Here is a 55,986-nt window from a genome sequence, read left to right as displayed (position 1 = left end):
GATCCATGACCGTGTCCGAAACCGGGGCGACAACCGTGACGACGACCGGGGCGACGACTGGGACGACGACCGGCCAAGGCGCCGGCGCCGAGGCCCTGCGGCCGCATGCCGAGGACGCTTTCGCCGCGGAGCTCAAGGCGCTCGCCGCCGCCGACGACCGGCCGCGCCCGGTCAATTGGCGGCTGTCGCCGTGGGCCGTGTCCACGTATCTGCTCGGTGGCGCGCTCCCCGACGGGACGGTGATCACACCCAAGTACGTGGGGCCGCGCCGGATCGTCGAGGTCGCCGTCACCACACTCGCCACCGACCGGGCGCTGCTGCTCCTCGGCGTGCCCGGCACCGCCAAGACCTGGGTCTCCGAGCATCTGGCCGCGGCCGTCAGCGGCGACTCGACGCTGCTCGTGCAGGGCACGGCGGGCACCCCCGAAGAGGCGATCCGCTACGGCTGGAACTACGCCCAGTTGCTGGCCCACGGCCCCAGCCGTGACGCGCTCGTCCCCAGTCCCGTCATGCGTGCCATGGCGGAGGGCATGACGGCGCGGATCGAGGAGCTGACCCGTATCCCCGCCGACGTACAGGACACGCTGATCACGATCCTGTCCGAGAAGACCCTGCCGATCCCGGAGTTGGGGCAGGAAGTACAGGCCGTGCGCGGGTTCAACCTCATCGCCACCGCCAACGACCGCGACCGCGGGGTCAACGACCTCTCCAGCGCGCTGCGCCGCCGCTTCAACACCGTGGTGCTTCCGCTGCCCGCGACGTCCGAGGCCGAGGTCGACATCGTGTCGCGGCGCGTCGACCAGATCGGGCGCTCGCTCGATCTGCCGGCCGTGCCCGAAGGCCTTGAGGAGATCCGCCGGGTGGTCACCGTCTTCCGGGAGCTGCGGGACGGGGTCTCGGCGGACGGCCGCACCAAGCTCAAGTCGCCCTCGGGCACGCTCTCCACGGCCGAGGCGATCTCCGTCGTCACGGGCGGGCTCGCGCTCGCGGCGCACTTCGGCGACGGGATACTGCAGCCCGGCGATGTGGCGGCCGGGATCCTCGGCGCGGTCGTCCGTGACCCGGCGGCGGACCGTGTCATCTGGCAGGAGTATCTGGAGACGGTGGTCCGCGAGCGGGACGGCTGGAAGGACTTCTACCGCGCCTGCCGTGAGGTGAGCGCATGACCGGCCCTCTGCTGCTCGGCGTCCGGCACCACGGTCCGGGCTCGGCTCGTGCGGTGCGGGCCGCGCTGGATGCGGCCGTGCCCCCGGCGGTGCTGATCGAGGGACCGCCCGAGGGCGACGCGCTGCTAGCGCTGGCGGCGGACGAGCAGATGCGCCCGCCGGTGGCGTTGCTTGCCCATGCCGTGGACGACCCGGGACGTGCGGCGTTCTGGCCGCTGGCCGAGTTCTCGCCGGAATGGGTGGCGATCCGCTGGGCGCTGGAGCGGGAGGTGCCGGTGCGGTTCATCGACCTCCCTGCGGCGCATTCGCTGGCGATGGCGGCGGCCGGCGACCCCGAATGGGATGCCGTGCCCGACGGGCATCCGCGCGTGGCCGCGCCCGACGGGGAGGCCGTCGATCCCGAATGGGATGCCGCGCCCGATGCGGGCGTACGGATCGATCCCATCGCCGTCCTCGCCGAGACCGCCGGGTACGACGACCCGGAGCGGTGGTGGGAGGACGTCATCGAGCACCGCGGGGCCGGGTCCAGAGCCGGGCCGGGGGTGAAGGAAGGCGACCCCCGCGCACCGTTCGCGGCGCTCGGCGAGGCCATGACCGCGCTGCGCGAGATGTACGGCCACGGCGGGCACGACCGTGACCTCGCCCGCGAGGCCCATATGCGGATCCAACTGCGCGCCGCGCGCAAGGAGTTCGGAGACGGCGTCGCCGTCGTCTGCGGAGCCTGGCACGTGCCCGCGCTCGGCGAGAAGACCACCCTCGCTGCCGACAAGGCACTCCTCAAGGGGCTGCCCAGGGTCAGGACCGAAATGACCTGGGTGCCGTGGACGCACCGCAGGCTCGCCCGGCACAGCGGCTACGGCGCGGGGATCGACTCACCCGGCTGGTACGGACATCTCTTCGGCGCGCCCGACCGGCCCGTCGAGCGCTGGATGACCAAGGTCGCCAGGCTGCTGCGGGACGAGGACCGGATGGTGTCCTCGGCCCATGTCATCGAGGCCGTACGCCTCGCCGACACCCTTGCCGCGATGCGCGGCCGGCCGCTGGCCGGACTGGCCGAGACGACCGATGCCGTGCGGGCGGTGATGTGCGACGGCTCCGACGTGCCGCTCGACCTCATCAGGGACCGGCTGATCGTCGGGGACGTCCTCGGCGAGGTGCCGGACGCAGCCCCGGCCGTGCCGCTGCAGCGTGACCTGAGCCGCCTCCAGCGCAGCCTCCGGCTCAAACCGGAGGCGCTGGAGCGCGAGTTGGATCTCGATCTGCGCAAGGAGACCGACGCGGCGAAGAGCCGGCTGCTGCACCGGCTGAAGCTGCTCGGCGTCGGCTGGGGCGAGCCCGTCACGGGCCGGGGGAGTACGGGCACCTTCCGGGAGAGCTGGCGGCTGCGCTGGGAGCCGGAGCTCTTCGTCAAGGTCGCCGAGGCCGGAGTGTGGGGGACCACCGTGCTCTCGGCGGCCACCGCGAAGGCGGCGAACCAGGCGGTCTCGGCGACCGCCCTCGCCGAGGTCACCGAGCTCGCCGAGCGCTGCCTGCTGGCCGAACTGCCCGGCGCACTCCCCGTGGTGATGAGGGCGCTGGCCGACCGCGCCGCGCTCGACGCGGACGTCGGTCATCTCGCCCAGGCCCTCCCCGCCCTGGCCCGCTCCCTGCGGTACGGAGACGTCCGGTCCACCGACACGGCCGCACTCGGCGAGGTCGCGGCCGGACTCGCCGAGCGCATCTGTGTCGGACTGCCGCCCGCGTGCACGGGGCTCGACGTGGACGGCGCCGCCGAGATGCGCGGACACCTGGACGGGGTGCACACCGCGCTCGGGCTGCTGCCCGGAGCCCGGGAGCTGAGCGAACGCTGGGGCTCCGTACTGCACCGGCTCGCGGGGCGGGACACGGTGCCGGGGGTCATACGGGGCCGGGCCGCCCGGCTGCTGCTGGACGACGGCCGACTCCAGGAGGACGAGGCCGCGCGGCTCATGAGCCTCGCGCTCTCGCCCGGAACGGCGCCCACCGAAGCGGCCGCCTGGATCGAGGGCTTCGTCGGCGGCGCGTCGGGCGGCGGGATGCTCCTGGTTCACGACGACCGCCTGCTCGGGCTCGTCGACGCCTGGCTGACGGGAGTTCCGGCCGACAAGTTCACGGACGTGCTGCCGCTGCTGCGCCGCACGTTCTCCGCGTACGAATCAGGTGTACGCCGCACGCTGGGTGAGCTGGTCCGGCGCGGGCCGTCGGCGGCCGACGGTCCGATGCGCGACGAGTCCACGGTGCCCGGCTTCGGCGCGGGCCTCGACGAAGAGCGGGCCGATGCGGTGCTGCCACTGCTGCGACTGCTGCTGGGCACCGGCACCCAGGACAACGACGACAACGACCTTGTGGGGGTGGGCCGATGAGCCACGACGACGAGCGGCTGAGGCGGTGGCGGCTGGTGCTGGGGGGTGAGTCCGCCGACGGCACCGGATGCGCCCTCGCCGGTACGGACGCGGCGATCGACGGTGCCCTCTCAGCTCTCTACGGCAACAGCGGTGGCAGGAATGACGGCCGCGGCGGCAACCGTTCGGCCGGACTCGGGGCGTCCGCGCCCTCGGTCGCGCGCTGGCTCGGCGACATCCGTACGTACTTCCCCAGCTCCGTCGTCCAGGTCATGCAGCGCGACGCGATCGACCGGCTCGGTCTGTCCACGCTGCTTCTCGAGCCGGAGATGCTGGAGGCCGTGGAGGCGGACGTCCATCTCGTCGGCACCCTGCTCTCCCTCAACAAGGCGATGCCCGAGACGACCAAGGAGACAGCCAGGGCCGTCGTGCGGAAGGTCGTCGACGACCTGGAGAAGCGCCTCGCCACCCGTACCCGCTCCACGCTCACCGGGGCGCTCGACCGCTCGGCGAAGATCAACCGCCCGCGCCACCGGGACATCGACTGGGACCGCACGATCCGGGCCAACCTCAAGAATTATTTGCCGATTCCTGAAAAAGAAGGCGCCTACACCGTCGTGCCCGAGCGGCTCATCGGATACGGCCGGGCGTCGCAGTCCGTGAAGAAGGACGTCGTCCTCTGCATCGACCAGTCGGGCTCGATGGCCGCCTCCGTCGTCTACGCGTCCGTCTTCGGCGCGGTCCTGGCGTCCATGCGTTCCATCGCCACCCGCCTTGTCGTTTTCGACACCGCGGTCGTCGATCTCACCGACCAGCTCGACGACCCGGTCGACGTGCTCTTCGGCACCCAGCTCGGCGGCGGCACCGACATCAACCGGGCGCTCGCGTACTGCCAGTCGCAGATAACGCGCCCCGCCGACACCGTCGTCGTACTGATCAGCGACCTCTACGAGGGCGGCATACGGGACGAGATGCTGAAGCGGGTAGCGGCGATGAAGGCGTCGGGCGTGCAGTTCGTCGCGCTGCTGGCGCTCTCCGACGAGGGGACGCCCGCGTACGACCGCGAGCACGCGGCGGCCCTCGCGGCGCTGGGCGCACCGGCGTTCGCGTGTACGCCGGATCTCTTCCCGGATGTGATGGCGGCGGCGATCGAGAAGCGGCCGCTTCCGATACCGGACAAGTAACCCATCAGTAACACGGGACTTGCGCAGCCCCGGGAGTTTCGTGCGAGCATCGTCCCGATCCCCACGGAAGGTCCGCTTCCGCCGACAGGGAAGGCTCCCTCACCGTGACTGCCGCAGCTGCTCGTTCTGCTGCCGTCCTGCGCGTACTGCGCCGGGTGGCGGGCGGACGGCGTGCGCTGCGCGTGATGCTGTTCCTGGGGTGCCTGCTGACGGTCGGTCTTCTCTACGGCGGCAAGGCGCACGCGGCCGAGTTGCCCGAGGCGGCACCGGCCACCGAGGCGTCCGCCTCCCAGGTGCCGGCCGACGCCACGGGGAGCGTCGCACCCCCGGCCCGGCCGTCCCCGGCGCGGGAACTGCGGCGCGTGGCGCAGTCCGTCGAGCCGGTGCGCGAGGTCGCGCAGCCGGTCGCGGACACAGTGCGCCACGTCGTAAGGCCCGCGGTCCAGCAGCGCACCGGGATTCTGACCGGGCTTCCCACTGGGTCCCTGCCCGAGCCCCCTCCCGTACCGCTGACGCCTGCCGGCATCGGCGCGGACCAGGTGCGTACGACGCAGCCATTCGTCGGCGTGCCGCCCGTCGTCGAGGCGGGCGGGTCGTCCGGCGCGACCGCCAGCACCCCGGGGCAGCACAGCAGTTACAGCGGCGGCCTCGACCGGCCAAGGGCCGAAGTCCGGCCCGGGCATCCCGTACCGGCACCGGCACCCGCCCGCGTACCGGGCGAGCCGTACGACTCCACTCCCGGTGTGCTGCAGCAGTCCGCCGAGACGCATACGCCGCGCATGGGCGACCAGCATGCGGCGACGAGTGCGGGCGGCAGGCCGTTCGCGCTCGTACCCGGCGCGGACCGGTCGGCATTGGACGCGCCGACCCGCGAACGACCCCGCGACATCCTCGAATTCCCCGGCTAGGGCAGTCCTTTCCCCCGCTCAAGACCTGCCGCGCGGGGGCGGGACAGGTCTGCCCGCCAACCGGATAGTTCCGGACAGCCGAATTCGAAGGATTTGACGTAAGCATGCACAAGAACATTCGCCGTTCCATTGCCGTCGCCGCCACGGCAACCGGCATGTGGGCCATCGGGACCGCCGTGGCCAGCGCCGACGAGGTGCACGTCTCCGTACCGCTCTCCACTCCGGACCAGGCGGCCGACGCCATCGACGACGTCAAGGACCTCGACGTGGTCCAGGACGTCCGCGGCGTCGACGCCGCCCAGGCCGTCAAGGGCGCCGCCGCCGGTAAGGCCGCGCAGGCCAAGGGCACCGCCCTCGGCACGGCCGCCCGCGCCAAGGCCTCGGCCTCCCACGCCACGGGCTCCGCCCAGGGTGTCGCCGGGCAGGCCCGTCAGTACGCCGAGGGCCAGGTCCCGGCGTACGAGGTCCCGGCCACCCCGGACGTCGCCGACGTCCAGGCCGAGATCGACTATCTCTTCGGACCGCTGGCAGCCTTCGCGCCGCAGCTCGCCGAGCAGGCCCCGGCCCAGGCCCAGTACACGGCGCAGAGTGCTGTCGCCGCTGCCGGCCCGATCGCCTACGCGGCCGTGCAGGACACCCTGCCGCCCATCGCCGCCCGGGCCGTCAACGGCGTTCTCCCGGTCGCCGGGCAGGCGGTCGGCGACGTCGGCATCCTCGCGCAGGGCGTGACCGGCGACGTGACGCCGTTCGCGGGCGGTGTCGTGTCCGAGGTCCAGCCGTTCGCCGGTGGCGTCGTCTCCGAGGCCCAGCCCTTCGCGGGCGGCGTCGTCGGCGCGGTCCACCCGCTCGTCGACACGATCGTCGACCACGTCCAGCCGGTCACCCACGGCGTCGGCGGCAGCGCCGGCACCCTGGCGCAGGGTGTCGTCGGCGATGTGACGCCGTTCGCGGGTGGTGTGGTCTCCGAGGTCCGGCCGTTCGCACAGGACGTGAGGGGCACGGTCGCCTCGACCCCGCTCGCGGGCAACGCCGTCTCCGGCGCCCAGGGCCTGGCCACCACGGTCACCCCGGGCTACGTCTCCCACGTGACCCAGGGCATCTGACGCAGTCCTGTCACCAGCGCTGACGCAGTACGGAATCCGACAGGCGGGTCGGAATTCTTCACGGGCGGTCCTCATTGGGGTGAGGACCGCCCGTTTCCTTGGGTATGGAGTGTGTTCGACGCGCCCACCCGTGCGATCTGTGACCGTAATCACCGCTCAGGTGTGATCTGCGATTTAGGGACCCAGGTCCGGCGGGGATAACCTGCGAGACGGACATGCCGCGTACCCGGCCACCGTGTACGCCTCCCTTGTGACAGCGCAGTCACGTTGCCCTTCGCGGCACGCCCACGCAGACAACGAACCGCGATCATCAGAAAAGGGACGGACGCGCGTGGACCTGTTCGAGTACCAGGCGAGGGACCTCTTCGCCAAGCACGGTGTACCGGTGCTGGCCGGTGAAGTCATCGACACGCCTGAGGCGGCGCGCGAGGTGACCGAGCGTCTTGGCGGCCGGTCGGTCGTCAAGGCGCAGGTGAAGGTCGGCGGCCGCGGCAAGGCCGGCGGCGTGAAGCTGGCCTCCGACCCGGCTGACGCGGTCGAGAAGGCCGGTCAGATCCTCGGCATGGACATCAAGGGCCACACGGTCCACAAGGTCATGCTCGCGGAGACGGCACCGGAGATCGCCGAGGAGTACTACGTTTCGTACCTCCTCGACCGCACCAACCGCACATTCCTGGCCATGGCCTCCGTCCAGGGCGGCGTCGAGATCGAGGTCGTCGCGGAGGAGAACCCCGAGGCCCTCGCGAAGATCCCGGTCAACGCCAATGAGGGCGTCGACCTGGCCAAGGCCCGCGAGATCGTCGCGGCCGCCAAGTTCCCGGCCGATGTCGCCGACCAGGTCGCCGACATCATGGTGACCCTGTGGAAGACCTTCATCGAAGAGGACGCGCTCCTCGTCGAGGTCAACCCGCTGGCCAAGGTCGCCGACGGCCGTGTCATCGCCCTCGACGGCAAGGTCTCGCTCGACGAGAACGCCGACTTCCGCCAGCCGGAGCACGCGGCGCTCGAGGACAAGGACGCAGCCAACCCGCTCGAGGCTGCTGCCAAGGCCAAGAACCTCAACTACGTCAAGCTCGACGGCGAGGTCGGCATCATCGGCAACGGCGCCGGTCTGGTCATGTCGACCCTCGACGTCGTCGCGTACGCCGGTGAGAACCACGGCGGCGTGAAGCCCGCCAACTTCCTCGACATCGGCGGCGGCGCCTCGGCCGAGGTCATGGCGAACGGCCTCGAGATCATCCTCGGCGACCCGGACGTCAAGTCCGTCTTCGTCAACGTCTTCGGTGGCATCACCGCGTGCGACGAGGTCGCCAACGGCATCGTCCAGGCCCTGGCGCTGCTCAAGTCCAAGGGCGAGGAAGTCACCAAGCCGCTGGTCGTGCGCCTCGACGGCAACAACGCGGAGCTGGGTCGCAAGATCCTGTCCGACGCCAACCACCCGCTCGTGCAGCGCGTGGACACCATGGACGGCGCGGCCGACAAGGCCGCCGAGCTCGCGGCCGCGAAGTAAGGGAACTCAGACCACCATGGCTATCTTCCTCAACAAGGACAGCAAGGTCATCGTCCAGGGGATGACCGGCTCCACCGGCATGAAGCACACCAAGCTCATGCTGGCCGACGGCACCAACATCGTCGGTGGCGTGAACCCCCGCAAGGCGGGCACCACCGTCGACATCGACGGCACCGAGGTGCCGGTCTTCGGCACGGTCGCCGAGGCGATGGAGAAGACCGGAGCCGATGTCTCCGTCCTCTTCGTGCCGCCGGCCTTCGCCAAGGCCGCCGTCGTCGAGGCGATCGACGCCGAGATCCCGCTGGCCGTCGTCATCACCGAGGGCATCGCGGTGCACGACTCCGCCGCCTTCTGGGCGTACGCCGTCAGCAAGGGCAACAAGACCCGGATCATCGGCCCGAACTGCCCTGGTCTGATCACCCCCGGCCAGTCCAACGCCGGCATCATCCCGGGCGACATCACCAAGCCCGGCCGCATCGGTCTCGTGTCCAAGTCCGGCACGCTGACCTACCAGATGATGTACGAGCTCCGTGACATCGGCTTCTCCTCGGCCGTCGGCATCGGTGGCGACCCGGTCATCGGTACGACGCACATCGACGCCCTCGCGGCGTTCGAGGCGGACCCGGAGACCGAGCTGATCGTGATGATCGGCGAGATCGGCGGCGACGCCGAGGAGCGTGCGGCGGACTTCATCGCGAAGAACGTCACCAAGCCGGTCGTCGGTTACGTCGCGGGCTTCACCGCCCCCGAGGGCAAGACCATGGGCCACGCCGGCGCCATCGTCTCCGGCTCCTCCGGCACCGCCGCGGCGAAGAAGGAGGCCCTTGAGGCCGCGGGCGTCAAGGTCGGCAAGACGCCGACCGAGACGGCCAAGCTGGCGCGAGAGATCCTCGGCGCCTGACCTTCGCAGGACCGCAGTACCGCAGTACCCGTTTACATACGTGTGGGCCCCCACCTCGATCCGAGGTGGGGGCCCACACGCGTTCTGCCTGCTCGGCGCCAGTGCTCGCTAGTGCTCCATCGGCACGAGCCGCTCCGGGCCGTGCGCCGGCTCCGAGAGCAGCTTCGCGCGCAGCTGCTGGTCCTTCCGGGTCAGCTGCTGCGGCCCGTTGTGCGGCGGTACGCCCTCGACCTGCTGGCCAGGGGGGACCGGCGGTTCGTACCGCGTGGGCGCGTTGAGCAGGGTGATGGCGGTGGCGCCGATGATCAGCGTGGTGACGGTGACGGCGACCCGCGTCCAGAACCTGGCCCGGCGCTCGCTGCCCGTCCGTACGGCCTGAGCGGGCATCAGGTGCGGCGCCGGACCGGAGTTCGCGAGGGCGGTGAGCCGCTCGTGGAGCGTGTCGGGTACGTCGAGCCCGGGCACCTGCTCGGCGAGAGCCGCGCGCGCGTGCAGCACCCGGTTCGCCGCGGCGGGCGTGCTCGCCTCGGTCTCGGCGGCGGTCTCGGGCAGATCGAGGCCCACGCCGTCGTAGAGCAGCAGGGTCCGGCGGTAATGCGGGGGCAGCTCCAGCAGGGCGTCGAGCAGTTCGCGCGGGTCACGCTCGGCGGGCGGGGCGTCGGGGTACCGGTGGGCGCGCCGCAGCCGCTGCCAGGGGGACATGGCGAATTCGTACGCGGCGGCCCGCACCCAGCCCGCGGGGTCCCGGTCGACGGCGACCTCGGGCCAGCGCTCCCAGGCGAGGTGGAAGGCACGCTCGACGGACTCGTGGGAGAGCCTGCGGCGGCCTGTGAGCAGGTAGGTCTGGCGTACGAGGGCGGATGCGGCGTGCGCGTAGAGGGCGTCGAAGGCCTCGGCCGGGGTGGGCGGCGGCAGCGCCGGGAACACTTGGGCGTCGGGGAACGGGGTCGGCGTCCGCGGTGGGGCGGAGTGCGGCGGGACCGGATTGGCGGGGATCGTGGGCGGCTTGGCCGCGCGCTTCGCGGCGGGCTTGGGCCGGGTGGTGGCGTGGGACTGCTTGGCGCGCGGGGGCGGGGTGGGTGCGGTGGCCTGGGGCTGCGGCTTCGGCTCGTGCTGTGGCTCTGCCTCAGCCTGTGCCTCAGCCTGTGCCTCAGCCTGTGCCTCAGGTTGGGGCTCGGGTTGTGGCTCCGGTTGTGGCGAGGCGTCGCTCTTGGTCGTCGGTACGGGGTCCGGGACCGGGTCCGGCGTGCCGGCGGACTGTTCCTCCGGTCTCCACTCCGAGTTCTCCTCCGGTCTCGCATCCGCGAGCAGCTTCGCGTACAGCTTGAGCTTGCGCCCCCGGGGGCTGGTCCGCCCGGTCTCCCAGTTCCTGACCGTCGCCCGTGTGACGCCGACCGCCTCCGCGACCTGCTCCTCGCTCAGGGACTTTGCCTCGCGCAGCCTGCGCCGTTCCTTGGGGGAGGGCAGGGAGATGGAGGCAGAGTCTGTGGTGCTCTGAGTCATGAAGGGCTCCCCGCGGCGCTGCACTCGGCGAAAAAGTACATAAACGTATCTTGAGCGACACAGCGGTCATTCGCCTGTTACGTGGATAAAGCGCGTGTCGTTGGCAGCATGGCCGCGTGACCCAGATGACCGAGCCCAGCCCGTCGCTGTCGCAGGCCCCGGCCGCCGTCCAGGGCGGCCGTGCGCCCGCGCTGGCCGCGGCCTTCGTGCGCGGGGTGACCGCGGCGGGGCTCGGTCTCGGCGCGCTCGCCGTCCTGGTGATGGTGCTGTGGATCAGCTCCCCCTACCCGGACAGCGGTCCGGACGGGGCGCTGCACGTCGCCGCCGGGCTGTGGCTGCTTGCGCACGGCACCGAGCTCGTACGCGTCGACACGCTCTCCGGGAATCCGGCGCCGGTCGGGGTCGTACCGCTGCTGCTCGTCGCCCTGCCCGCCCTGCTGGCGCACCGGGCGGCGCGCGACGCGCGCGAACCCGACGAGGGCCGGCCGCGGGCGTCGGCCCGGGGGGTGCTGTGGTCGGTGACCGGGGGGTATCTGCTGGTCGGCGCGGCGGCGGTGGTTTATGCGGCGAGCGGTCCGCTGGCGGCGGACGCGCTGAGCGCGCTGTTCCATGTGACGGTGGTGGCCGGTCTTTCCGCGGCGGCCGGGGTGTGGACGGCGAGCGGACGGCCACTCGGGCCGCTGCCGGCGTGGCTGCCGGAGCGGGTACGGGTCCAGCTCGCCCGTACGCGGGTGGCGGTCGCCGCACGGGCCGCGGCGGCGGGGGCGCTGGCGTTGCTGGGAGGTGGGGCGCTGCTGGTCGCGGTGTCACTGCTGTGGCACGCGGACGTGACGCAGGACTCATTCCTGCATCTCGCGGAGGAGTGGTCGGGGCGGTTCGCGGTGCTGCTGCTCGGGCTGGCGCTGGTGCCGAACGCCGCGGTGTGGGGTGCGGCGTACGGTCTCGGCCCCGGTTTCGCGCTCGGTACGGGCGCCGTGGCGACGCCGCTCGCGCTGACCGGCGACACGGCGCTGCCGCACTTCCCGCTGCTGGCCGCGGTTCCCGCGGAGGGCCGCGGGACCCTGCTGAACTGGGCGGCGGCTGCTGTGCCGGTGGTGGCGGGGGTGGTGATCGCGTGGTTCACGGTACGGAGGGGGGCGGTGTCGGGCGCCCGCGAGACCGCGCTGACGGCGCTGCTGGGCGCGGTGGGCTGCGGCCTCCTGACCGCGGCCCTCGCGGCGGCGGCGGGCGGCCCGCTTGGCACGGGCCGCTTGGCGGAATTCGGCCCGGCATGGTGGCTGACGGGCGCGGCGGCGGCGGGTTGGACGGCGGTGGTGGGGGTGCCGGGGGCGCTGGGGGTACGGGCGTGGCGCAGGCGGGGTGCGGGGGGTGCGGTGGTTGTGCCGGACGCGGAGTTCCTGCGGGTGGGGGCGTGTGAGGTGAGGGAGCCGCGGGAGACGAGATGGGCGGCGCTGAAGGAGGCGTCGGGAGGTCTGATGGCGGAGTTCCCGCCGCGCGAGCCGCCGGAGCCGGAGGTGGACCCACCGGTACCGGAAGGGCCGGGTCCGTCGGCGTCACTGTAGGAGGGCGCTCCCCAACCCGCCCCTCCCCGAAACTGGGGGCAAGCGCCCAGCCCCCGGCGGCTTGCGGCAGCTTCGCGCCGCAGGCCCCGGCCCCATGGCGGGTGCTTCGTGCTTCGCGCGCGATCGGGGGTCGGCGCCCAGGCCCCGGCTCGGGGACGCGGCTGTGCCGCCCTGATCGGGGGGCGAACCGGGGGCGAGGCCCCCCGCCCCCGGGGAGGGTGCGACAGCTTCGCGCCGCAGGACTGGCCCGGGGGCGGCTGCGCCGCCCTGTTGGGGCGGAGGGAAACCGGGGCGAGGCCCCCGCAAGGTTGCGCAGCTTCGCGCCGCAGGCCGCGTCGGCCGGGACGCGACAGCCTCGCGCCGCAGGCGCCCGGGCCCGGGGCGTCGCCGGTAACTGGCCGCGGCTCGCGGCGGCTTCGTGACGCAGGCGACCGGCCTGACCCCAGTGCCCCTACTCCTTGACGCCGATCACTCCGCGCAGCGGATCCGGCAGCAAGTCGTTGCAGGCCAGCTGGCCCGACTTCGTCAGTGCGTCGTTCACGCACGTGTAGTAGTCCCGGTAGACCAGCTGCGCCGTGAACGACGCCGCCACGATCACCAGTGCGATGCTCGCCATCACCAGGCCACTCACCGCCGCCGTCAGCTGGGGCTTGCTCGGGGGGGTCGGCGACGACGGGCGCGGCGGCGGGGATGTCGGGTCCGCGGCGCGGCGTTGGGGCTTGGCCCGCAGGGAGCTGATGCTCCAGTACAGCGCCAGCGCGCCCAGCAGCAGTGCGATCTCCGGGAAGTCGAAGAGCGCGAAGAAGAACGCCCACATGCCCGACAGCAGCGCATACCGCGCCCGCCGCTGGGCCGGGTCCGTCGGGTCCCACTTCAGGCCGCCGGGGGAGCCGCCGTCCTGGCCCTGCTTGCCGCCGCCGTTCTGGCCGTTGTCGCCGTTCTGGCCACCCTGGCCGCTGGGGCGGCCGCCGAAGCCGCCGCCCGAGGAGCGGCCCGGCTGGCGGCTGCTCCACTGGCTGCCCCAGGCCGGGCGGTCGGCCGGGTCGCCCGAGGAGTCGGACGGGCGGGACGACGATTCGTCGGAGTTGCCGTCGTTCGCCGGGCGGCGCGGCTGCCAGGGCTGGTCCGGCCTGCCCTCCGGCGGCGGCGCGAAGGGATTGCTGTCGTCCGTGGACTGGCGCTCCCGCGGCAACAGGAGGTCCGTACGGCGGCGTCGGTCCGGCATCTGGTGAACGTCTTCCCCTCAGACCCAGCGCACATGGGGTCTTGTGTCGTCGTGCCCGTCGGGGGACGGGTGCTGTCCCCAGACGCTACCTCCCGGCCACGCCCCCGTCCCGTGGGGGCCGTTCTGTGTGCCGGTATCGTTGCTGACGGTCGGCCCCTTCGTAGAGTTCCCCGTATCGCGGGGCGCGATTCGTTCGTATGACCGCACAAACGCCGAACAGCAACGCGAGAAAGAGACCCGCCGTGGCCTCCCCGCCCCCCTCTGCCCGACCGGCCCGCCTCGTGGTCCTGGTTTCCGGGTCCGGTACGAATCTGCAGGCTCTGCTCGACGCCATCGACGAGGACCCGCAGGGCTTCGGCGCCCGTGTCGTCGCCGTCGGCGCCGACCGGGCCGAGATCGCCGGTCTCGAGCGCGCCGAGCGCGCCGGGCTCCCCACCTTCGTGTGCAAGGTGAAGGACTACGAGACTCGCGAGGCGTGGGACCTGGCGCTCGCCCAGGCCACCGCCGCGTACGAACCGGATCTCGTCGTCTCGGCCGGCTTCATGAAGATCGTGGGCAAGGAATTCCTCGCCCGCTTCGGCGGACGGTTCGTGAATACGCATCCCGCCCTGCTGCCCAGCTTCCCCGGGGCCCACGGCGTGCGCGACGCGCTCGCGTACGGAGCCAAGGTCACCGGGTGCACCGTCCACTTCGTCGACGACGGCGTCGACACCGGCCCGATCATCGCGCAGGGCGTGGTCGAGGTCCGGGACGAGGACGACGAAGTCGCTCTTCATGAGCGCATCAAGGAAATCGAGCGACGGCTGCTCGTCGATGTCGTGGGGCGTCTGGCCCGTAACGGCTACCGCATTGAGGGACGAAAGGTAGTTTTCCCGTGACTGTTGAGACTGCGAAGCGAGCCATCCGGCGAGCGCTGGTCAGTGTGTATGACAAGACGGGTCTCGAGGACCTCGCCCGCGGGCTGCACGAGGCGGGCGTCGAGCTGGTCTCCACCGGTTCCACCGCCGCGAAGATCGCCGCGGCCGGGGTGCCGGTCACCAAGGTCGAGGAGCTGACCGGCTTCCCCGAGTGTCTGGACGGCCGGGTCAAGACGCTGCACCCGCGCGTGCACGCCGGGATCCTCGCCGACCTGCGCCTGGAGTCGCACCGCCAGCAGCTCGCCGAGCTGGGTGTCGAGCCCTTCGACCTCGTGGTCGTGAACCTGTACCCCTTCCGGGAGACCGTCGCCTCGGGCGCCACCCCCGACGAGTGCGTCGAGCAGATCGACATCGGCGGGCCCTCCATGGTCCGTGCCGCCGCCAAGAACCACCCCTCCGTCGCGGTGGTCACCAGCCCCGCGCGCTACGAGGACGTCCTGGCCGCCGTGAAGGAGGGCGGCTTCGACCTGACCGCCCGCAAGCGGCTGGCCGCCGAGGCCTTCCAGCACACCGCCGCGTACGACGTGGCCGTCGCCTCCTGGTTCGCGAGCTCCTACGCCCCGGCCGACGAGTCGAACTTCCCCGACTTCCTCGGTGCCACCTGGGAGCGCGAGAACGTACTGCGCTACGGCGAGAACCCGCACCAGGGCGCCGCGCTGTACGTGAACGGCAATGGCGGCCTCGCCGAGGCCGAGCAGCTCCACGGCAAGGAGATGTCGTACAACAACTACACGGACACCGACGCCGCTCGTCGTGCCGCGTACGACCACACCGAGCCGTGCGTCGCGATCATCAAGCACGCGAACCCGTGCGGCATCGCGGTCGGTGCGGACGTCGCCGATGCGCACCGCAAGGCGCACGCCTGCGACCCGCTGTCCGCGTTCGGCGGTGTGATCGCGGTCAACCGCCCGGTCTCCAAAGAGATGGCGGAGCAGGTCGCGGAGATCTTCACGGAGGTCATCGTCGCGCCGGGCTACGAGGACGGCGCGGTCGAGATCCTCGCCCGCAAGAAGAACATCCGCGTGCTCGTCGCCGAGGGCGTACCCGCCAACCCGGTCGAGCTCAAGCCGATCGACGGCGGCGCACTGCTCCAGGTCACCGACCGGCTCCAGGCCGACGGTGACGACGCGTCGAACTGGACGCTCGCCACGGGCGAGGCGCTGAACGCCGGCGAGCTGGCGGAGCTCTCCTTCGCGTGGAGGGCGTGCCGCGCGGTCAAGTCGAACGCGATCCTGCTTGCGAAGGACGGCGCGTCGGTCGGCGTCGGCATGGGCCAGGTCAACCGCGTCGACTCCGCGAAGCTCGCGGTCGAGCGTGCGGGAGCGGAACGGGCCCAGGGCTCGTACGCGGCGTCGGACGCGTTCTTCCCGTTCCCGGACGGCCTGGAGATCCTGACCGCGGCGGGCGTCAAGGCCGTGGTGCAGCCGGGCGGTTCGGTACGGGACGAGCTGGTGGTCGAGGCGGCGAAGAAGGCGGGCGTGACGATGTACTTCACGGGCACGCGCCACTTCTTCCACTGAGCTGACCTGACCTGACCCGACCTGGGAAAGACCGAAGGCCGTAAGCCCGCCGGTTTCGGCGTGGGTTACGGCCTTCGTGCTGCGCACGTGCAGTGTTCGTGCGGCGAACGGGCCTCAGTGGCGCGGGCGCCGGAACCACTCGGCGGTCGCGCTCTTGGACGCGAACACGACCAGCAGGATCGCCACGATGAACGTGATGATGCCGACCGGGATCGTGAAGATGCCGCTGATGATGGCGAACGCGCCGTAGACGATGGAGCAGACGCGGACGCCGTTCTCACCGCTGGCGTACTTCAGCGCCAGCACCAGGCCGAGCGCGGCGAACACCAGGGCGAGCACCATGAAGAAGCCGATGACGCCCTTGCCGAGGTTGGCGAAGGTCTGGGCGTCGGAGCTGCTGAGCCCGGAGTTGTCCGTGGCGTCGTCGAACTTCGACAGCGTGTAGGCGTAGATGCCGGAGACGATGACCTGGCAGACGACGATCACGTACAGGAAGATGCGGGCCGCCTTGGTGATGCCCGGCATCTCCGTGGGGCCGCCCGCGTAGCCGCCGCCGTACGGCGCGGCCGGCGGCGCCTGCGGGTAGCCGTAACCTGGCTGACCCTGGGGCTGGGGCTGACCCTGCGGGTAGCCGTAGCCCGGCTGGCCGCCCTGCTGCTGGCCGTACGGGTTGTTCGGGTCGCCGAAGCTCATGGCGGGATTCCTCCGTTGAAAGTGCGGGGACGATGCGGTCCGAGCGGAGGAACGTCACGAGATCAGCGGTTTGGCCCCCCAACACTGCCGCGGTACTGCGCGGCTCATCGTCGTATTAACGTCGACTTTTTGTCCAGTCGGGATCCGTATGTGTTGTGCAAGTGCAACCTCCCCTTCTGTTTGCCGGGGGGCGAGAGGTGCCGGAACGGGGCCGAATTGGAACCGGGGCGGGTCCATCCGCGAGGATGGGTGCATGACTGCCCAGATTCTCGATGGCAAGGCCACCGCAGCCGCGATCAAGTCCGACCTGACCGCCCGCGTGGCGGCCCTCACCGATCGGGGCATCACCCCCGGCCTCGGGACGCTGCTCGTCGGGGACGACCCCGGCAGCCGGTGGTACGTCAACGGCAAGCACCGCGACTGCGCGCAGGTCGGCATCGCCTCGATCCAGCGCGAACTGCCGGACACCGCTTCGCAGGACGAGATCGAAGCGGTCGTCCGCGAGCTCAACGACAACCCCGAGTGCACCGGCTACATCGTCCAACTCCCGCTGCCCAAGCACATCGACACCAACAAGGTGCTCGAGCTGATGGACCCGGCCAAGGACGCGGACGGGCTGCACCCGATGAGCCTCGGGCGGCTGGTGCTGGGCATCGAGGGGCCGCTGCCGTGCACACCGAACGGCATCATCCAGCTGCTCCGCCACCACGGCGTCGAGATCAAGGGCGCGCACATCGTGGTCCTGGGCCGGGGCATCACGGTGGGGCGCTCCCTGCCGCTGCTGCTGACCCGCAAGTCCGAGAACGCGACGGTGACGCAGTGCCACACCGGTACGCGTGATCTGTCCATGCATCTGAGGCAGGCCGACATCATCGTGTCGGCGGCCGGTGTGCAGCACATCATCAAGCCCGAGGACGTCAAGCCGGGGGCCGCGGTCCTCGACGTCGGCGTCAGCCGTGACGCGGACGGCAAGATCGCCGGAGACGTCCACCCGGGCGTCGCGGAGGTCGCGGGCTGGATCTCGCCGAACCCCGGCGGCGTCGGCCCGATGACCCGCGCGCAGCTGCTGGTCAACGTGGTCGAGGCGGCCGAGCGCGCGGCTCTCGATGCGAAGGGCTGAGCCCATGGGCGTACGCACGAACGACGAGTCCGAGCAGGCGGGCGGCGGGGCGGGCGCGGCCCCCGGGCCCGGGCCGGACCGCGCGGAAGAGCCTGCACCGGACGTGGCGGCCGCGGCTGTCCTGTCGAACGCGGTCCACCCCCGTCCCACGTCTGAGGACCCCGAAGGCGATACGGGTACGGACGCCGATACGGGAACGGGTGCCGGCGACCCCGACCCCGCCCCCAAAGCCCCCTCCCGGCGGCCGCCGTCCCTCACGCGGGACACCGCCCGGCCCGAAGGCGGGGGGCGGGCCGCGTCCGGGGATGCCTCGGCGCCGGCGCGGCAGTGGCCCCTGCTCACCGTTCTTGCCCTGGCCGGGCTCGGGCTCGTCATCGTCGGCACCGACGCATTCGCCGACGCCTTCCGTGTCGGCACGATCCTCATCGGTGTAGCCCTGCTCACCGGCGCCGTCATGCGACGGACTCTGCCCTCCGTCGGGATGCTCGCCGTGCGCTCCCGCTTCACCGACATGGTCACGTACGGACTGCTCGGCACTCTGATCGTGCTGATCGCGCTCGTGACCCAGCCGAAGCCCTGGCTGGACGTCCCGTTCCTGGAGGACGCCGTCCACTTCACTGTGCGTTAGCAGGCGCTCACGTCGAGTACCTTGATGTCGGGATCCATCGACGCGTGAGAGGGACGTTCCACCTCATGGCCAAGATCAAGGTAGCCAACCCGGTCGTCGAGCTCGACGGCGACGAGATGACCCGCATCATCTGGTCCTTCATCAAGGACAAACTGATCCTCCCGTACCTCGATGTCGAGCTGAAATACTTCGACCTGGGCATGGAGCACCGCGACGCCACCAACGACCAGGTGACCGTCGACGCCGCCAACGCCATCAAGGAGTACGGCGTCGGCGTGAAGTGCGCGACCATCACGCCGGACGAGGCGCGGGTCGAGGAGTTCAACCTCAAGGCGATGTACCGCTCGCCGAACGGCACGATCCGCAACATCCTCGGCGGCGTGATCTTCCGCGAGCCGATCATCATGGAGAACGTGCCGCGGCTCGTGCCGGGCTGGACCAAGCCGATCGTCGTCGGCCGTCACGCCTTCGGCGACCAGTACCGCGCCACCGACCTGAAGGTCCCGGGCCCGGGCACCCTCACCATGACCTTCACCCCGAAGGACGGCTCCGAGCCGATCGAGCTGGAGGTCCACGAATTCCCGGGCCCCGGTGTCGCGCTCGGTATGTACAACCACGACGACTCGATCCGCGACTTCGCACGCGCCTCGTTCCGCTACGGCCTGGCCCGCGACTTCCCCGTCTACATGTCCACGAAGAACACGATCCTCAAGAAGTACGACGGCCGCTTCAAGGACATCTTCCAGGAGATCTTCGACGCCGAGTTCAAGACCGACTTCGACAAGGCCGGTCTGACCTACGAGCACCGCCTGATCGACGACATGGTCGCCGCGGCACTCAAGTGGGAGGGCGGCTACGTCTGGGCCTGCAAGAACTACGACGGCGACGTCCAGTCCGACATCGTCGCGCAGGGCTTCGGCTCGCTCGGCCTGATGACCTCGGTCCTCATGTCTCCCGACGGCAAGACCGTGGAGGCCGAGGCCGCGCACGGCACGGTCACCCGCCACTACCGCCAGCACCAGCAGGGCAGGGCGACATCGACCAACCCGATCGCGTCGATCTTCGCCTGGACCCGCGGTCTCGCCCACCGCGGCAAGCTGGACGGCACTCCCGAGGTCACCAGGTTCGCGGAGACCCTGGAGCAGGTCTGCATCGAGACCGTCGAGAGCGGCAGGATGACGAAGGACCTGGCGCTGCTGATCTCCAAGGACGCCCCGTGGCAGACCACGGAGCAGTTCCTGGACGTGCTCGACGCCAATCTGCAGAAGAAGATGGCCGCAGGCTGAGGCCGCGGCCGCGGGACACGGACCGACGGCGCCCGTCCACCCTCCGAGGGGTGGACGGGCGCTTCCCTGTCCGCGTCTGCCCGAGCCTCAGCAGAGGGGGTTCTTCAGCGCGCTCCAGGTCTTCGGGCCGACGATGCCGTCGACGGGCATGTTGCAGATGTCCTTGATCCGGCCCTGGAACTCGCGGACCGCCCTGTCGGTGGTCGGGCCGAAGTCCCCGTCGACCCCGGCGGGGCCGATGTCGACGTTCCACGTCTTCAGCAGACACTGCGCCTGCCTGACGGCCGCGCCCTTGGAGCCGCGCCTGATCGTCGGCTGGGCGTCGGTGTAGTTGCAGCCGCGTGAGCCGGTGATGCTCACGCCGCCGGTGTCCGCGGCGCCGGCGGCCGAGGGCATGAGGGCGATGCCGCTGCCGAGTGCGGCGGCGGCGACGAAGAGTGCGATGCGCTTACGAGCCTTCATGGTGCGTTTCCCCTCCAGAAGTACGAGGCGGCGCGGAATGTGCCGCGCCGCCTGCCGTGCGGCAACGACTGTGCTGCGCCAAGTTCGCCTGCTTCCAGGGGCAGTCGCCGTCCTGGGGAAGCGCGGGACGTCCCACGCGCCGACCTGCTGGGACGCCGTGTCCCGTGCGGCGTACGTGGGACACCCGGCGGGGCACCGGCGGTGGAGGGAACGCGCCAAGGCACCGCAAGGCCGCAACCCGGATCTGCGAGAGTTCGTCTTGCGGGTCGAAGGAGGCGCGAGCGCCTCGGGGGGATTGCTGACGCGTACGGGGACACGTCATGTCGCGTTGGAAAGAGCTGCCTTCGTCGCTGGACGAACGAGAACATCAACTCGTTGTACAGCTACGTCGGTTGAAGGATCACAGTGGACTGAGTCTGGCCGCGCTCGCGGCGCGGACCAGTTACAGCCGCTCCTCGTGGGAGCGGTATCTCAACGGGAAGAAGCCCGCGCCGCGTGATGCGGTGGAGGAGCTGGCGCGGGTGTGCCAGGTCGAGCCGACGCGGCTGCTCGTCCTGTGGGACGTCGCCGAACGGGAGAGAGGGTTCGGGCCGCCCGAACCGTCAACTCCCGAATCGCGGGCTCCCGAATCATCGACTCCCGTGCCGGACACGGCCGGTGTGCCGCCCGAAGCGAGTGAGGCGATTGCGGACGCGCGTTCCGTGCGCACGGTGCCGGTGCGGCGGATGCTCGCCGTCTCGGCCGCCGCGGTGCTTGTCGCCTTCGGAGCCGGGCTGTTCACCGGAGGCGCCTGGGGGCAGTCGCGAGGCCCGGTCATGGACGCCGCCCCGGCCGCGGATTCCGGATACCGGCCGGGACGTACGTACCCCTGCCGGATCGAACGCGAGGAAGGCGGCCTGCGAGCCGGACACAGCACCGCACGCGAGATCCTGCTCGACGCCAACAGCTCCGGCTGGGACGTGGTGGAGGCCCAATGCCTGCTGGACTGGCACGGGTTCAACCCCGGGGACGTCGACGGGGTGTACGGCGAGCGCACGAAGGGGGCCGTGGTGTCCTTCCAGAAGCGGCGCGGCCTGGACGCCGACGGCGTCGTGGGGCCGGACACCTGGGGGGAGCTACGCCGGTGAGTGGCAGTCAACTCGCTGCAGAATTACGGGAGTTACGGAAGCGCACGCAGCTGAGTCTGGCCGGTCTTGCCGCTCGTACCCCGTACAGTAAATCGTCGTGGGAGCGCTACCTCAACGGGAAGAAGCCCGTGCCCCGGCAGGCGGTTGAGGCGCTGTGCGCGCTCGCGGGCGAGCCTTCAGGACGGCTGCTGGCGCTCTGGGAACTGGCGGACGCGGTGTGGAGCGGCCGCGCCCGTTCGGCCGCCGCACGTGACGCGAAGCCTCCCGTGGAGGAGCCCCGTGAGGAACGGCCGGCGGCGCCGCGCGGCCCCCGGCAGTGGCCCGCGGCACCCGGCGTACTCGCCGCGGCCGCCGTCGCCCTCGCCGCCGCTCTGGGACTGCTCATGGGCCGGGGCACCACACCGGTCGAGCGGCATGCCGACCCGCCTCCGTCCCGGGCCGGGTGCCGCGGACCGGAGTGCGAGGGCAAGGACCCGGCGCGCATGGGCTGCGGCGGCTCGGGGATGGCGACGACACCTGTGGCCGGGACGGCATCCGGCGGGCAGCGTCTGGAGATCCGCTACGGCGGCCCCTGCCGCGCGGTGTGGGCGGGGGCGACCGGTCTGCGGGAGGGGGACCGGGTCGTACTCACTCTGCGGGGCGGCCACGCGCAGGAGTTGACGGCGGACGGCCCGCGAGGCACCGGGCGCTATCGCGCGACCCCGATGGCCGCGGCCGATGATCCGGCGGGGGCGCGTGTCTGTCTGGAACCGGCGTCCGGTGGCGTGCGGGAGTGCTTCGGCTGAACCCGGCCCCACCCGTAAGCCCATAAGTGACCTGCCCGTAAACGCCGACAGCGCCCGTCCTCTCCCCCGAGGGAGGACGGGCGCCGTCGTGTTTCAAGAGTCATGGACGCGCCAAGCAGGGACAAGGGAGGCCAGGGGCCTGTGGCACGGAAGTGACCGTTCCGCCACGGTGTGATCGTTCCGCTACGGGTGGGAGACTGGGGCGGCAGCCGGGGCGGGGCGCACAACGGGGCGCGCCATCCGTCCCGAATGCTCCCGTGCACACCGATATCAGGAACTGACATCCTGGCCCTGCGCATCCCACTGGGTAGTCCGGTACACGGACTCCCGGGGGACACCGCAGGGGGTCAGGACAGCGCGGGGCACATCAGGCACGTTCGGGGGACAAGGGGGGAAGCACATGCCTCGTTGGAAGGCACTGCCGGAGGAGCTGGACCCGCAGGTCAGGGAATTCACCAGCCAGCTGCGCCGGCTGGTCGACCGCAGCGGGCTCGGTATCGCCGCGGTGGCGGACCGCACCGGATACAGCAAGACGTCCTGGGAGCGGTATCTGAACGGGCGGCTGCTCGCGCCCAAGGGCGCGATCGTCGCGCTGGCCGAGGTGACCGGCACGAACCAGATGCATCTGACCACCATGTGGGAGCTCGCGGAGCGCGCCTGGAGCCGGGCCGAGATGCGCCACGACATGACGATGGAGGCGATACGGATCTCCCAGGCGCGGGCTGCGCTGGGGGAGTTCGGGCCTGCCCCGGCGGGCACCGCGACCGGCCGCCCGGGCGGCCGCACGGCCGCGCCCGCGGACCCGGGCGTTGGCCGCCGGGACCCGGAGCCGCAAAGTCCGTCATACGTACCGACGCAGAGCGCATCGGGCGGCCTTGGCGGACCGGGCTACCAGGGCCCGTCGGCCGTGGCGGGATCCATACCCTCCGTACCGCCCTCCGCCCCGTCCCCCGACCAGGGACGCGGCAAGCGCAAGGTCGCCATGTTCCTGGCCGGTCTCGTCGGGGCGCTGCTGGTGATCGCCGCGGCCGTGCTCCTGACCGACCTGGGCGGGGACGGCGACAACAAGCCCGTAGCCAAGTCCCCCTCCGAATCCCCGGCCACCAGCAGCCCGCCGCTGCCCGCCGGGGTGAAGTGCAGCGGCAAGGACTGCACGGGCCAGGACCCGGAGGCGATGGGCTGCGGCGGCGCACTCGCCAAGACCGTCTCGTCCGCGACCGTGGGCAACGCGTTCGTCGAGGTCCGCTACAGCAAGACATGCCAGGCGGCCTGGGCCCGTATCACCAGGGCGACGCCCGGCGACACGGTGCAGATCAGCGAGGGTGGCAAGGGCGCGCAGAACGGCCTCGTGAATGCCGACAACGACGCGTACACGCCGATGACCGCGGTGACCGCGCCGGCCGATGCCAAGGCCTGCGCGACGCTCACGACAGGCGTCAAGGGCTGCACCACGCCGCAGTGATCCGTGCCACAAGGGGGCGTAGGTTGGCAGGGTCCGGGGTCGGATAGCCTGACCGCTGGATATCTCTTCATGTCGAGACACCGATCGATCATGGGAGATGTCCAGCACCAGGGGCAGGGACCCCTACCGCCAGCTGTCTTACGGAGATCGCCATGACCCGCACTCCCGTCAACGTCACCGTGACCGGCGCGGCCGGCCAGATCGGCTACGCGCTGCTCTTCCGCATCGCCTCCGGCCACCTGCTCGGCGCGGATGTGCCGGTCAAGCTGCGTCTGCTCGAAATCCCGCAGGGCCTGAAGGCCGCCGAGGGCACCGCGATGGAGCTCGACGACTGCGCCTTCCCGCTGCTGCGCGGGATCGAGATCACCGACGACCCGAACGTCGCGTTCGACGGCGCCAACGTGGCCCTGCTCGTCGGCGCCCGTCCGCGGACGAAGGGCATGGAGCGCGGCGACCTCCTCTCCGCCAACGGCGGCATCTTCAAGCCGCAGGGCAAGGCCATCAACGACAACGCCGCGGATGACATCAAGGTCCTGGTCGTCGGCAACCCGGCCAACACCAACGCGCTCATCGCGCAGGCCGCGGCCCCGGACGTACCGGCCGAGCGCTTCACCGCGATGACCCGCCTCGACCACAACCGCGCGCTGTCGCAGCTGTCGAAGAAGACCGGCGCCCCGGTCTCCGACATCAAGCGCCTCACCATCTGGGGCAACCACTCGGCGACCCAGTACCCGGACATCTTCCACGCGACGGTGGCCGGCAAGAACGCCGCCGAGGTCGTCAGCGACGAGAAGTGGCTGGCCGAGGAGTTCATCCCGACCGTCGCCAAGCGCGGCGCCGCGATCATCGAGGCCCGCGGCGCGTCCTCCGCCGCCTCGGCCGCGAACGCCGCGATCGACCACGTCCACACCTGGGTCAACGGCACGGCGGACGGCGACTGGACCTCGATGGGCATCCCGTCGGACGGCTCCTACGGCGTCCCGGAGGGCCTGATCTCGTCCTTCCCGGTCACCACGAAGAACGGCACGTACGAGATCGTCCAGGGCCTGGACATCAACGACTTCTCGCGTGCGCGCATCGACGCGTCGGTGAAGGAGCTGGAGGAGGAGCGCGCGGCGGTCCGCGAGCTCGGCCTCATCTGATCCGTCTCCGTACGGGTGATCCGTCTCCGTACGGGCTCGAATGCCCCCGGCAGCCGCAAGGCCGCCGGGGGCTGTTCCGTTTCCGAGGGAACTGCGCGCGGGGTCCGGTGAGTCTGGGCTGTCATGCGCGTGACGATGATTCTTCCCGCCCTGACCGAAGCGACCAGCCCGCTCTTCCGTCCCATCAAGTACTCGCTCTTCCCGCCGCTCGGGCTCGCGACCCTCGCCGGGTATCTCGGTCCGGACGACGAGGTGACGCTGTACGACGAGCATGTGGAGCGGATCGACATCGAGTCGCTCGACAGTCCTGATCTGCTGGTCCTCCAGCCGTACATCACGTCAGCACGGCGCAGCTATGAGATAGCCGATCACTTCCGGGCCCGGGGCGTGCATGTGGCCATGGGCGGTCTGCACGTCACCTCGCTGCCGGAGGAGGCCGCGCAGCACGCCGACACGATCTTCACCGGGCCGGGCGAGGACACCTGGCCGCTCTTCCTGAAGGAGTTCCGGGACGGACTGCCGGGTCGCCGTTACGACTCCAAGCAGCGCACGCTGGCCGGGCTGCCTCCCGTACGACGGGACTTGATCAAGCGTCACCTCTATCTCGTCCCCAACTCGATCGTCGTCTCGCGGGGCTGCCCGCACCACTGCGACTTCTGCTACAAGGACGCCTTCTTCGAGGGCGGCAAGTCCTTCTACACGCAGGCCGTCGACGACGCCCTGGCCGAGATCGACCGGCTTCCCGGCCGTCACCTCTACTTCCTGGACGACCATCTGCTGGGCAACCGCCGTTTCGCCGAGGCCCTGTTCGACGGGATGGCCGGGACGGGGCGGCTGTGGCAGGCGGCCGGGACGGTGAAGTCGGTGCTCCAGCCCGGCCTGCTGGAGCGGGCCGTGGAGGCGGGGCTGCGCAGCCTGTTCGTGGGGTTCGAGACGGTCAACGCGGCCAACCTCGCCGAGCGGCGGAAGGACCAGAACATCGGCAAGGACTACTCGGCCGCCGTGCGCCGGCTGCACGACGCGGGTGTCATGGTGAACGCCAGCTTCGTCTTCGGCCTCGACCACGACGGGCCCGACGTCTTCGACCGCACGGTGGAGTGGGCCGTCGAGCAGGGCATCGAGACGGCCACCTTCCACATCATGACGCCGTACCCGTCCACTGGTCTTTGGAAGCAGATGGAGGCGGAGGACCGGATCGTGCACCGGGACTGGGACCTCTATGACACCCGTCATGTGGTCTACCGGCCCAAGGGAATGACGCCGCGTCAGCTCGAGGACGGCTACTGGCGCGCCTACCGGGACTTCTACCGCTGGCGGAACATCTGGCGCGGCGCCGGAGCCCAGCCGGGTACCCATGAGCGGCTGCGGCATCTCGCGTACGCGGGCGGCTGGAAGAAGTTCGAGCCCGCGTGGGACGCGCTGATCCGCAGCCGCCGGGTGGTGCGTGCGATGCCGATGCTGGAGCGGACGCTCGCGGCGTTCGGAGGCAGGCAGCCGCAGTGACGTACAGGTGTCAGTCACCTGCCGCGGGCGAGTGGACGACGGCGAAGGGTGCGCCGAAGGGATCGGCGAGGGCGCCCAGGCGGCCGACGCCCGGGGCGTCGACGGGAGGCACGAGCACCGAACCGCCGTTCTCCTCCGTGTCCCTCGCCACCGCATCCGGGTCGGCCACCTCGAAGTACGGCAGCCAACGCGGCTTCTGGCCCTCCACCTGGAGCGGCGCGATACCGCCGAAGGCAGCCGCGCCCTGGTCGCCCTCGGCGGTGGAGAGAATGCTGTACGCCATGCCGAGCAAGGTCACCTCCTCTCTGCGCCAGCCGAACAGGTCGCCGTAGAAGGCCGCGGCTGTCGCCGGATCCGGCGAGAAGAGCTCAGCCCAGGTCAACGTGCCCTCCTCGGTGACCGCCTCCAGGCCCTGGAGTGCCGCGGGCTGCCAGACCGCGAACTCCGCGCCGAACGGATCCGTGAGGCAGGCCGTCCGCCCCGCCTCCATGACGTCGAATGCCCCGGCCCGCACCCTCCCGCCGCCCAGCTCGGTGGCCCTGGCCGTGGCATCGGCGTCGGCGGTCCGGAAGTACACGGTCCATGCCCCGCTCGCCCCCTCCTCGGTGAGCGGGCCGATGGCCCCGACGGTACGGCCGTCTTTGTGGAGGACGCCGTAACCGCCCGCGTCCGGGCCCGCCGGCCGGAAGGTCCAGCCGAACACCGCTCCGTAGAAGGCGGCGGACGCCTCCGTGTCGGGGCTGCCGAGGTCGAGCCAGCAGGGAGAGCCGGTCACATAGCCGGTGGTGATCACGGTCGGGTGCTCCTTCGCATCGGTCGACCACTGGGCGGGACGGTACGCGAGCAGGTGTGAGGGCCGGTGGATCGCGCCGACGAGTGGCCGGTAACCGCCGCGTAGGCGTCGAATAAGTGACACGGGCCACTTCCGGCCACCCATTGCGCATGGTTTCCACCCCCAGGGGCAGGCGCCCCGTCCGCTGGTCCTTACCGGCGATGTACATATCGGGAACGGAAGGCCAAACGCGACGTGTCGGCACAACAGACCATCCACGTGGGCGGAGAGTGGCGTGCAGCCGCCTCCGGCGCCGCGCGCGAGATACTCGACCCCGCTGACGCGACCGTGTTCGCAGTCGTGGCGGAGGGCGGGGCCGAGGACGCGGACGCCGCGATCGCCGCCGCGCGTGCCGCCTTCGACGAGGGCGAATGGCCCCGGACTCCGGTGGCCGAGCGGGCCGCCGTGCTGAGGCGCGTCGCGGATCTGCTGCAGCGGAACCGGGAAGCGCTCGGGGAGCTGGAGAGCCGGGACGCCGGGAAGACCGTCGAAGAGGGCCGCATCGACGTCGACTGCGTCAGCGACGCCTTCCGTTACTTCGCCGACCTCGTCATGAACGAGAGCGGTGGGCGGGTCGTCGATGCCGGGTCCCACGACATCCACAGCGTGGTCGTCCATGAGCCCGTCGGGGTCTGCGCGCTGATCACGCCGTGGAACTACCCGCTCCTACAAGCGAGTTGGAAGATCGCCCCGGCGCTGGCCGCGGGCAACACCTTTGTGATCAAGCCGAGTGAGATCACTCCGCTGACCACGGTCGAGCTGATCCAGCTGCTCGAAGAGGCGGGCCTGCCCGCCGGTGTGGCGAACATCGTGACCGGCGTGGGCGACACCGTCGGCGCCCGGCTCGCCGAGCATCCCGATGTGGATCTGGTGTCCTTCACCGGCGGGCTCGCCAGCGGTACGAAGGTCATGCGCGCCGCCGCCGACAGCGTCAAGAAGGTCGCCCTCGAACTTGGCGGCAAGAACCCCAATGTCGTGTTCGCAGACGCCTGCGAAAGCGACGACGGCTTCGACACCGCCGTCGATCAGGCACTGAATGCCGCCTTCATCCACAGCGGGCAGGTCTGCTCCGCCGGATCCAGGCTCATCATCGAGGAATCCCTGCGCGAGCGCTTCGTCGGCGAACTCGCCCGGCGCGCCGAAAAGATCCGCCTCGGGCGCGGCACCGACGAGGGCGTCGAGTGCGGGCCCCTCGTATCCGCGCAGCAGCTCGCCAGGACCGAGGACTACGTCGCGTCCGCCCTCGCCGAGGGCGCGGTGCTGCGGGCCGGTGGGCAGCGGCCCGGCGGGGACGGGTACGAGGAGGGGTACTTCTACCGCCCCACCGTCCTCGACCAGTGCCACCGCGGCATGCGCGTCGTACGCGAAGAGGTCTTCGGGCCCGTCCTGACCGTCGAGACCTTCCGCACCGAGGACGAGGCCGTCGCCCTCGCCAACGACACCGAGTACGGGCTCGCCGGCGCGGTGTGGACCACCGACCCGGGGCGGGCGCGGCGGGTCGCCGGGCGGCTGCGGCACGGGACCGTCTGGATCAACGACTTCCACCCCTACCTCCCGCAGGCGGAGTGGGGCGGCTTCGGGAAGAGCGGCATCGGGCGCGAGCTGGGTCCCGCCGGTCTCGCCGAGTACCGCGAGGCCAAGCACATCTACCAGAACCTCGCCCCGCGCCCCGTGCGCTGGTTCTCGGGCTGAGGCAGGAGAACGAGCAACATGACCACGTACGACTATGTCGTCGTCGGGGGCGGCACGGCCGGATCGGTGATCGCATCCCGGCTCACCGAGAACCCCGACGTCACCGTCGCCCTCATCGAGGGCGGTCCGAGTGATGTCGGCCGGGACGACGTCCTGACCCTGCGGCGCTGGATGGGGCTGCTGGGCGGCGAACTCGACTACGACTACCCCACCACCGAGCAGCCCCGTGGCAACTCCCACATCCGGCACAGCCGCGCCCGGGTGCTCGGCGGCTGTTCCTCCCACAACACCCTCATCGCCTTCAGGCCGCTGCCGTCCGACTGGGACGAGTGGGCGGCTGCCGGGGCCGAGGGCTGGGACGCGGCCGCGATGGACCCGTACTTCGACCGGCTGCGGAACAACATCGTGGCGGTCGACGAGGCGGACCGTAACGCCATTGCCCGCGACTTCGTCGACGCCGCCCAGGCCGCGCTCTCCGTCCCGCGCGTCGAGGGCTTCAACAAGAAGCCCTTCCACCAGGGCGTCGGCTTCTTCGATCTTGCCTACCACCCCGAGAACAACGAGCGGTCGTCGGCGTCCGTCGCGTATCTGCATCCGTTCCTGGACCGGCCGAACCTGCATATCGCCCTGGAGACCTGGGCGTACAAGCTGGATCTTGACGGGACACGGGCGACGGGAGTTCGCGTCCGTACGAAGGACGGCGAGGACCTGCTCGTCGAGGCGCGGCGCGAAGTCCTGGTCTGCGCGGGCGCGGTGGACACTCCGCGGCTGCTGCTGCACTCCGGCATCGGACCCCGCGCCGACCTGGAAGCGCTCGGCATCCCGGTCGTGCACGATCTGCCGGGCGTCGGCGAGAACCTGCTCGACCACCCGGAGTCGGTGATCGTCTGGGAGACGCACGGGCCGATCCCCGAGAACTCGGCGATGGACAGCGACGCGGGCCTGTTCGTACGGCGCGATCCGGACGCGCAGGGGCCCGACTTGATGTTCCACTTCTACCAAATACCGTTCACCGACAATCCTGAGCGGCTCGGCTACGAGCGGCCGGCGCACGGGGTGTCGATGACGCCGAACATCCCCAAGCCGCGCAGCCGCGGACGGCTGTATCTGACCAGCGCGGATCCGGATGTGAAGCCTGCGCTGGACTTCCGTTACTTCACGGACGAGGACGACTACGACGGACGGACCCTCGTCGACGGGATCAAGCTCGCCCGTGAGATCGCCAGTGCCCAGCCGCTGGCGGGCTGGCTGAAGCGGGAGGTCTGCCCGGGGCCGGAGGTCACCTCCGACGAGGCGATCGGCGAGTACGCGCGCAAGGTCGCGCACACCGTGTACCACCCCGCCGGCACCTGCCGCATGGGGGCCCCGGCCGATGAACTGGCCGTAGTGGCACCGGACTTGAAGATCCGGGGGCTCGACGGCATCCGCATCGCCGACGCGTCCGTCTTCCCGACGATGCCCGCCGTGAACCCGATGATCGGGGTCCTGATGGTGGGAGAGAAGTGCGCCGAGCTGCTTGCGGCGGCGTCCGACGAAAGGGGCTCCGCCCTATGACCGACATCAGCACCGGCCAGGAAGCCGGTATCGCGCTGGACAAGGACACCGCGGGACAGCCGCCGGTGTTCTCCGTACGCGACCTGTGGAAGGTCTTCGGGCCGAAGGCCGAACGCATCCCCGGCGACGCCGGACTCGGCGCGCTCGGCCCGGCCGAGCTGCGTGCCCGTACCGGATGCACCGCCGCCGTACGCGATGTCTCCTTCGATGTCCGCAAGGGCGAGGTCTTCGTCGTCATGGGCCTCTCCGGCTCCGGCAAGTCGACCCTCGTACGCTGTCTGACCCGGCTGATCGAGCCGACATCAGGGGCGATCGCCATCGACGGCGAGGACGTGCTCTCCATGGACACGGCGCGGCTGCGTGAACTGCGCCGCCACCGGGCGTCCATGGTCTTCCAGCACTTCGGACTGCTGCCGCACCGCTCGGTGCTCGACAACGTCGCGTACGGGCTCGAGATCCAGGGCCTCGGCAAGGCGGCACGGCGCGCGAAAGCCGCGGAGGTCGTCGCCAAGGTGGGGCTCGAAGGGCTTGAGCACCGCCGTCCCGGCCAGCTGTCCGGCGGTCAGCAGCAGCGTGTCGGGCTCGCCCGCGCGCTCGCCGTCGACCCCGAAGTGCTGCTCTTCGACGAGCCGTTCAGCGCGCTCGACCCGCTGATCCGGCGCGATATGCAGGAGGAGGTCATCAGGCTGCACCGCGAGGAGGGCCGGACGATGATCTTCATCACGCACGACCTGAGCGAGGCGCTGAAGCTGGGGGACCGTATCGCGCTGATGCGGGACGGGCGGATCGTGCAGCTGGGCACGCCGGAGGAGATCGTGGGCTCGCCCGCCGACGACTACGTACGGGACTTTGTCCGCGACGTGCCGCGCGAGCAGGTGATGACGGTGCGTACGGCGATGCGCCCGGCGGCGGACGCGGCCGAGGCCGAATCCGGCCCGGCGATCGCTCCCGAGGCGACGGTCTTCGAGGCGATCGAGGCGGTTGCGCGGAGCGGCGAGAGGGCGCGGGTGATGGAGGACGGCCGCTGCGTCGGCGTGGTCGACCACGCCGGTCTGCTCGACGTGGTGGCGGGCCTCGACCGGCGCGCCGATACGGACAAGGAAGTCGTCGCATGACGGCCGCCGTCACGGCTCCGGTCAAGGAAGCGCCCGTACTGCGCAACGTCCTGCTCAGCCGCGGCCGGCGCAAGGTCCTCGCCCTGGTCGTCGGCGCCCTCGTGCTCGTACCCCTCGGCATCGCCCTGTGGGGCAGCGGCAGTTGGCCCTCCGGGCTGACCGTCGATGTCTCCGGCCCGCTCGACGACGCCAACCAGTGGGTCATCGACAACCGCGACACCCACCCCCTCTTCCTCTACTTCCTGCTCCACTTCTCCAACACCGCCACCGACGCGGTCGACGTTGTCTACCGCTTCCTCGACGCCATGGGCTGGCTCGGCGTCCTGGTCGCCGGCGTGCTGTTCGCCTGGCGGGCCGCTGGGCTCGGGCGACGTGGGATCAAGGTGGCGGCGACTGCGTTCGGGGCGTTCGCCGTGTGCGGGCTGCTCGGGATGTGGGACGCCACGCTGATCACCATCGCGCTGATGGTGGTCTCCGTCGCGGTCGCCGCTCTGCTGGGCGTGCTGATCGGGCTCGCGGCCGGTCTTTCGGCGCGCGTCGACCGGGCGCTGCGGCCGGTGCTCGACACCATGCAGGTGCTGCCCGCGTTCGCGTATCTGCTGCCGTTCGTGCTGGTCTTCGGGACCGGCACGCCCGCCGCGCTGTTCTGCACGGTCATCTACGCCGCCCCGCCCATGGCCCGGCTCACGGCGCTCGGGCTGCGCGGCGCCGACCCGGCCGTGCTGGAGGCCTCCGCGTCGCTCGGCGCGAGCGGGTGGCAGCGACTGCGGACCGCGCGGCTGCCGCTCGCCCGTAAGCAGATGCTCCTCGGCCTGAACCAGACGATCATGATGGCGCTCTCGATGGTCGTCATCGCGGCCCTTGTCGGGGCCGGAGGCCTCGGCGAAGCGGTGTACTCGGCGCTGTCGACGGTCGACGTCGGCAAGGCGCTCGCCGCGGGTATCCCGATCGTGCTGATCGCGGTCTGGCTGGACCGTACGACAGCGGCGGCAGGCGACCGCATCGGCGAAAGCGCACCCGGCGGCGGGCTGCTGCACGGCCGGCCGGCCTGGGCGCTGGTGCTCGGGGGCGTCGTGGCCGCCGCGCTGGGGGGCCTCGCCATCGGCAAGGCATGGCCGGAGGGCTGGACGTACGACATCTCCACGCCCGTCAACAAGGCGCAGGAATGGATCACCGAGAACCTCACCTTCACCGAGGCCTGGTCGCGCGAGTTCACGCTCTGGATCCTCAACCCCCTGCGTGACGCCCTGACCTGGCTCCCGTGGTGGTCGCTCCTGCTGCTCGTCGCGGCCGTGGCCTGGCTGGTCGGCACCTGGGCGACCGCGCTCACCGCCACGCTGTCGATGGGCGCGATCGGCGTTCTCGGGGTGTGGGGGAAGTCGCTGGACACGCTCTCCCAGGTGCTCGCGGCGCTCGTCCTCACGCTGGTGCTCGGGGTGCTCGCGGGCATCTTCTGCGCCCGGGCCGGGCGGCTCGAACGCTGGCTGCGGCCGGTGCTCGACGCGATGCAGACGATGCCGCAGTTCGTGTATCTCATCCCGGTGGTCGCGCTGTTCGGTGTCACCCGCGCCTCGGCGATCATCGCGGCCGTCGTGTACGCGCTGCCCGCCGTCGTCCGTATCACCACCCAGGGCCTGCGCGAGGTCGACCCGGCCGCGCTGGAGGCCTCCCGCTCGCTGGGTGCGTCGACCCGCCAGCAACTCCTCCAGGTCCAGCTTCCCCTGGCCCGTCCCGCGCTCCAACTCGCCGTCAACCAGGGCGTCGTCCTGGTGCTCGCGGTGGTCGTCGTCGGCGGCCTGGTCGGCGGCGGGGCGCTCGGCTACGACGTCGTGAAGGGCCTCTCCCGGGGCGAGATGGGCCTAGGCATGACGGCAGGAGTCGCGATCGTCTGCCTCGGTCTCGTACTGGACCGGATCACGCAGCCCGCCGCCCGCAAGACCGACTGAACCCTTCCCTCCAGCAACAGGAGCACCATGCGCACCCTTCGTATATCCACTGCCGTCATCAGCGCCCTCGGCGTCCTCACTCTCAGCGCCTGCGGCGCTGCCGAGACCGGGAAGAAGGACGAGGTCGGCGGCGACAAGACCGTGAAGCTGACCGTGCCTTCGTGGGTCGGTGCCCAGGCCAATACGGCCGTCGCCGCCTACATCCTGAAGAAGGAGCTGGGCTACACCGTCAAGACCCAGCAGATGGGCGAGGTCCTCGCCTGGGACGCGCTCTCCAAGGGTGACGTGGACGCGATCATGGAGGACTGGGGTCACCCCAAGGAGGAGAAGCAGTACGTCACGACGAAGAAGACGGTCGTCAAGGGCGGCGACCTCGGCGTGACCGGACACATCGGCTGGTTCGTGCCGAAGTACTTCGCGGACAAGCACCCCGACGTCACGGACTACAAGAACCTCAACAAGTACGCCAAGGAGTTCAAGACCGGCGAGAGCGGTGACAAGGGCGAGATCCTTGAGGGCTCCCCGGACTATGTCACCAACGACGACGCCCTCATCAAGAACCTGAAGCTGGATCTGAAGACCAACTACTCGGGTTCCGAGGCCGCGCAGATCACCGCGATCAAGAAGTACGCGAAGGAGCAGAAGCCCTTCCTGACGTACTGGTGGACCCCGCAGTGGCTGAACGCGCAGGTCGACATGGTCGAGGTCAAGCTGCCGGAGTACAAGACGGGTTGTGACGCTGACCCGAAGAAGATCGCCTGCGCGTACCCGAACACCCCGCTGCAGAAGTACTTCAACGCGGACTTCGCCAAGAGCGGTGGCAAGGCGGCGGAGTTCCTGAAGAACTTCAAGTGGACGACCGAGCAGCAGAACGAGGTCGCGCTCATGATCGCGGGCGAGAAGATGTCGCCGGAGGCGGCGGCCGAGAAGTGGGTCAAGGCGAACGAGGCGACGTGGAAGGCGTGGCTTCCGAAGAAGTGACCCGTTCCGACCCGAGCTGACCCGTTCCGACCCGAGCTGACCCGAGCTGACCCGAGCGGCTCCCTGCGTGACGCGGACGGCATCGCCGATGCCGTCCGCGTCCCGCACGGGTCAGTGCGGCAGGTCCGCTCGCAGTTCCTCGGCGATCTTCCGTACCGCCGCCGTCGCCTTCCTCTGCAGACCCGGTCCGAAGGTGATTCGGGTCGCGCCCAGGCGGCCCAGTTCCGCGATCGGAGGGCTGCCCGGGAACGGGGCGACATTGATCGGGACGTCGATCTCCTTGCGCAGCAACGGGAGTTGCCCGGGCGGTGCCGCGATGGGGTAGACGCAGTCCGCGCCCGCAGCTGCATACAGGCGGGCCCGGGTGATCGCCTCCGCCGGGTCGCTGACTCCGCGCAGGAACGAGTCGACCCGGGCGTTGATGAAGAGCCGGTCGCCCGCCTCCGCGCGGACCTCGGCGAGCCAGTCGGCATGGCGCTGGGGGTCCTTGAGCGAATGCGTCGTGGAGTCGGAGTCCTCCAGATTGCAGCCGACGGCGCCCGAGCCGAGGATCCGGGCGACCAGCTCCTTCGGGGCCAGGCCGTAGCCGGCCTCGACATCGGCGGATACGGGGATGCTCACCACGCGGGTGATACGGGCGACGGCCGCGAACATCTCGTCGGCCGGAGTCTGCCCGTCCTCGTAGCCGAGGGACGCCGCGACTCCGGCGCTCGGGGTCGCCAGCGCCGGGAAGCCCGCGTCCGCGAAGGCGAGGGCGCTGGCCGCGTCCCACGGTCCCGGGAGGACGAGGGGATCGCCGGGAGCGCGGTCGTGGTGGAGGGAACGGAAGGTTTCAACGGTCATGTCGGATACCCCGTGGGATGCGAAGGCTGACGGGCCGGCGAGGCCCTGTGGTCAGTGTTTGTACTGGCCGGGCGTGTAGTGGCCGGGGACCATGCGCGCGCTCACGCCGAAGCGGTTCCATGCGTTGATGACGGCGATCGCCGAGATCAGCTGGGCGAGCTCCGTCTCGTCGAAGTGCTTGGCGGCCTTCTCGTACACCTCGTCCGGAACAAAGCCGTCGGTCAGCACGGTAACGGCCTCCGTCAGCTCGATCGCCGCGATCTCCTTCGCGGTGTAGAAGTGCTGCGACTCCTCCCACGCGCCGAGCTGGATGATCCGCTCCACGGACTCGCCCGCCGCGAGCGCGTCCTTGGTGTGCATGTCGAGGCAGAACGCGCAGTGGTTGATCTGTGAGGCGCGGATCTTGACCAGTTCGAGCAGGACCGGGTCGAGGCCCTGCCGGGCGGCCGCGTCCAGCTTGGCCATGGCCTTGTAGACCTCGGGGGCGAGCTTCGCCCAGGGCAGGCGGGGTGTGTGCTCGGGGGCGTAGGACTGGTTCTCGTTCGGCGTCATGCGGGCAAATCTAGTGGGGGTGTGGCGCAGGAGTATGGTCCACCTTCATGACGGATTCCTGGGCCACTTTCGGCGCCGACCTGCATCTGGAACTGCGCGGTTCAGGGCTGCGTGCGGGACTGATGGACGCTCTGCGGGAGGCCGTGCGCACGGGACGGCTGGCCCCCGGGACGCGGCTGCCGTCCTCCCGCTCGCTCGCCGCCGACCTGGGGATCGCCCGCAATACGGTCGCCGACGCGTACGCCGAGCTCGTCGCCGAGGGGTGGCTCACCGCGCAGCAGGGCTCGGGCACGCGGGTCGCCAGGCGGGCTGCTCCGAGAAAGCCCGCGGCGGGGGCGGTCCGGACGCGGCCGGCCCGTGGCGGACCGCAGTACAGCCTGATGGCCGGCAGCCCCGACCTCGCCTCCTTCCCGCGCGCGGAGTGGCTGAAGGCGGCCCGCCGCGCGCTGACCGCCGCGCCGCACGACGCCTTCGGATACGGCGACACCCGCGGACGCATCGAGCTGCGGACCGTACTGGCCGACTATCTGGCGCGGGCGCGCGGCGTGTACGCGGACCCCGAGCGGATCGTGATCTGCTCCGGCTTCGTCCACGGGCTGATGCTGATGGGGAAGGTGCTCAGGCGGCGGCGGGTGCGCGAGGTGGCCGTCGAGTCGTACGGACTCGATGTGCACTGGAACCTGCTGACCGAGGCGGGGCTGCGGACGCCCGCGCTGCAGTACGACGAACTGGGCTCCCGCACGGATGAGTTGGGTGCCCTGCGCGGGGCGGGTGCGGTGCTGCTGACCCCGGCGCACCAGTTCCCGATGGGCGTCGCCCTGCACCCCGACCGGCGCGCGGCCGCCGTCGACTGGGCGCGCGGGACGGGCGGGCTGATCCTGGAGGACGACTACGACGGGGAGTTCCGCTACGACCGCCAGCCCGTGGGCGCGCTCCAGGGACTCGACCCGGACCGGGTGGTCTATCTGGGGACGGCGAGCAAGTCGCTGGTGCCGGGGCTGCGGCTCGCCTGGATGGTGCTGCCCGATGAGCTGGTGGGGGATGTGCTGGCGGCCAAGGGATACGTCGACTGGGTCTCCAGCGCGCTGGACCAGCTGACGCTCGCGGAGTTCATCGCGTCGGGCGCGTACGACCGTCATGTACGGGGGATGCGGCTGCGCTACCGCAGAAGGCGCGACCAACTCGTCGCCGCGCTGGCCGAGCGGGCGCCGGACATCCGGGTCAGCGGGATCGCGGCCGGGCTGCACGCGGTGCTCGAACTCCCGCCGGGCACCGAGCAGTCGGTGATCCAGGCGGCGGCGTGGCAGGGCCTGGCGGTGGAGGGCGTCTCACGCTTCCGGCACGAGGACACGCCACGGGGGAGGGACGCGCTGGTGGTGGGGTACGGGACGCCGCCGGACAGCGGGTGGACGGGGGCGCTTGACGCGCTGTGCCGTGCACTGCCGTGACCGCGCGCCGGCGCTCTGCCCCGGACCCCGCGCCGCCTGTTCAGGCCTCCCGGGTCGCGGGCTCCTCCGTGGGCAGTGGCGCCGGAGGTTCGCCGAAGCGCGCCAGCGCCAGCGCGCCTGCCACCGCGACCGCGAAGCCCGCGATCGCCAGCCACGCAAGGCCCTCACGGGTGCGGTCGCCCAGCCACACCACGCCCACCAGCGCCGGGCCGATCGTTTCGCCGAGCACCATGCCCGCCGTGGCCGCCGTCACCGAGCCGCGCTGCAGCGCTGAGGTGAGCAGCAGAAACGCCGTGCCGCCGCCGAGCAGCAATGCGTACAGCGCCGGATTGGCCAGTACGCCGGGCAGCGCGAGCGAGTCGATCAGCCGGACCGAGACCTCGACCACGCCGAAGCCGAAGCCCGCGCCGAGGCCGAGCGCCAGGGCGCGCGGCTTGTCGGGGAGGCGGCCCGCCACCGCACCGACGACGAGCACGGCGAACGCCACGCCGAGCATCGCCCAGCGCAGTGCGTCCGACGCGGCACGGTCGCCCTCCTCGCCGGAGGCCAGCGCCAGCATCGCCAGTCCCGCGCACACCACGCCCACCGCGGTCCATTCGACGGCCTTGAGACGGACGTGGAGCAGGCGGGAAGAAACCACGGCGGTGACCGCGAGGCTGGCGGCGAGCGCAGCGCCCACCGCGTAGATGGGGATGGTGAGCAGGGCGACGATCTGGAGGACGAAACCCACGCCGTCCAGGGCGAGTCCGGCGACATACCGCCACTGGCGCAGGGCACGCAGCAGCAGCGCCGGGTCGACGCCTGAGCCGGTCCCCGGCTGCGTGGCGCGGGCTCCCAGGGCCTGAAAGACGGAGGCCATACCGAAGCAGACCGAGGAGGCAAGGGCGCAGATCATCCCAATGAGCACAAAGCGACTCTAGATGAGGAGGGTTGGTGGACCGGGCTCACGGGTGCGCGGGGCTGCCCTCTAGTCTGTCCGGCGGTCTACTGGCTTGAATTCGAACGGGAGCGACCGGCTGTGGCGCGACGCAGGCTGAGGTCGAGCACGGTGGTGCTCGGCGGTATGGGGGTGCTCGCTGCGACGATCACCTCCTGCGGCTCGGACCCGGACAAGCGGTGCGTCGACCCGGTGACCCGGGAGAAGCTGCCCAGTTACGAGTGCGAGAGCGGCGGCGGCATTACCAGCGGCAGCAGTGGCACCCACGGCTCGTACTACTACGGCGGCCGGGTCAGCGACGGCAAGGTCGAGGGCGGCAGCTTCGACAAGACGGCCGTCGACCGCGGAGGCTTCGGCTGCTCCGGCTCCGGCGGCGGCTGAGCCGGAACCCGCCCCATGAAGCGTCACACCATCGAACCCCGCCCCGGCTGGCAGGAGATCGTCGAGGAGCAGGGCCTCGTCTATCCGCTGACCCGCTACCCGGACAACTCGCTGCGCCCGTACTGGGACGAGAGCGCCTACTACGCGTTCACCCTGCCCGAAGTCGAGGCACTGGAAGAGGTCGTCGAGGAACTGCACGCCCTGTGCCTGGCCGCAGCCGCGCACATGGTCGAGCACGACCGCTTCGCCGAGCTCGGCATCACCGACCCCAGGCTCGCGTCGCTGATCGCCGAGTCCTGGCGTCGCCGGGACGAACTCCCTTCCGTCTACGGCCGGTTCGACCTGCGCTACGACGGCACGGGCCCGGCCAAGATGCTGGAGTACAACGCCGATACGCCCACCTCCCTGGTCGAGGCCGCCAGCCCGCAGTGGTTCTGGATGGAGGACCGCTTCCCCGGCGCCGACCAGTGGAACTCCCTCCATGAACGCCTCGTCGACGCCTGGAAACGGCAGGCTCCCCTGCTGCTGCCCGGGCCGCTGCACTTCGTCCACTCCGACGGGGACGAGCTGGGCGAGGACCTGATGACCGTGGCGTATCTGCGCGAGACGGCCGAACAGGCCGGGCTCACCACCGAGGCGCTGTCCGTCGAACAGATCGGCTGGGACCGGCTGTCCGGACGCTTCGTCGACGACCGGCTGCGCTTCATCCGCAGCTGCTTCAAGCTCTACCCGTGGGAGTGGCTGGCCACCGACCGCTTCGGGCCCCACGTCCTCGACACCCTGGACAACGGCGGCGGCACCGGCACCACCTGCTGGATAGAGCCCGCCTGGAAGATGCTGCTGTCCAACAAGGCACTGCTGGCGATCCTCTGGGAGCTGAATCCGGGCCACCCGAATCTGCTCCCCGCCTATCTCGACGGCCCGCGCGAACTCGCGGCCGAGCGTGGCTATGTTGCCAAGCCGCTGCTCGGCCGCGAGGGCGCGGGCGTCACGATCCACGAGCCGGGCGCCGGTCCCGTACTGCGTGAAGAGCCGTGCTGCTACCAGGAGCTGGCCCCGCTGCCGGACTTCGACGGCAACCGCGTGGTCCTCGGCGCATGGGTCGTCGAGGACGAGGCCGCGGGACTCGGCATCAGGGAATCGGCGGGGCCGGTCACGGACGAATACGCCCGCTTCCTGCCCCACGTCATCCTCTGAGCCCTCTGACCCCGGCAAGATCGGCCGGACAGGGCCTAAGCGCCCAGCACGGCCCTGAGCTGGTCCAGGCCCCAGTCCAGGTCCTCCTTGCTGATCACCAGCGGCGGGGCGATCCGGATCGTCGAGCCGTGGGTGTCCTTGACCAGGACCCCGCGGTCCATCAGCTTCTCGGAGATCTCGCGGCCTGTGCCGTGGCTCGGGGCGATGTCGACGCCCGCCCACAGCCCGCGGCCGCGCACCGCCTCCACCGCGCCGCCGCCCGTCAACAGGCCCAGCTCGTGGTGGAGATGCTCGCCCAGCTCGGTGGCGCGCTGCTGGAACTCACCGCTGCGCAGCATCGCGATCACCTCGAGGGCCACCGCGCAGGCCAGCGGATTGCCGCCGAACGTCGAGCCGTGCTCGCCGGGACGGTAGACGCCGAGCACCTCGCTGGAGGAGACGACCGCCGACACGGGGACGACACCGCCGCCGAGCGCCTTGCCCAGCACATACATGTCCGGCACGACGCCCTCGTGCTCGCAGGCGAAGGTCTTGCCGGTCCGTCCGAGGCCCGACTGGATCTCGTCCGCGATGAAGAGCACGTTCCGCTCACGGGTCAGCTGCCGGACCCCCGGGAGATACCCGGCCGGCGGCACCAGCACCCCCGCCTCGCCCTGGATCGGCTCCAGCAGCACGGCCACGGTGTTCTCGGTGAGCGCGGCGTCCAGTGCGGTCAGATCCCCGTACGGAACGATCTCGAAGCCCGGGGTGTACGGACCGAAGTCCGCCCGTGCCTCCTGATCCGTCGAGAAGCTGATCACCGTGGTCGTACGGCCGTGGAAGTTGTTGGCCGCGACGATGATCTTCGCCATGTTGTCCGGGACGCCCTTGACCCGGTAGCCCCATTTCCGGGCGGTCTTCACGGCGGTCTCCACCGCCTCCGCCCCAGTGTTCATCGGCAGCACCATCTCCATGCCGCACAACTCGGCGAGCTGCGTACAGAAGTCGGCGAACCGGTCGTGGTGGAACGCACGGGAGGTGAGCGTGACTCTCTCCAGCTGCGCCTTGGCGGCGTCGATCAGCCGGCGGTTTCCATGGCCGAAATTGAGCGCCGAGTACCCGGCAAGCATGTCGAGGTAGCGGCGCCCCTCGACATCGGTCATCCACGCGCCGTCCGCCGAGGCGACGACAACGGGGAGCGGGTGGTAGTTGTGCGCGCTGTGGGCCTCCGCAGAGGCGATGGCGCTCTCCGATGCAGACACGGGATCTCCGTTCACGTAGTGACAAGGCATCCGGCGTGGGGCGGGGTGGTGCCCCTGTTTCTATCGTCGCTCGCATGGCGGACGAAGAAACCTTGCTGTGGGACGTGGCGGCTAGGCTGGACACTACGCACGGCGACTGGCGTACGGGGAAGTGACCCCGAGGGAACCGCGCGCGGAAGATCACACGAGGTGCCGCCCGCCTGGGTACCCCGGGACCCGTCCCGTGTGGTGCCGCACGCCCCCTGCCTTGGGCGACCTGCCTCTGGCGAGGGGATCCCCGAGCTGCACCCCGGGACCACGACCGAGCACGGATCGCCCCGGAGGACACCATGACTCTTCCCCTGCCGCACCCCGCACTCTCCGCCACGGACCCCGAACTGGCTGCCCTCGTCGGCGCCGAGGAACAACTCCAGGCCGACACCCTCCGCCTGATCCCTAGCGAGAACTACGTCTCCCGCGCCGTCCTGGAAGCCTCCGGCACGGTCCTGCAGAACAAGTACAGCGAGGGGTACGCAGGCCGCCGCTACTACGAGGGCCAGCAGAACATCGACAAGGTCGAGCGGCTCGCCATCGCCCGTGCCAAGGCCCTCTTCGGTGTCGAGCACGCCAATGTCCAGCCCTACTCCGGCTCCCCGGCCAACCTCGCCGTCTATCTCGCCTTCGCCGAACCCGGCGACACCGTGATGGGCATGGCCCTGCCGATGGGCGGCCACCTCACCCACGGCTGGGGCGTCTCCGCCACCGGCAGGTGGTTCCGCGGCGTCCAGTACGGCGTACGCCAGGACACCGGCCTCATCGACTTCGACGAGGTGCGCGAACTCGCCCTCAAGGAACGCCCGAAGATCATTTTCTGTGGCGGTACCGCACTGCCCCGCACCATCGACTTCGCGGCCTTCGCCGAGATCGCCCGGGAGTCCGGTGCCGTCCTGGTCGCCGATGTCGCCCATATCGCCGGCCTGATCGCGGGCGGCGCGCACCCCTCACCGGTCCCGCACGCGGACGTGATCTCCACGACCACCCACAAGACCCTGCGCGGGCCCCGCGGCGCGATGCTGATGTCCCGGGAGGAGCACGCCAAGGCCATCGACAAGGCCGTCTTCCCCGGCCTCCAGGGCGGGCCGCACAACCAGACCACGGCGGCCATCGCGGTCGCCCTCCACGAGGCGGCCCAGCCCTCCTTCCGTGACTACGCGGCGTCGGTGGTCGCCAACGCCAGGGCCCTCGCCGACCAACTGCTCGCCCGAGGCTTCGACCTGGTCTCCGGCGGCACCGACAACCACCTGATCCTGATGGACCTCACCCCCAAGGACGTCCCCGGCAAGGTGGCGGCCAAGGCGCTGGACCGGGCCGGGATCGTCGTCAACTACAACACCGTCCCGTACGACCCGCGAAAGCCGTTCGACCCCTCCGGCGTCCGTATCGGCACCCCCTCCCTCACCTCTCGCGGTCTCGGTACGCAGCACATGGCCGCCGTCGCCGAATGGATCGACCGCGGTGTGACCGCGGCCCGCTCGGGCGACGAGGACGCGCTGGCCGCCATCCGCTCGGAGGTTGCCGAGCTGATGGCCGCGTTCCCGGCGCCCGGGCTGTCCGCCTAGTCACGTCCTCGCAGCGCTCGTCCGCGACGCCTAGCCGTCCAGCAGTTGCTGCCGCGGGCCCGACTCCGGTGTGCCGCCCCGTCCGAACGGCGGGCGCGGCAGCCGGGAGGCCGGCGGGCGCAGGACCAGGGCCAGCCCGGCACCGACCGCGAGGCCCGGTATCGCCCACCACCAGTCCGTTGTGGTGTCAGCCGCCGCCCGGGGAGCGGCGGCGGGCTGCTTCTGGCTCTCGCCCTGTTCCTGCTCCTGGCTCTGGTTCCAGTCCGGCGGATACACCACCGCGCCTCCGCCGCCGGCCGACTTCTTGCCCATCACGCCCAGCTTCGACAGGAGCGCGTGCAGCTGAACCGGCTGGTGCGCCTGGTGCCAGTAGCCCCTCTGGGTCGTCATCTCCGTCGACGTATGGATCCAGACCAGGTTCGGCTGGTCGCCGGGATACACCCGGTCCACCCGCCACGGCTGCACATCGTGGATCAGCCAGGTCACATTGATCTGCCGTGTCCCCACCGCCATGTCCAGCGACGGCGGCCGGTCCGTCTGGCCCTTGGCCGGGCCGTCGCCCAGCAGGTTCAGCAGGGTCGTGTACTCCTTGTCGGAGTTGTAGAGCGAGGCGGTCTCGTTGCTCTCCGGCGAGGTGATCAGCACGCTCGTCGGCCCTCCGGCCACCGCGCTCGGGGCGAAGATCCAGGTCAGCGCGAGCACCGTCGCCAGTGCGGCAAGTCGTCGTAGCAGTCGCATACTTCCCCCAGCCGACGCCCGGTTACGGCCCGTCCGTACCTGTCCGCGTCATCTCTGGTACACCGCTCGACCCCTTCGGGTTCCCGTTCCACAGGAGCCAGTTTCAGGGCGTGGATTCCGCGAACTCCTTGGCGCGCTGCAAGGACGCCACGCCCTCCAGCCGCAGCGTCGTCCGCTCGCCGCCCGCCATCCACAGCAGCGTCGGCCCCGCCGTGCGCTCGGCCTGTATCCAGCCGTCGCCCCGGGCGTCCGTCATCCCGAACCGCAGCAGATGCGGCTCGGCGAACCACAGGCCCGTCCCGCCGGTCAGCGTCACCCACTCCGGCATCAGCCGTGCCTGCTTGGCGAAGCCCAGGTCCAGCTTCGCCGGGAACTCGTCCAGCCGGATCGTCCGCCCCCGCTCGCTCCAGCACAGGCTCACCACCGACCGCCCCGCCGGCCCCACGCTCACCGAGACGGCGTCCGGAGCGCCGAGCGCGCCCGGCACTCGGGCCCCGAAGCCCGCGCGCCGCTCTGCCTCACCCAGCGGCACCGGCGAGTGGCACCACGGTGGCTGTCCGCCCGACTGCGAGGGTGTCGACGGGTCGTAGTGCACCTCGACCCCGCCGAATCCGAACCAGTCCGCCACCGCTGCCCGCACCGGAGGTGTGAGCACCAGAACCACCAGGACCCCGGAGACGGCGACCATCAGTGCCCGCCACCGCCTGCGCGTCCAGAGCCGCAGTCGCTCGACGCGTCCGGGAGCGGCGGGAACCGGCACTGCGTCGGCGAGGAGCTGTGCCAGCACGCGCTCCGCCATCGTCTCGCCGTCGACGTCCGGGATCCGCATCCCTCGTCCCAGCCCGCGCAGCTCCTCGCCCAAGGCCTCAAGGGCCTGCTCATCCCCGCGACGACCCCCGCCACGCTCCTCGTCACTCACGCTCCTCACCTCCCTTCGCTCCTATGACCCGGCCCAGCCTCGCCAGCCCCCGGTTCAGCCGGGACTTCACCGTGCCCCGCGGCCAGCCCAGCGCCTCAGCCGTCTCCGCCTCGTCCATTTCCAGCAGATAGCGGTAGGTGACGACCTGCCGCTGCTCCTCGCTGAGCTCCTCCAGCGCCGCCAGCAGCGCCGTCCGCCGCTCCTCCGCGAGCGCCGCCACCGCCGGGTCCGCCGACTCCGGTATCAGCGGCTCGGAGCCGAGCAGCAGCGCCTCCCGTCCGGCGAGCGCCCGCAGCCGCACTGCCGAGCGCACTGTGTTCCTCGTCTCATTGACCACGATCCGCAGCAGCCACGGACGGAATGCCGCGCCGTCCCGAAAACGGCCGAGCGATTGGTACGCCTTGAGGAAGGCGTTCTGGACCACGTCCTCCGCGTCCGCACCCGCCCCGAAGGCCACGGCAGCCCGCAGCGCCACATTCGTATGGGCGCGCACCAGCTCCGCGTACGCCTCCGGCTCTCCGGCGCGCACCCGCGCGATCACCGCACGCTCGTCCTCGACGATGCGGCCCCCCTCCGGACCCGTCTGCAGGGTCCCCTCCCGCGCCCTCACACCTTTCATACACCGGCGGCCGGAGATCGGTTCCACACCTGAGAGAATGATGAGCATGGCCTCAGACCGACCCCGCGCGCTCTCCGGTATTCAGCCCACCGCAGGCTCGTTCCACCTCGGGAACTACCTCGGTGCGATCCGTCAGTACGTGGCGCTGCAAGAGACCCACGACGCGTTCTACATGGTCGTGGACCTGCACGCGATCACCGTGCCGCAGGACCCGGCCGAGCTGCGCGCCAACACCCGGCTCGCCGCCGCCCAGCTGCTCGCCGCCGGTCTCGACCCCGAGCGCTGCACCCTCTTCATCCAGAGCCACGTCCCCGAGCACGCCCAGCTCGGCTGGATCATGAACTGCCTCACCGGCTTCGGCGAGGCCTCCCGGATGACGCAGTTCAAGGACAAGTCCGCCAAGCAGGGCACCGACCGCGCCACCGTCGGCCTGTTCACGTATCCGATCCTGCAGGTCGCGGACATCCTGCTCTACCAGGCCAACGCCGTCCCGGTCGGCGAGGACCAGCGCCAGCACATCGAGCTCACCCGTGACCTTGCCGAGCGCTTCAACACCCGCTTCGGTGACACGTTCACCATCCCGGCGCCGTACATCGTCAAGGAGGTCGCGAAGATCTACGACCTCCAGGACCCGTCGATCAAGATGAGCAAGTCGGCGTCCACGCCCAAGGGCCTGATCAATCTGCTCGACGAGCCGAAGGCGACCGCGAAGAAGGTCAAGAGCGCGGTCACGGACACCGACACCGTCATCCGCTTCGACCCCGTGGAGAAGCCGGGCATCTCTAACCTGCTGACCATCCAGTCCACCCTCACCGGCAAGAGCATCGCCGAGCTGGAGGCGGAGTACGAGGGCAAGATGTACGGGGCGCTGAAGACGGACCTCGCCGAGATCATGGTGGATTTCGTCACCCCCTTCCGTACCCGTACGCAGGAATATCTGGACGACCCCGAGACGCTGGACTCGATCCTGGCCAAGGGCGCGGAGAAGGCTCGCGCGGTGGCCGCCGAGACCCTGGCCTCGGTCTTCGACAGAGTCGGGTTCCTGCCGGCGAAGCACTGAGTGCGCACGATTTGGTACTGAGTCATCACTGAATCCGCACTGTGTCCAAGGACTCTGGCCACACATACGGTGCAGCCGCCACACTGGCGGCTGCACACCTACCGACCGACGACTGAGGAGAACGACGTGGGGACCGTAACGCTCGGCGTTTCGATCGCGGTCCCGGAGCCCTACGGCAGCCTGCTCCAGGAGCGGCGCGCGGGCTTCGGGGATCCCGCCGCGCACGGCATTCCCACGCATGTCACCCTCCTCCCGCCCACCGAGGTCGACGCCGAGGCGCTGCCCGCGATCGAGGCGCATCTGGCCGCGGTCGCGGCGAACGGCCGCCCGTTCCCGATGCGGCTGTCCGGCACCGGAACCTTCCGTCCGCTCTCGCCCGTCGTCTTCGTCCAGGTCGTCGAGGGCGCGGCGGCCTGCTCCTGGCTGCAGAAGCGGGTGCGGGACGCGTCCGGGCCCCTGGTCCGTGAGCTGCAGTTTTCGTACCACCCGCATGTGACCGTGGCGCACGGCATCGCCGAAGAGGCGATGGACCGGGCGTACGAAGAGCTCTCCGAGTACGAGGCGGCCTGGACCTGCGCCGCTTTCGCGCTGTACGAGCAGGGCTCGGACGGCGTGTGGCGCAAGCTCCATGAGTACGCCTTCGGGGGCGGCATCGCGGCCGTCCCCGCTCAGGGCGCCCCGGTCGACGAGCCCGCCGCCACCTCCTGACCCCGGCCGTCCCGTCAGAGGGGCAGTCTGCGGAAGAGCGGACGCGGCAGATGCCGTAGCGCCGACATCACCATGCGCAGGGCGCCCGGTACCCACACCGTCTCCGACCTGCGCCGCAGCCCGTGCTCGATGGCCGCGGCGACCGCTTCGGGGGTGGTGGCGAGCGGCGCATCGGGCAGCCCGGCCGTCATCTTCGTACGTACGAATCCGGGGCGTACGACCATGACGTGCACGCCTGTCCCGTGCATCGCGTCGCCCAGTCCCTGCGCGAAGGCGTCCAGGCCGGCCTTGCTCGAGCCGTAGATGAAGTTCGCGCGGCGGGCGCGCTCGCCCGCGACGGAGGAGAGCATCACCAGCGAGCCGTGCCCCTGGTGCTGCAGCGCCGCCGCGCACACCAGACCGGCCGAGAGGGCCCCCGTGTAGTTGGTCTGGGCGACCCGCACGGCTGCCGGGGGATCGGCCTCGTCGTTCGCCTGGTCGCCGAGGACACCGAAGGCCAGCAGCACCAGGTCGATGTCGCCCTCCGCGAAGACCTTGCCCAGCACCTCCGCGTGGGAGCCGCAGTCCAGGGCGTCGAAGGCGACGGTGCGGACGTCGGCCCCGAGCGCGCGGAGGTCCGAGGCCGCGTCCTCCAGGGAGGGCGCGTGGCGGCCCGCCAGCCAGACGGTGCGGGTGCGGCGGGCGATGAGCAGCCGGGCTGTGGCCAGGCCGATCTCCGACGTGCCGCCGAGGACGAGCAGGGACTGCGGGGTGCCGAAGGCGTCCTTCATGGCTGGTGTGCTCCTTGTATGGCGGCAGGGTCAGAGGGAGAGGCGGCGGGCGAGGTCTGAGGTGAAGACTCCGCCGGGGTCCAGGCCGGCCCGCAGGGAACGGAATTCGGGCAGCCGTGAATACATCTCGGCGAGCAGTTCGGGGCGCAGTCTGGAGTCCTTCGCCAGATAGACCCGGCCACCGGCCGTCGCGACCTCCTCGTCCAGCTCGTCCAGGAAGGCGCCGAGCCCCGGCAGCCGGGCCGGGATGTCCAGGGCGAGCGTCCAGCCGGGCATCGGGAACGACAGCCAGCCCGGATCGCCCTCGCCGAAGCGCTTCAGGACCGCCAGGAACGAGGGGCAGCCGCGCCGCGCGATCCGGCGCACAATCCGGCGCAGGGCCTCCTCGTGCCCGTACCCGACGACGAACTGGTACTGGACGAAGCCGCCGCGGCCGTAGATCCGGTTCCAGTGCGGAACACCGTCCAGCGGATGGAAGAAGGCCGAGATCTTCTGCAGCTCACCGGTGCGCGAGCGGGGCGCCCTTCGGTACCAGAGCTCGTTGAAGAGCCCGACCGTGGTGCGTCCGAGGAGGCCCTCCGGTACGAAGCCGGGGGCCGCAGGCAGCTGTCCCGGGCGGAAGTCGAGAGGGGCGCGCCGGGCTCGGCGGGCGCTCGGAGGCAGCGCGTCCAGCGGCGCGTGCTCCCCGCGGGTGAGGACCGAGCGCCCCAGCGCACGGCCGCGCGCGAGGAGGTCGATCCAGGCGACCGAGTACCGGTAGTGGTGGTCGGTGGCGGTGAGCCGTGCCATCAAGTCGTCGAGATCCGCCGCCCGTTCGGTGTCGACGGACATCAGAGAGGTCTCCACGCGCTGGAGCTGCACGGTCGCCGAAAGGATCACGCCGGTCAGGCCCATGCCGCCCGTGGTCGCGTCGAAGAGGTCACTGCCGGGCAGGACCGTTCGTACGCAGCCGTCCGCGGTCAGCAGCTCCAGGGCGCGCACATGGCGCGAGAACGAGCCGCAGACATGGTGGTTCTTGCCGTGGATGTCGGCACCGATCGCGCCGCCGACCGTGACATAGCGGGTCCCGGGCGTCACCGGCACGAACCAGCCGAGCGGCAGCAGCACTTCCATCAGCCGGTGCAGGCTCACGCCCGCGTCGCACACCACGGTGCCCGCGTCGGCGTCGATCGTGCGGATGCGGTTCAGGCCGGTCATGTCGAGGACGGATCCGCCGGCGTTCTGCGCCGCGTCGCCGTACGCCCGGCCGAGTCCGCGCGCGATGCCGCCGCGCGCCCCCCACTCCCGGACGGCGGCGGCGGCCTCTTCGGCGGTACGGGGACGCAGCAGGCGGGCGCTCGTCGGCGCGGTCCGCCCCCAGCCGGTCACCAGCTCCGGAGTCGTACGGGTATCGGCGCTGGCGTGGGTGGTGCGGCAGGTGTCGGCGGCCATGACTCCGACCGTATCGCCGCGTATGCCCCAATTTGGCAGTGCCTCACGAGACTCGCCGGAATGGGTGATTATCCGAGTGTCATCAAAGAATGGCGCGAAAGTCGGCCGGTTCGCCGAGAAGAGTCGCCCCTGGCTCATGAGAAGGGGTGGCAAATGAGATACGTCGACTGTGCGGCCGCCGACCGGCGGCTGCTGGCGGCGATGCGCGACTGCGGCAGCCAACCGCGCATCGCCGCGGCCGCCCGCGCGCTCTCCCATGCCGGCGAGCACGGCGCGCTCTGGCTCGCCGCCGGGCTCGCGGGCGCTGCCGCCGACCGCGAGCGCCGTGGCGCCTGGCTGAGGGCCACGGCCCTGGTCGGCGCGGCACATCTGGCGAGCATGGGCATCAAGCGGGCCGTGCGCCGTCCCCGCCCCCAACTGCGCTCCGGCGACCCCCTCGTCCGCACCGCGAGCCGCCACTCCTTTCCCAGCTCGCACGCCACATCGGCGGCCGCGGCCGCGGTCGCCTTCGGGGCGCTGGGCCCGGCCGGACGGCGGCTGGCGCCGCCGCTGGCCGCCGCGATGTGCGTCTCGCGGCTGGTCGTCGGGGTCCACTACCCGACGGATGTCGCGGCCGGGGCGGTGCTTGGGGGGCTCGCGGCGCGGCTGGGGGTCCGGTGGGCCCTTGCCGGGGCTCCATTGGGCGCGGCACCCAGTTACGGGGGGCGGCATGGCTGAGCGCGGGACCGCGCTGCTGGAGCGGCCCGAACGGCCCCGGCGGCCCCCACGCCCCGCGCAGGACCGGACGGTGAGTCTGCCCGTCGGACTGCTCAGGACCGCGCGCCCGCGCCAGTGGATCAAGAACGTTCTCGTCGTGGCCGCGCCCGCCGCCGCCGGGGACCTGGCATCCCGGCACACCGTGGTCCAACTGGCCATCGTCTTCGCCCTGTTCACCGCGGCAGCCGCGGCCGTCTATCTGGTCAATGACGCCCGCGACGCCGAAGCGGACCGCGCCCACCCGGTGAAGCGCCGCCGGCCCGTCGCCGCCGGGGACGTGCCGGTGACCGTCGCGTACGTGGTCGGCGCCGTCCTCGCCGCGGCCGCGATCGCCGGTGCCGCTGCCCTGTGCAACCCCATGACCGGCGCGCTGCTGACCGCGTATCTGTCGATGCAACTCGCCTACTGCATCTGGCTCAAGCACGTCCTCGTCGTCGATCTCGCCGTCGTCACCACCGGCTTCCTGATGCGCGCGATGATCGGCGGGGTCGCGCTCGGCATCCCGCTGTCCCGCTGGTTCCTGATCACGACCGGCTTCGGCGCGCTGTTCATGGTCGCGGCCAAGCGGTACTCCGAAGCCGTCCAGATGGAGGAAGCCAAGGGCGCGACCCGGGCGCTGCTCGACGAGTACACGACCGGCTATCTGCGCTTCGTCTGGCAGCTCGCGGCCGGAGTCGCCGTGCTCGCCTACTGCCTGTGGGCCCTGGAGAGCGGCGGGGTTGCCGCCCAGGCGCTGCTGCCCTGGCGGCAGCTGTCGATGATCGCCTTCATCCTGGCGGTGCTGCGGTACGCGGTCTTCGCGGACCGCGGCACGGCCGGCGCGCCCGAGGACGTGGTGCTGCGCGACCCGGCGCTCGCCGTCATCGGACTGGTGTGGGCGGCGATGTACGGACTGGCGGTCGCCGACCTGTGAAGCCCCTCGTCTGGTCCGAGCTGAGCTCGTTCGTACTGGTCGGAGGCTGTGCGTACGGCGCCGACCTCGGCGTCTTCCTCTGGCTGCGCGGCCCCGGCGGCTGGGAGCCGCTGAGCGCCAAGGCTCTGTCCTTCCTCGCCGGGTGCACCGTCGCGTATCTCGGCAACGCGCTCGGGACCTACCGGCGCAGATGCGTCGGCCTGCGCGAGTACGCCGCGTTCTTCGGCGTCAATCTTGCGGGCGCGCTCGTGCAATTGCTCTGTCTCGCCGTCTCGCACCACGGCCTCGGACTCACCTCGGCGCGCGCGGACACGGTTTCCGGGCTCGGCGTTGGCATGTTCCTCGCCACGTGCCTGCGATTCTGGGGGACCCGGACGCTGGTGTTCCGCGTGGAGGGTACGCGTACGACATGGACTGGCTGACCAAGCTCCCCGTCATCGGACCGCTCGTCGTCCGCCTGATGCGCACCCATGCCTGGCGTTCTTACGAGACGCTCGACAGGGTGCACTGGTCGCGGCTCGCCGCCGCGATCACGTTCATCAGCTTTCTCGCGCTCTTCCCGCTGATCACCGTGGCCGCCGCGGTCGGTGCCGCGCTGCTCGACAAGGATCAGCTGAAGAAGATCGAGGACAAGATCACCGAGCAGGTGCCCGGTATCTCCGACCAGCTCGACATCAACTCCCTGGTCGCCAACGCGGGCACGGTCGGACTTGTCGCGGGCGCGCTGCTGCTCGTCACCGGCATCGGCTGGGTCGGCTCGATAAGGGACTGCCTGCGGGCCGTGTGGGAGCTGGACGACGAGGACAAGGGCAACCCGATTCTGCGCCTGCTCAAGGACGCCGGCGTACTGCTCGGGCTCGGCGCGACCGCGCTCGCCTCGATCGCCGCGTCGGGCCTCGGCTCGACCGCCGTCGGCTGGAGCGCCGACCGGCTCGGCATCGACAAGGGCGGAGCCGGTGGGGTACTGCTCCAGGTCGCGGGCATCGGGATCGCCGTCGTCGCCGACTTCCTGCTGCTTCTGTATCTGCTGACACTGCTGCCGGGCGTTCAACCGCAGCGCCGCCGCCTGGTGGTGGCGGCGCTGCTCGGCGCGGTCGGCTTCGAACTGCTCAAGCTGCTGCTCGGCGGCTATATGAGGGGCGTCGCGTCGAAGAGCATGTACGGCGCCTTCGGCGTCCCGGTCGCCCTGCTGCTGTGGATCAACTTCTCGGCCAAGCTGCTGCTGTTCTGCGCGGCGTGGACGGCGACGCAGAGCAAGAGAGCCGTCGACGACGCTAGCGACGGCGCAGCGGCCAGCGGCGGTTGACGAGGAAGACCCCGGCCGCGAGCAACACCAGCGCCCCGCCGGTGATGGCGAGCGCGATGCCGATGCCGCCGGAGCTCTCCTTCACGACGGCCTTCTTGGCCGGCGCGCCGTTGTTGACCGGTTCGTTGCCGTTGGAGGCCGGGGGTGTCGCAGACCTCGGCGCGACCAGCTCGCCGACCGGCGTGACCTTTCCGGCCGCCGAGAAGCCCCAGTCGAGCAGTCGGCCCGCTTCCTTGTAGACGGCCTGGCTCTCGCCGGAGTCCGGGTTCATGACGGTGACGAGCAGCACCTTGCCGTTGCGCTCGGCGACACCGGTGAAGGTCGCGCCCGCGTGGGTGGTGTTGCCGTTCTTGACGCCTGCGATGCCCTTGTACGGGGAGATGCCGTCGTCGCCGGTGAGCAGGCGGTTGGTGTTCTGGATCTCGAAGGTCTCGCGCTTCTTGCCCGGCTCCTGCTCGCCCGGAAACGTGGAGTGCGCGGTGGAGCAGTACTCCCGGAAGTCCTTCTTCTGCATGCCGCTGCGGGCGATGAGGGTCAGGTCGTACGCGGAGGAGACCTGGCCGGTGGCGTCGTAGCCGTCGGGCGAGACGACATGCGTGTCGAGCGCCTGGAGCTCGTCGGCGTGCGCCTGCATGTCCTGGACCGTCTTGGGAACGCCGCCGTTCATCTCGGCCAGCACATGCACGGCGTCGTTGCCGGAGCGCAGGAAGACGCCGAGCCACAGATCGTGGACGGAGTAGGTGTGGTCCTCCTTGACCCCGACCAGGCTGCTGCCCTCGCCGACGCCCGCGAGTTCGGCCTCGGTCACCATGTGGATCTCGTCCTTGGGCAGCCGGGGGAGCACGGTGTCCGCGAACAGCATCTTGAGCGTGGACGCCGGGGGGAGCCGCCAGTGGGCGTTGTGCGAGGCCAGCACCTCGCCGCTCTCGGCGTCCGCGACGATCCAGGACCGGCCGCTCAGATCCTGGGGCAGCACGGGCGCGCCGGGTCCGAGGCTGACCTGCGTGCCGGCCTTGCCCAGTTGGCTTCCGCCGACCGAGGACATGGAGGCGGGTGGGTTCGGGTGCTTCCTGCCTGCCCTGTAGTCATGGCTGTCGGCCGCAGCGGGCACGACGGCGAGTGCGGGCAGCAACGTGGCGGCGGTGACCGTCAGCGCGGTCTTCTTCAGAGCAGACACGGACGAGAACGTACAGGGCCGTGAAGAAAATATGCTCATCAGCTCGATGACCCGCCGGGAGGAACGCCGGGACAGCCCACCCCGGAGGACCCGGTCGGAGGACGGACGCGATACTGAGTCCATGAAGCTCAGCCGCCCCGTCTCCTGGTTCCTGCTCGCTTTCGGGGTGTGGAGCTGGTTCATCTGGATCACTTTCGTCAAGAACCTGTGGAAGGACGGCAGCGGGCTCGCCTTCGACGACGCGGGTGACCCGACGGCGTACTTCTGGGTCCATCTGCTGCTCGCCATTACGTCCTTTGTTCTGGGGACGGTCGTCGGAGTGATCGGGTTGCGTGGCGTACGCGCCTTGCGGCACGAAACGCGCGAAGCGCACAACGAATAGGGGAGCGGTCCGTGCTGGTGGTCGTCCTGCTTGTGGTGCTCCTGGTTCTCGCCCTGCTGGCAGGGGTGCACTGGTACGTATGGCGACGGCTGGTCCGCGACACGACGGCGCGCGGGGGCACGGCGCGGCGGGTGGGCACGGCGGCGGTGTGGGTACTGCCGCTGCTGTCGGTGGCGGCACTGGTCTCGGGGCGGGCGGGGGCGCCGTTCTGGCTGCAGCGAGTGGTGGCGTGGCCGGGGTATCTGTGGCTGGCGGTGCTGCTGTATCTCGTGCTGGGGCTGCTGGTGGGGGAGGTTGTGCGGCCGCTGCTGGTGCGGGTAGCAGGGGGGAATTCCCCCACCCCGCCCCTTCCCGAAACCGGGGGACGGGTCCCCCGGACCCCCGGTCCGCCGGCCGCGGGCTTCGCCGCGGCGGCGGATCCGACTGGAGCCGAGACGCCCGGCGGCTTCGCCGCGGGTACGGCTGACGCCGCCGGCCAGGCGCCGGTTGGCGCGGCCGCGCCGCACGAGCCCGCTGGTGCGACGCGCACCGCGGAGCCCCGCCCGGCCCCGGCCGAGGGGATGGCCCGTACGGACGAGGCCGAGGCGGACGACGCGGGCACCATCGGCCGGCGCACGGTCTCGCGGCGGGTGTTCGTGTCGCGTGTCGTCGGTGGTGGTGCCGCCGCCGTTGCCCTCGGAACCGTGGCGTACGGGACCTACGGTGTCCTCTGCGGGCCCCGTGTGAAGCGCGTCACCGTTCCGCTGGCCAGACTTCCGCGGGCCGCCCACGGTTTCCGGATCGCCGTCGTCAGCGATATTCACCTCGGACCCATCCTCGGGCGCGGCCACACCCAGCGGATCGTCGACACCATCAATGCCACGTCGCCCGACCTCGTCGCCGTCGTCGGGGACCTCGTCGACGGCAGCGTGGCAGACCTCGGGCCCGCCGCCGAACCGCTCGCGCAGCTCACCTCACGCCACGGGTCGTTCTTCGTGACCGGAAATCACGAGTACTTCTCCGGCGCCGAGGAGTGGGTCGACCACGTCCGCGAGCTCGGACTCCACCCGCTGCGCAACGAGCGCGTCGAGATCGGCGGCTTCGATCTCGCCGGGGTCAACGACGTCGCGGGCGAGAGCGAGGGCGACGGCCCGGACTTCGCCAAGGCGCTCGGCGAACGGGACCGCACCCGCGCGTCCGTGCTTCTCGCGCATCAGCCCGTCGTCATCCATGACGCCGTCAAGCACGGCGTGGACCTGCAGCTTTCCGGCCACACCCATGGCGGCCAGCTCTGGCCGGGCAACTACCTCGCCGCCCTTGCCAATCCGACCGTCGCCGGGCTCGAACGGTACGGAGACACCCAGCTGTACGTGACGAGGGGCGCGGGCGCATGGGGCCCGCCCGTACGCGTCGGAGCCCCCTCGGACATCACCGTCGTACAGCTCGCATCCCGTCAGGCATAGCCAACCCATGTCATCCACATGGCGCAGGAATGGCTTTGGCATGGCGCAGGCATAGCTGTTGTCACAGTTGCCTGTGAGCCATAAGTCATCCCTTCCTCTTGTGAAGGCCCTGTGATTGGCTAAGCGACCTATCACGAACAGGGGTGGGCGTGAAGGGGAGCTTGACGATGCAGTCGATCCGTCTGCGGATTCTCGTCACTTGTGTGGTGGTTCTGGCCGCGGCCGTCGGCGGCTGGCAGTTACTGCCGTCCGATCAGATCAGCAAGTCAACGATCACCGTCGGCACCACGGATGTGGTCACGTCGCTCGATCCCGCGGGGGCGTACGACGCCGGCTCCTGGGCCATGTACAGCAACGTCTACCAGTCGCTGCTGACCTTCAAGCCCAACGGTGTCACCCCGGTCCCCGACGCCGCCCGCGACTGCGACTTCGTCGGGATGACGCTCCAGACGTACCAGTGCGAATTGCGCGACGACCTCACCTTCGCCAACGGCCGCAAAATCACCGGCGAGGACGTCAAGTACTCCTTCGAGCGGATGCTGCGCATCAAGACGGACGTCGGCCCGCAGCCCCTCTTCTCCACCCTCAAGAACGTCACTGCCCAGGGGCAGACGGTCACGTTCAACCTCCGTACCCGCGACGCGACGTTCCCCCAGAAGGTCGCCACCGGCGCGGGCTCGATCGTCGACCGCAGTCAGTACCCGGAGAAGAGCCTGCGCGAGGGCAACAGCGTGGACGGTTCGGGACCGTACGTACTGAAGGAGTACGAGCCCGGATCCAGGGCCAGGCTCGTGCCCAACCCCAAGTACAAGGGCGCACTGACGAAGACCGGCGGGCCCGTACTGGTCCGCTACTTCGAGGGGTCCGACGAACTCGCGGCGGCCTGGAAGGCGGGGCAGCTCGATGTCACACACCGTCAGCTGCCCGCGAAGCTCCTTGCCGGTCTCGACCCCGGCGAGTCGGGCATGCGCGTCAGCGAGTCGGACACCGCCGAGATCCGCAACCTCGTCTTCAACGTACGGCCCGGCTCGCCGATGGCGAAGAAGGCCGTGCGGCAGGCGATCGCCGCGGTCATCGACCGCCCCAAGGTGGCCACTTCGGTCTACCACGCCACGGTGCAGCCGCTGTACTCCCTGATCCCGCAGGGAACCCTGGCGCACATCAACCCCTTCTTCGACGCCTATCCGAAGCCCAGCGCGAAGCGCGCCGGGGAACTGCTCGACGACGCCGGGATCCAGACCCCGGTGAGCTTCACCCTGGTGCACCGCGCGGACAGCGGCCCGGCGCAGGAGGCGGCCGAGCTGCGACGCCAGCTGGAGGCGACCAAGCTGTTCAAGGTGAAGGTCGTCGCCGAGGACTGGAAGGTGTTCCAGAAGGGGTA

51 protein-coding genes (1 of these 51 running past the window's edge) are annotated in these 55,986 nt (G+C 70.8%); 36 read left to right on the top strand and 15 right to left on the bottom strand.

Features of this window, described 5'->3' with window-relative positions; all coding sequences use genetic code 11:
• The first annotated feature begins 5 nt into the window (after positions 1-5).
• The 7 genes from ABZS64_RS05890 (at position 6) to sucD (ending at position 9,132) form a co-directional block, all read left to right on the top strand.
• Positions 6-1,166, top strand: a complete 1,161-nt coding sequence (locus tag ABZS64_RS05890) for an AAA family ATPase (RefSeq protein WP_355823689.1) — start codon at positions 6-8, stop codon at positions 1,164-1,166.
• On the top strand, positions 1,163-3,547 hold the full coding sequence (locus ABZS64_RS05885) for a DUF5682 family protein (protein ID WP_355823687.1): 2,385 nt from the start codon (positions 1,163-1,165) through the stop codon (positions 3,545-3,547). Before ABZS64_RS05890 ends, ABZS64_RS05885 begins: the two co-directional genes overlap by 4 nt.
• On the top strand, positions 3,544-4,710 hold the full coding sequence (locus ABZS64_RS05880; protein WP_355823684.1) for a VWA domain-containing protein: 1,167 nt from the start codon (positions 3,544-3,546) through the stop codon (positions 4,708-4,710). The genes ABZS64_RS05885 and ABZS64_RS05880 overlap by 4 nt, the downstream gene beginning before the upstream one ends.
• A gap of 104 nt (positions 4,711-4,814) precedes the next feature.
• Positions 4,815-5,618 carry a hypothetical protein gene (locus ABZS64_RS05875; protein WP_355823681.1) on the top strand — a complete coding sequence of 268 codons (804 nt, stop codon included), beginning with the start codon at positions 4,815-4,817 and terminating at the stop codon, positions 5,616-5,618.
• Positions 5,619-5,722: 104 nt separating this feature from the next.
• On the top strand, positions 5,723-6,721 hold the full coding sequence (locus ABZS64_RS05870) for a hypothetical protein (protein WP_355823678.1): 999 nt from the start codon (positions 5,723-5,725) through the stop codon (positions 6,719-6,721).
• Between the two features lie 331 nt (positions 6,722-7,052).
• Positions 7,053-8,231, top strand: coding sequence for an ADP-forming succinate--CoA ligase subunit beta (sucC, locus tag ABZS64_RS05865; protein WP_355823675.1), 1,179 nt, complete (start codon positions 7,053-7,055; stop codon positions 8,229-8,231).
• Between the two features lie 16 nt (positions 8,232-8,247).
• A complete protein-coding gene (gene sucD / locus ABZS64_RS05860) occupies positions 8,248-9,132 on the top strand; it encodes a succinate--CoA ligase subunit alpha (RefSeq protein ID WP_355823672.1) in 885 nt (294 codons plus the stop codon).
• A gap of 108 nt (positions 9,133-9,240) precedes the next feature.
• Here the strand turns inward: sucD and ABZS64_RS05855 are convergent, their stop codons facing one another.
• Positions 9,241-10,635: a helix-turn-helix domain-containing protein gene (locus tag ABZS64_RS05855; protein WP_355823669.1), complete on the bottom strand. Its 1,395-nt coding sequence runs from the start codon at positions 10,633-10,635 to the stop codon at positions 9,241-9,243.
• Between the two features lie 125 nt (positions 10,636-10,760).
• Here ABZS64_RS05855 and ABZS64_RS05850 point away from each other — a divergent pair, with 125 nt between their 5' ends.
• Complete coding sequence (locus tag ABZS64_RS05850) at positions 10,761-12,197, top strand: DUF6350 family protein (protein WP_355824115.1); 1,437 nt, start codon at positions 10,761-10,763, stop codon at positions 12,195-12,197.
• Positions 12,198-12,648: 451 nt separating this feature from the next.
• Here the strand turns inward: ABZS64_RS05850 and ABZS64_RS05845 are convergent, their stop codons facing one another.
• Complete coding sequence (locus tag ABZS64_RS05845; protein ID WP_355823667.1) at positions 12,649-13,422, bottom strand: hypothetical protein; 774 nt, start codon at positions 13,420-13,422, stop codon at positions 12,649-12,651.
• Positions 13,423-13,619: 197 nt separating this feature from the next.
• Here ABZS64_RS05845 and purN point away from each other — a divergent pair, with 197 nt between their 5' ends.
• Positions 13,620-14,300: a phosphoribosylglycinamide formyltransferase gene (purN, locus tag ABZS64_RS05840; RefSeq protein ID WP_355823664.1), complete on the top strand. Its 681-nt coding sequence runs from the start codon at positions 13,620-13,622 to the stop codon at positions 14,298-14,300.
• Positions 14,297-15,859 (top strand): bifunctional phosphoribosylaminoimidazolecarboxamide formyltransferase/IMP cyclohydrolase, encoded by a 1,563-nt coding sequence (purH, locus tag ABZS64_RS05835; protein WP_355823661.1) that lies wholly within the window; start codon positions 14,297-14,299, stop codon positions 15,857-15,859. The genes purN and purH overlap by 4 nt, the downstream gene beginning before the upstream one ends.
• 114 nt (positions 15,860-15,973) lie before the next feature.
• Here the strand turns inward: purH and ABZS64_RS05830 are convergent, their stop codons facing one another.
• Positions 15,974-16,552, bottom strand: coding sequence for a hypothetical protein (locus tag ABZS64_RS05830; protein WP_355823658.1), 579 nt, complete (start codon positions 16,550-16,552; stop codon positions 15,974-15,976).
• Positions 16,553-16,805: 253 nt separating this feature from the next.
• Here ABZS64_RS05830 and ABZS64_RS05825 point away from each other — a divergent pair, with 253 nt between their 5' ends.
• From ABZS64_RS05825 to ABZS64_RS05815, 3 genes are all read left to right on the top strand, one after another.
• Positions 16,806-17,672, top strand: a complete 867-nt coding sequence (locus tag ABZS64_RS05825) for a bifunctional methylenetetrahydrofolate dehydrogenase/methenyltetrahydrofolate cyclohydrolase (protein ID WP_355823656.1) — start codon at positions 16,806-16,808, stop codon at positions 17,670-17,672.
• Between the two features lie 4 nt (positions 17,673-17,676).
• Positions 17,677-18,300 (top strand): DUF3017 domain-containing protein, encoded by a 624-nt coding sequence (locus ABZS64_RS05820; protein WP_355823653.1) that lies wholly within the window; start codon positions 17,677-17,679, stop codon positions 18,298-18,300.
• A gap of 65 nt (positions 18,301-18,365) precedes the next feature.
• Positions 18,366-19,586 (top strand): NADP-dependent isocitrate dehydrogenase, encoded by a 1,221-nt coding sequence (locus ABZS64_RS05815; protein WP_355823650.1) that lies wholly within the window; start codon positions 18,366-18,368, stop codon positions 19,584-19,586.
• An 87-nt stretch (positions 19,587-19,673) separates the two neighbouring features.
• On the opposite strand, the gene ABZS64_RS05810 is transcribed toward ABZS64_RS05815, so the two are convergent.
• Entirely contained in the window at positions 19,674-20,048 is a 375-nt protein-coding gene (locus tag ABZS64_RS05810) for a peptidoglycan-binding domain-containing protein (RefSeq protein ID WP_355823647.1), read from the bottom strand.
• Positions 20,049-20,368: 320 nt separating this feature from the next.
• On the opposite strand from ABZS64_RS05810, the gene ABZS64_RS05805 reads away from it, so the two are divergent.
• The 5 genes from ABZS64_RS05805 to ABZS64_RS05785 all read left to right on the top strand — a co-directional run bounded on the left by ABZS64_RS05805 (position 20,369) and on the right by ABZS64_RS05785 (position 26,067).
• Positions 20,369-21,175 carry a peptidoglycan-binding protein gene (locus ABZS64_RS05805; protein ID WP_355823644.1) on the top strand — a complete coding sequence of 269 codons (807 nt, stop codon included), beginning with the start codon at positions 20,369-20,371 and terminating at the stop codon, positions 21,173-21,175.
• Positions 21,172-21,960, top strand: a complete 789-nt coding sequence (locus tag ABZS64_RS05800; RefSeq protein WP_355823641.1) for a helix-turn-helix domain-containing protein — start codon at positions 21,172-21,174, stop codon at positions 21,958-21,960. The genes ABZS64_RS05805 and ABZS64_RS05800 overlap by 4 nt, the downstream gene beginning before the upstream one ends.
• Before the next feature lie 400 nt (positions 21,961-22,360).
• Positions 22,361-23,422, top strand: a complete 1,062-nt coding sequence (locus ABZS64_RS05795) for a DUF2690 domain-containing protein (protein WP_355823638.1) — start codon at positions 22,361-22,363, stop codon at positions 23,420-23,422.
• Between the two features lie 152 nt (positions 23,423-23,574).
• The gene (locus ABZS64_RS05790) at positions 23,575-24,564 is read left to right on the top strand and encodes a malate dehydrogenase (protein WP_355823635.1); all 990 of its coding nucleotides are present in this window, start codon (positions 23,575-23,577) and stop codon (positions 24,562-24,564) included.
• Positions 24,565-24,687: 123 nt separating this feature from the next.
• The gene (locus ABZS64_RS05785; protein ID WP_355823632.1) at positions 24,688-26,067 is read left to right on the top strand and encodes a radical SAM protein; all 1,380 of its coding nucleotides are present in this window, start codon (positions 24,688-24,690) and stop codon (positions 26,065-26,067) included.
• Positions 26,068-26,077: 10 nt separating this feature from the next.
• Here the strand turns inward: ABZS64_RS05785 and ABZS64_RS05780 are convergent, their stop codons facing one another.
• Positions 26,078-26,983, bottom strand: a complete 906-nt coding sequence (locus ABZS64_RS05780; RefSeq protein WP_355823629.1) for a VOC family protein — start codon at positions 26,981-26,983, stop codon at positions 26,078-26,080.
• Between the two features lie 111 nt (positions 26,984-27,094).
• Here ABZS64_RS05780 and ABZS64_RS05775 point away from each other — a divergent pair, with 111 nt between their 5' ends.
• From ABZS64_RS05775 to ABZS64_RS05755, 5 genes are read left to right on the top strand one after another with little or no spacing between them, the layout of a single operon-like run.
• Positions 27,095-28,591, top strand: a complete 1,497-nt coding sequence (locus ABZS64_RS05775; RefSeq protein ID WP_355823627.1) for an aldehyde dehydrogenase family protein — start codon at positions 27,095-27,097, stop codon at positions 28,589-28,591.
• A gap of 18 nt (positions 28,592-28,609) precedes the next feature.
• Positions 28,610-30,145, top strand: coding sequence for a GMC oxidoreductase (locus tag ABZS64_RS05770; protein ID WP_355823624.1), 1,536 nt, complete (start codon positions 28,610-28,612; stop codon positions 30,143-30,145).
• Positions 30,142-31,260 carry a glycine betaine/L-proline ABC transporter ATP-binding protein gene (locus ABZS64_RS05765; protein WP_355823621.1) on the top strand — a complete coding sequence of 373 codons (1,119 nt, stop codon included), beginning with the start codon at positions 30,142-30,144 and terminating at the stop codon, positions 31,258-31,260. Before ABZS64_RS05770 ends, ABZS64_RS05765 begins: the two co-directional genes overlap by 4 nt.
• Positions 31,257-33,206, top strand: coding sequence for an ABC transporter permease subunit (locus ABZS64_RS05760; protein ID WP_355823618.1), 1,950 nt, complete (start codon positions 31,257-31,259; stop codon positions 33,204-33,206). The genes ABZS64_RS05765 and ABZS64_RS05760 overlap by 4 nt, the downstream gene beginning before the upstream one ends.
• A 27-nt stretch (positions 33,207-33,233) precedes the next feature.
• Complete coding sequence (locus ABZS64_RS05755) at positions 33,234-34,187, top strand: ABC transporter substrate-binding protein (protein WP_355823615.1); 954 nt, start codon at positions 33,234-33,236, stop codon at positions 34,185-34,187.
• Between the two features lie 111 nt (positions 34,188-34,298).
• On the opposite strand, the gene ABZS64_RS05750 is transcribed toward ABZS64_RS05755, so the two are convergent.
• Together ABZS64_RS05750 and ABZS64_RS05745 are read right to left on the bottom strand one after the other, a co-directional pair.
• Positions 34,299-35,030: an isocitrate lyase/phosphoenolpyruvate mutase family protein gene (locus ABZS64_RS05750; protein WP_355823613.1), complete on the bottom strand. Its 732-nt coding sequence runs from the start codon at positions 35,028-35,030 to the stop codon at positions 34,299-34,301.
• A 51-nt stretch (positions 35,031-35,081) separates the two neighbouring features.
• Complete coding sequence (locus ABZS64_RS05745; protein ID WP_355823610.1) at positions 35,082-35,582, bottom strand: carboxymuconolactone decarboxylase family protein; 501 nt, start codon at positions 35,580-35,582, stop codon at positions 35,082-35,084.
• A 47-nt stretch (positions 35,583-35,629) separates the two neighbouring features.
• Here ABZS64_RS05745 and ABZS64_RS05740 point away from each other — a divergent pair, with 47 nt between their 5' ends.
• Entirely contained in the window at positions 35,630-37,030 is a 1,401-nt protein-coding gene (locus ABZS64_RS05740; RefSeq protein WP_355823608.1) for a PLP-dependent aminotransferase family protein, read from the top strand.
• A gap of 40 nt (positions 37,031-37,070) precedes the next feature.
• Here ABZS64_RS05740 and ABZS64_RS05735 read toward each other — a convergent pair whose 3' ends face one another.
• Complete coding sequence (locus tag ABZS64_RS05735) at positions 37,071-37,925, bottom strand: hypothetical protein (protein WP_355824112.1); 855 nt, start codon at positions 37,923-37,925, stop codon at positions 37,071-37,073.
• A 123-nt stretch (positions 37,926-38,048) separates the two neighbouring features.
• Between ABZS64_RS05735 and ABZS64_RS05730 the strand changes: the two genes are divergently transcribed.
• Complete coding sequence (locus tag ABZS64_RS05730; protein ID WP_355823605.1) at positions 38,049-38,348, top strand: hypothetical protein; 300 nt, start codon at positions 38,049-38,051, stop codon at positions 38,346-38,348.
• 15 nt (positions 38,349-38,363) lie between these two features.
• Positions 38,364-39,545, top strand: a complete 1,182-nt coding sequence (locus ABZS64_RS05725; protein WP_355823602.1) for a glutathionylspermidine synthase family protein — start codon at positions 38,364-38,366, stop codon at positions 39,543-39,545.
• A 35-nt stretch (positions 39,546-39,580) separates the two neighbouring features.
• Here ABZS64_RS05725 and rocD read toward each other — a convergent pair whose 3' ends face one another.
• Complete coding sequence (gene rocD, locus ABZS64_RS05720) at positions 39,581-40,786, bottom strand: ornithine--oxo-acid transaminase (protein ID WP_355823599.1); 1,206 nt, start codon at positions 40,784-40,786, stop codon at positions 39,581-39,583.
• A 329-nt stretch (positions 40,787-41,115) separates the two neighbouring features.
• On the opposite strand from rocD, the gene glyA reads away from it, so the two are divergent.
• Positions 41,116-42,384 carry a serine hydroxymethyltransferase gene (glyA, locus tag ABZS64_RS05715; protein ID WP_355823596.1) on the top strand — a complete coding sequence of 423 codons (1,269 nt, stop codon included), beginning with the start codon at positions 41,116-41,118 and terminating at the stop codon, positions 42,382-42,384.
• 30 nt (positions 42,385-42,414) lie between these two features.
• Here glyA and ABZS64_RS05710 read toward each other — a convergent pair whose 3' ends face one another.
• The 3 genes from ABZS64_RS05710 to ABZS64_RS05700 all read right to left on the bottom strand — a co-directional run bounded on the left by ABZS64_RS05710 (position 42,415) and on the right by ABZS64_RS05700 (position 44,660).
• Positions 42,415-43,122, bottom strand: a complete 708-nt coding sequence (locus ABZS64_RS05710) for a hypothetical protein (RefSeq protein WP_355823593.1) — start codon at positions 43,120-43,122, stop codon at positions 42,415-42,417.
• 103 nt (positions 43,123-43,225) lie between these two features.
• Positions 43,226-43,951 (bottom strand): hypothetical protein, encoded by a 726-nt coding sequence (locus ABZS64_RS05705; RefSeq protein WP_355824110.1) that lies wholly within the window; start codon positions 43,949-43,951, stop codon positions 43,226-43,228.
• 82 nt (positions 43,952-44,033) lie between these two features.
• Positions 44,034-44,660: a sigma-70 family RNA polymerase sigma factor gene (locus tag ABZS64_RS05700; protein ID WP_355824108.1), complete on the bottom strand. Its 627-nt coding sequence runs from the start codon at positions 44,658-44,660 to the stop codon at positions 44,034-44,036.
• A gap of 46 nt (positions 44,661-44,706) precedes the next feature.
• On the opposite strand from ABZS64_RS05700, the gene trpS reads away from it, so the two are divergent.
• On the top strand, positions 44,707-45,720 hold the full coding sequence (gene trpS, locus ABZS64_RS05695) for a tryptophan--tRNA ligase (RefSeq protein ID WP_355823590.1): 1,014 nt from the start codon (positions 44,707-44,709) through the stop codon (positions 45,718-45,720).
• 126 nt (positions 45,721-45,846) lie between these two features.
• Positions 45,847-46,428: a 2'-5' RNA ligase family protein gene (locus tag ABZS64_RS05690; RefSeq protein ID WP_355823587.1), complete on the top strand. Its 582-nt coding sequence runs from the start codon at positions 45,847-45,849 to the stop codon at positions 46,426-46,428.
• 14 nt (positions 46,429-46,442) lie between these two features.
• Here the strand turns inward: ABZS64_RS05690 and ABZS64_RS05685 are convergent, their stop codons facing one another.
• Entirely contained in the window at positions 46,443-47,198 is a 756-nt protein-coding gene (locus ABZS64_RS05685) for a decaprenylphospho-beta-D-erythro-pentofuranosid-2-ulose 2-reductase (protein WP_355823584.1), read from the bottom strand.
• Positions 47,199-47,228: 30 nt separating this feature from the next.
• On the bottom strand, positions 47,229-48,629 hold the full coding sequence (locus ABZS64_RS05680; protein ID WP_355823582.1) for an FAD-binding oxidoreductase: 1,401 nt from the start codon (positions 48,627-48,629) through the stop codon (positions 47,229-47,231).
• Positions 48,630-48,782: 153 nt separating this feature from the next.
• On the opposite strand from ABZS64_RS05680, the gene ABZS64_RS05675 reads away from it, so the two are divergent.
• Genes ABZS64_RS05675 through ABZS64_RS05660 form a run of 4 tightly spaced genes read left to right on the top strand, consistent with a single transcriptional unit; the run spans position 48,783 to position 51,604 of the window.
• On the top strand, positions 48,783-49,346 hold the full coding sequence (locus ABZS64_RS05675) for a phosphatase PAP2 family protein (RefSeq protein WP_355823580.1): 564 nt from the start codon (positions 48,783-48,785) through the stop codon (positions 49,344-49,346).
• Positions 49,339-50,298, top strand: a complete 960-nt coding sequence (locus ABZS64_RS05670) for a decaprenyl-phosphate phosphoribosyltransferase (protein ID WP_355823578.1) — start codon at positions 49,339-49,341, stop codon at positions 50,296-50,298. Before ABZS64_RS05675 ends, ABZS64_RS05670 begins: the two co-directional genes overlap by 8 nt.
• The gene (locus ABZS64_RS05665; RefSeq protein WP_355823575.1) at positions 50,295-50,720 is read left to right on the top strand and encodes a GtrA family protein; all 426 of its coding nucleotides are present in this window, start codon (positions 50,295-50,297) and stop codon (positions 50,718-50,720) included. The genes ABZS64_RS05670 and ABZS64_RS05665 overlap by 4 nt, the downstream gene beginning before the upstream one ends.
• Positions 50,708-51,604, top strand: a complete 897-nt coding sequence (locus ABZS64_RS05660; RefSeq protein ID WP_355823573.1) for a YihY/virulence factor BrkB family protein — start codon at positions 50,708-50,710, stop codon at positions 51,602-51,604. Before ABZS64_RS05665 ends, ABZS64_RS05660 begins: the two co-directional genes overlap by 13 nt.
• Here ABZS64_RS05660 and ABZS64_RS05655 read toward each other — a convergent pair.
• On the bottom strand, positions 51,573-52,781 hold the full coding sequence (locus tag ABZS64_RS05655) for a D-alanyl-D-alanine carboxypeptidase (protein WP_355823570.1): 1,209 nt from the start codon (positions 52,779-52,781) through the stop codon (positions 51,573-51,575). The two genes, ABZS64_RS05660 and ABZS64_RS05655, sit on opposite strands and share 32 nt — an antisense overlap.
• Positions 52,782-52,902: 121 nt before the next feature.
• Between ABZS64_RS05655 and ABZS64_RS05650 the strand changes: the two genes are divergently transcribed.
• From ABZS64_RS05650 to ABZS64_RS05640, 3 genes are all read left to right on the top strand, one after another.
• Entirely contained in the window at positions 52,903-53,163 is a 261-nt protein-coding gene (locus ABZS64_RS05650) for a hypothetical protein (RefSeq protein ID WP_355823567.1), read from the top strand.
• 11 nt (positions 53,164-53,174) lie between these two features.
• Complete coding sequence (locus ABZS64_RS05645; protein WP_355823564.1) at positions 53,175-54,605, top strand: metallophosphoesterase; 1,431 nt, start codon at positions 53,175-53,177, stop codon at positions 54,603-54,605.
• 167 nt (positions 54,606-54,772) lie between these two features.
• Positions 54,773-55,986, top strand: the 5' portion of a protein-coding gene (locus ABZS64_RS05640) for an ABC transporter substrate-binding protein (RefSeq protein ID WP_355823561.1). 340 nt of this gene lie beyond the right edge of the window; only the first 1,214 of its 1,554 coding nucleotides appear in the window; it begins with the start codon at positions 54,773-54,775; its stop codon lies off the right edge, out of view.

The sequence above is a fragment of the Streptomyces sp. NPDC005408 genome (assembly GCF_040606445.1).
Taxonomy (GTDB): Bacteria; Actinomycetota; Actinomycetes; order Streptomycetales; family Streptomycetaceae; genus Streptomyces.
Note: the sequence above shows the minus strand (reverse complement) of the source record. Positions and strands in the feature narration are given on the sequence as shown.

Excerpts from the sequence above, each read along its gene's own strand:
- ABZS64_RS05885 (WP_355823687.1), top strand. The coding sequence starts at position 1,163 with ATGACCGGCCCTCTGCTGCTCGGCGTCCGGCACCACGGTCCGGGCTCG.
- ABZS64_RS05685 (WP_355823584.1), bottom strand. The coding sequence starts at position 47,198 with ATGAAGGACGCCTTCGGCACCCCGCAGTCCCTGCTCGTCCTCGGCGGC.
- ABZS64_RS05815 (WP_355823650.1), top strand. The coding sequence starts at position 18,366 with ATGGCCAAGATCAAGGTAGCCAACCCGGTCGTCGAGCTCGACGGCGAC.
- ABZS64_RS05675 (WP_355823580.1), top strand. The coding sequence starts at position 48,783 with ATGAGATACGTCGACTGTGCGGCCGCCGACCGGCGGCTGCTGGCGGCG.
- ABZS64_RS05870 (WP_355823678.1), top strand. The coding sequence starts at position 5,723 with ATGCACAAGAACATTCGCCGTTCCATTGCCGTCGCCGCCACGGCAACC.
- ABZS64_RS05760 (WP_355823618.1), top strand. The coding sequence starts at position 31,257 with ATGACGGCCGCCGTCACGGCTCCGGTCAAGGAAGCGCCCGTACTGCGC.
- ABZS64_RS05845 (WP_355823667.1), bottom strand. The coding sequence starts at position 13,422 with ATGCCGGACCGACGCCGCCGTACGGACCTCCTGTTGCCGCGGGAGCGC.
- ABZS64_RS05880 (WP_355823684.1), top strand. The coding sequence starts at position 3,544 with ATGAGCCACGACGACGAGCGGCTGAGGCGGTGGCGGCTGGTGCTGGGG.
- ABZS64_RS05850 (WP_355824115.1), top strand. The coding sequence starts at position 10,761 with ATGACCGAGCCCAGCCCGTCGCTGTCGCAGGCCCCGGCCGCCGTCCAG.
- ABZS64_RS05705 (WP_355824110.1), bottom strand. The coding sequence starts at position 43,951 with ATGCGGATCCCGGACGTCGACGGCGAGACGATGGCGGAGCGCGTGCTG.
- glyA (WP_355823596.1), top strand. The coding sequence starts at position 41,116 with ATGACTCTTCCCCTGCCGCACCCCGCACTCTCCGCCACGGACCCCGAA.
- ABZS64_RS05740 (WP_355823608.1), top strand. The coding sequence starts at position 35,630 with ATGACGGATTCCTGGGCCACTTTCGGCGCCGACCTGCATCTGGAACTG.
- ABZS64_RS05700 (WP_355824108.1), bottom strand. The coding sequence starts at position 44,660 with ATGAAAGGTGTGAGGGCGCGGGAGGGGACCCTGCAGACGGGTCCGGAG.
- purN (WP_355823664.1), top strand. The coding sequence starts at position 13,620 with ATGACCGCACAAACGCCGAACAGCAACGCGAGAAAGAGACCCGCCGTG.
- ABZS64_RS05660 (WP_355823573.1), top strand. The coding sequence starts at position 50,708 with ATGGACTGGCTGACCAAGCTCCCCGTCATCGGACCGCTCGTCGTCCGC.
- ABZS64_RS05750 (WP_355823613.1), bottom strand. The coding sequence starts at position 35,030 with ATGACCGTTGAAACCTTCCGTTCCCTCCACCACGACCGCGCTCCCGGC.
- ABZS64_RS05770 (WP_355823624.1), top strand. The coding sequence starts at position 28,610 with ATGACCACGTACGACTATGTCGTCGTCGGGGGCGGCACGGCCGGATCG.
- ABZS64_RS05810 (WP_355823647.1), bottom strand. The coding sequence starts at position 20,048 with ATGAAGGCTCGTAAGCGCATCGCACTCTTCGTCGCCGCCGCCGCACTC.
- ABZS64_RS05735 (WP_355824112.1), bottom strand. The coding sequence starts at position 37,925 with ATGATCTGCGCCCTTGCCTCCTCGGTCTGCTTCGGTATGGCCTCCGTC.
- ABZS64_RS05830 (WP_355823658.1), bottom strand. The coding sequence starts at position 16,552 with ATGAGCTTCGGCGACCCGAACAACCCGTACGGCCAGCAGCAGGGCGGC.
- trpS (WP_355823590.1), top strand. The coding sequence starts at position 44,707 with ATGGCCTCAGACCGACCCCGCGCGCTCTCCGGTATTCAGCCCACCGCA.
- ABZS64_RS05680 (WP_355823582.1), bottom strand. The coding sequence starts at position 48,629 with ATGGCCGCCGACACCTGCCGCACCACCCACGCCAGCGCCGATACCCGT.
- ABZS64_RS05650 (WP_355823567.1), top strand. The coding sequence starts at position 52,903 with ATGAAGCTCAGCCGCCCCGTCTCCTGGTTCCTGCTCGCTTTCGGGGTG.
- ABZS64_RS05745 (WP_355823610.1), bottom strand. The coding sequence starts at position 35,582 with ATGACGCCGAACGAGAACCAGTCCTACGCCCCCGAGCACACACCCCGC.
- ABZS64_RS05790 (WP_355823635.1), top strand. The coding sequence starts at position 23,575 with ATGACCCGCACTCCCGTCAACGTCACCGTGACCGGCGCGGCCGGCCAG.
- ABZS64_RS05890 (WP_355823689.1), top strand. The coding sequence starts at position 6 with ATGACCGTGTCCGAAACCGGGGCGACAACCGTGACGACGACCGGGGCG.
- ABZS64_RS05765 (WP_355823621.1), top strand. The coding sequence starts at position 30,142 with ATGACCGACATCAGCACCGGCCAGGAAGCCGGTATCGCGCTGGACAAG.
- ABZS64_RS05855 (WP_355823669.1), bottom strand. The coding sequence starts at position 10,635 with ATGACTCAGAGCACCACAGACTCTGCCTCCATCTCCCTGCCCTCCCCC.
- ABZS64_RS05725 (WP_355823602.1), top strand. The coding sequence starts at position 38,364 with ATGAAGCGTCACACCATCGAACCCCGCCCCGGCTGGCAGGAGATCGTC.
- ABZS64_RS05820 (WP_355823653.1), top strand. The coding sequence starts at position 17,677 with ATGGGCGTACGCACGAACGACGAGTCCGAGCAGGCGGGCGGCGGGGCG.
- ABZS64_RS05710 (WP_355823593.1), bottom strand. The coding sequence starts at position 43,122 with ATGCGACTGCTACGACGACTTGCCGCACTGGCGACGGTGCTCGCGCTG.
- ABZS64_RS05805 (WP_355823644.1), top strand. The coding sequence starts at position 20,369 with ATGTCGCGTTGGAAAGAGCTGCCTTCGTCGCTGGACGAACGAGAACAT.
- ABZS64_RS05785 (WP_355823632.1), top strand. The coding sequence starts at position 24,688 with ATGCGCGTGACGATGATTCTTCCCGCCCTGACCGAAGCGACCAGCCCG.
- ABZS64_RS05825 (WP_355823656.1), top strand. The coding sequence starts at position 16,806 with ATGACTGCCCAGATTCTCGATGGCAAGGCCACCGCAGCCGCGATCAAG.
- ABZS64_RS05670 (WP_355823578.1), top strand. The coding sequence starts at position 49,339 with ATGGCTGAGCGCGGGACCGCGCTGCTGGAGCGGCCCGAACGGCCCCGG.
- sucD (WP_355823672.1), top strand. The coding sequence starts at position 8,248 with ATGGCTATCTTCCTCAACAAGGACAGCAAGGTCATCGTCCAGGGGATG.
- ABZS64_RS05755 (WP_355823615.1), top strand. The coding sequence starts at position 33,234 with ATGCGCACCCTTCGTATATCCACTGCCGTCATCAGCGCCCTCGGCGTC.
- ABZS64_RS05795 (WP_355823638.1), top strand. The coding sequence starts at position 22,361 with ATGCCTCGTTGGAAGGCACTGCCGGAGGAGCTGGACCCGCAGGTCAGG.